The sequence below is a fragment of the Microbispora corallina genome (assembly GCF_016863035.1).
Classification (GTDB): domain Bacteria; phylum Actinomycetota; class Actinomycetes; order Streptosporangiales; family Streptosporangiaceae; genus Microbispora; species Microbispora corallina.
Genome location: NZ_BOOC01000005.1, coordinates 53340 through 109587, shown reverse-complemented (window position 1 = coordinate 109587; position 56248 = coordinate 53340). Strand labels below are relative to the sequence as shown.

Annotated in this window: 53 protein-coding genes (1 of these 53 running past the window's edge); 20 read left to right on the top strand and 33 right to left on the bottom strand. The window is 73.7% G+C overall.

Going from position 1 to position 56248, the window contains the following annotated elements:
* Positions 1 to 161: 161 nt before the first annotated feature.
* Positions 162 to 560: an ArsR/SmtB family transcription factor gene (locus Mco01_RS08360; protein WP_204056313.1), complete on the bottom strand. Its 399-nt coding sequence runs from the start codon at positions 558 to 560 to the stop codon at positions 162 to 164.
* Positions 561 to 700: 140 nt separating this feature from the next.
* Here Mco01_RS08360 and Mco01_RS08355 point away from each other — a divergent pair, with 140 nt between their 5' ends.
* The 3 genes from Mco01_RS08355 to Mco01_RS08345 all read left to right on the top strand — a co-directional run bounded on the left by Mco01_RS08355 (position 701) and on the right by Mco01_RS08345 (position 3530).
* Positions 701 to 1579: an SDR family NAD(P)-dependent oxidoreductase gene (locus Mco01_RS08355; protein WP_204056312.1), complete on the top strand. Its 879-nt coding sequence runs from the start codon at positions 701 to 703 to the stop codon at positions 1577 to 1579.
* A gap of 356 nt (positions 1580 to 1935) precedes the next feature.
* Positions 1936 to 2244, top strand: a complete 309-nt coding sequence (locus Mco01_RS08350) for a hypothetical protein (protein WP_204056311.1) — start codon at positions 1936 to 1938, stop codon at positions 2242 to 2244.
* A 392-nt stretch (positions 2245 to 2636) separates the two neighbouring features.
* A complete protein-coding gene (locus Mco01_RS08345) occupies positions 2637 to 3530 on the top strand; it encodes a LysR family transcriptional regulator (RefSeq protein WP_204056310.1) in 894 nt (297 codons plus the stop codon).
* 15 nt (positions 3531 to 3545) lie between these two features.
* Here Mco01_RS08345 and Mco01_RS08340 read toward each other — a convergent pair whose 3' ends face one another.
* Both Mco01_RS08340 and Mco01_RS08335 read right to left on the bottom strand, forming a co-directional pair.
* Complete coding sequence (locus Mco01_RS08340) at positions 3546 to 4985, bottom strand: pyridoxal phosphate-dependent decarboxylase family protein (RefSeq protein WP_204056309.1); 1440 nt, start codon at positions 4983 to 4985, stop codon at positions 3546 to 3548.
* Between the two features lie 206 nt (positions 4986 to 5191).
* On the bottom strand, positions 5192 to 6565 hold the full coding sequence (locus Mco01_RS08335) for a diaminobutyrate--2-oxoglutarate transaminase family protein (protein WP_204056308.1): 1374 nt from the start codon (positions 6563 to 6565) through the stop codon (positions 5192 to 5194).
* A gap of 401 nt (positions 6566 to 6966) precedes the next feature.
* On the opposite strand from Mco01_RS08335, the gene Mco01_RS08330 reads away from it, so the two are divergent.
* From Mco01_RS08330 to hypF, 7 genes are all read left to right on the top strand, one after another.
* Positions 6967 to 8118, top strand: coding sequence for an ROK family transcriptional regulator (locus tag Mco01_RS08330; protein WP_204056307.1), 1152 nt, complete (start codon positions 6967 to 6969; stop codon positions 8116 to 8118).
* A complete protein-coding gene (locus Mco01_RS08325; protein ID WP_204056306.1) occupies positions 8115 to 9092 on the top strand; it encodes a carbohydrate ABC transporter permease in 978 nt (325 codons plus the stop codon). The genes Mco01_RS08330 and Mco01_RS08325 overlap by 4 nt, the downstream gene beginning before the upstream one ends.
* Positions 9085 to 9873, top strand: a complete 789-nt coding sequence (locus tag Mco01_RS08320) for a carbohydrate ABC transporter permease (RefSeq protein ID WP_036325702.1) — start codon at positions 9085 to 9087, stop codon at positions 9871 to 9873. Before Mco01_RS08325 ends, Mco01_RS08320 begins: the two co-directional genes overlap by 8 nt.
* Before the next feature lie 43 nt (positions 9874 to 9916).
* The gene (locus Mco01_RS08315) at positions 9917 to 11173 is read left to right on the top strand and encodes an ABC transporter substrate-binding protein (RefSeq protein WP_204056305.1); all 1257 of its coding nucleotides are present in this window, start codon (positions 9917 to 9919) and stop codon (positions 11171 to 11173) included.
* A 112-nt stretch (positions 11174 to 11285) separates the two neighbouring features.
* The gene (locus Mco01_RS08310) at positions 11286 to 12392 is read left to right on the top strand and encodes a glycoside hydrolase family 15 protein (protein WP_239103475.1); all 1107 of its coding nucleotides are present in this window, start codon (positions 11286 to 11288) and stop codon (positions 12390 to 12392) included.
* Positions 12389 to 14587, top strand: a complete 2199-nt coding sequence (locus Mco01_RS08305; RefSeq protein WP_204056303.1) for a glycoside hydrolase family 31 protein — start codon at positions 12389 to 12391, stop codon at positions 14585 to 14587. The genes Mco01_RS08310 and Mco01_RS08305 overlap by 4 nt, the downstream gene beginning before the upstream one ends.
* A gap of 35 nt (positions 14588 to 14622) precedes the next feature.
* Positions 14623 to 16926, top strand: coding sequence for a carbamoyltransferase HypF (gene hypF / locus Mco01_RS08300; RefSeq protein WP_204056302.1), 2304 nt, complete (start codon positions 14623 to 14625; stop codon positions 16924 to 16926).
* Between the two features lie 11 nt (positions 16927 to 16937).
* On the opposite strand, the gene Mco01_RS08295 is transcribed toward hypF, so the two are convergent.
* On the bottom strand, positions 16938 to 17906 hold the full coding sequence (locus Mco01_RS08295) for a zinc-binding dehydrogenase (protein WP_204056301.1): 969 nt from the start codon (positions 17904 to 17906) through the stop codon (positions 16938 to 16940).
* 143 nt (positions 17907 to 18049) lie between these two features.
* Between Mco01_RS08295 and Mco01_RS08290 the strand changes: the two genes are divergently transcribed.
* On the top strand, positions 18050 to 18601 hold the full coding sequence (locus tag Mco01_RS08290) for a TetR/AcrR family transcriptional regulator (RefSeq protein ID WP_204056300.1): 552 nt from the start codon (positions 18050 to 18052) through the stop codon (positions 18599 to 18601).
* Here the strand turns inward: Mco01_RS08290 and Mco01_RS08285 are convergent.
* The 4 genes from Mco01_RS08285 to Mco01_RS08270 are packed head-to-tail and all read right to left on the bottom strand — an operon-like array spanning position 18598 to position 22098.
* A complete protein-coding gene (locus Mco01_RS08285) occupies positions 18598 to 19830 on the bottom strand; it encodes an ABC transporter permease (protein ID WP_239103435.1) in 1233 nt (410 codons plus the stop codon). The genes Mco01_RS08290 and Mco01_RS08285 overlap by 4 nt on opposite strands.
* Positions 19827 to 20513: an ABC transporter ATP-binding protein gene (locus Mco01_RS08280; protein ID WP_036325714.1), complete on the bottom strand. Its 687-nt coding sequence runs from the start codon at positions 20511 to 20513 to the stop codon at positions 19827 to 19829. The genes Mco01_RS08285 and Mco01_RS08280 overlap by 4 nt, the downstream gene beginning before the upstream one ends.
* Positions 20510 to 21556 (bottom strand): peptidoglycan-binding protein, encoded by a 1047-nt coding sequence (locus Mco01_RS08275; protein ID WP_204056299.1) that lies wholly within the window; start codon positions 21554 to 21556, stop codon positions 20510 to 20512. Before Mco01_RS08275 ends, Mco01_RS08280 begins: the two co-directional genes overlap by 4 nt.
* A 5-nt stretch (positions 21557 to 21561) precedes the next feature.
* Positions 21562 to 22098, bottom strand: coding sequence for a hypothetical protein (locus tag Mco01_RS08270; protein WP_204056298.1), 537 nt, complete (start codon positions 22096 to 22098; stop codon positions 21562 to 21564).
* Positions 22099 to 22208: 110 nt separating this feature from the next.
* On the opposite strand from Mco01_RS08270, the gene Mco01_RS08265 reads away from it, so the two are divergent.
* Both Mco01_RS08265 and Mco01_RS08260 read left to right on the top strand, forming a co-directional pair.
* On the top strand, positions 22209 to 23504 hold the full coding sequence (locus Mco01_RS08265) for a sensor histidine kinase (RefSeq protein ID WP_204056297.1): 1296 nt from the start codon (positions 22209 to 22211) through the stop codon (positions 23502 to 23504).
* Positions 23501 to 24151 carry a response regulator gene (locus Mco01_RS08260; protein ID WP_204056296.1) on the top strand — a complete coding sequence of 217 codons (651 nt, stop codon included), beginning with the start codon at positions 23501 to 23503 and terminating at the stop codon, positions 24149 to 24151. The genes Mco01_RS08265 and Mco01_RS08260 overlap by 4 nt, the downstream gene beginning before the upstream one ends.
* 31 nt (positions 24152 to 24182) lie before the next feature.
* Here Mco01_RS08260 and Mco01_RS08255 read toward each other — a convergent pair whose 3' ends face one another.
* The 17 genes from Mco01_RS08255 to Mco01_RS08175 all read right to left on the bottom strand — a co-directional run bounded on the left by Mco01_RS08255 (position 24183) and on the right by Mco01_RS08175 (position 36317).
* Entirely contained in the window at positions 24183 to 24602 is a 420-nt protein-coding gene (locus Mco01_RS08255; RefSeq protein ID WP_204056295.1) for a hypothetical protein, read from the bottom strand.
* A gap of 34 nt (positions 24603 to 24636) precedes the next feature.
* On the bottom strand, positions 24637 to 25782 hold the full coding sequence (gene hypE, locus Mco01_RS08250; protein WP_275410476.1) for a hydrogenase expression/formation protein HypE: 1146 nt from the start codon (positions 25780 to 25782) through the stop codon (positions 24637 to 24639).
* The gene (gene hypD / locus Mco01_RS08245; protein WP_204056294.1) at positions 25779 to 26903 is read right to left on the bottom strand and encodes a hydrogenase formation protein HypD; all 1125 of its coding nucleotides are present in this window, start codon (positions 26901 to 26903) and stop codon (positions 25779 to 25781) included. The genes hypE and hypD overlap by 4 nt, the downstream gene beginning before the upstream one ends.
* A gap of 5 nt (positions 26904 to 26908) precedes the next feature.
* Complete coding sequence (locus Mco01_RS08240; RefSeq protein ID WP_307825564.1) at positions 26909 to 27160, bottom strand: HypC/HybG/HupF family hydrogenase formation chaperone; 252 nt, start codon at positions 27158 to 27160, stop codon at positions 26909 to 26911.
* A complete protein-coding gene (locus Mco01_RS08235; RefSeq protein ID WP_239103434.1) occupies positions 27135 to 27536 on the bottom strand; it encodes a hydrogenase maturation nickel metallochaperone HypA/HybF in 402 nt (133 codons plus the stop codon). The genes Mco01_RS08240 and Mco01_RS08235 overlap by 26 nt, the downstream gene beginning before the upstream one ends.
* The gene (locus Mco01_RS08230) at positions 27533 to 27703 is read right to left on the bottom strand and encodes a DUF6893 family small protein (protein ID WP_204056292.1); all 171 of its coding nucleotides are present in this window, start codon (positions 27701 to 27703) and stop codon (positions 27533 to 27535) included. The genes Mco01_RS08235 and Mco01_RS08230 overlap by 4 nt, the downstream gene beginning before the upstream one ends.
* Entirely contained in the window at positions 27697 to 28212 is a 516-nt protein-coding gene (locus tag Mco01_RS08225) for a hydrogenase maturation protease (protein WP_204056291.1), read from the bottom strand. The genes Mco01_RS08230 and Mco01_RS08225 overlap by 7 nt, the downstream gene beginning before the upstream one ends.
* Positions 28209 to 29549: a hypothetical protein gene (locus tag Mco01_RS08220; protein ID WP_204056290.1), complete on the bottom strand. Its 1341-nt coding sequence runs from the start codon at positions 29547 to 29549 to the stop codon at positions 28209 to 28211. Before Mco01_RS08220 ends, Mco01_RS08225 begins: the two co-directional genes overlap by 4 nt.
* A complete protein-coding gene (locus Mco01_RS08215; protein ID WP_204056289.1) occupies positions 29546 to 30181 on the bottom strand; it encodes a DUF6084 family protein in 636 nt (211 codons plus the stop codon). The genes Mco01_RS08220 and Mco01_RS08215 overlap by 4 nt, the downstream gene beginning before the upstream one ends.
* Positions 30171 to 30824 (bottom strand): DUF5947 family protein, encoded by a 654-nt coding sequence (locus Mco01_RS08210; RefSeq protein ID WP_204056288.1) that lies wholly within the window; start codon positions 30822 to 30824, stop codon positions 30171 to 30173. The genes Mco01_RS08215 and Mco01_RS08210 overlap by 11 nt, the downstream gene beginning before the upstream one ends.
* Positions 30821 to 31390, bottom strand: a complete 570-nt coding sequence (locus tag Mco01_RS08205; RefSeq protein ID WP_204056287.1) for a NifU family protein — start codon at positions 31388 to 31390, stop codon at positions 30821 to 30823. The genes Mco01_RS08210 and Mco01_RS08205 overlap by 4 nt, the downstream gene beginning before the upstream one ends.
* 15 nt (positions 31391 to 31405) lie before the next feature.
* Positions 31406 to 33229, bottom strand: coding sequence for a nickel-dependent hydrogenase large subunit (locus Mco01_RS08200; protein ID WP_204056286.1), 1824 nt, complete (start codon positions 33227 to 33229; stop codon positions 31406 to 31408).
* Between the two features lies 1 nt (position 33230).
* Positions 33231 to 34295, bottom strand: a complete 1065-nt coding sequence (locus Mco01_RS08195) for an NADH-quinone oxidoreductase subunit B family protein (protein WP_204056285.1) — start codon at positions 34293 to 34295, stop codon at positions 33231 to 33233.
* Between the two features lie 5 nt (positions 34296 to 34300).
* Positions 34301 to 34990, bottom strand: a complete 690-nt coding sequence (locus Mco01_RS08190; protein WP_204056284.1) for a D-sedoheptulose-7-phosphate isomerase — start codon at positions 34988 to 34990, stop codon at positions 34301 to 34303.
* Positions 34987 to 35223 carry a HypC/HybG/HupF family hydrogenase formation chaperone gene (locus Mco01_RS08185; protein WP_204056283.1) on the bottom strand — a complete coding sequence of 79 codons (237 nt, stop codon included), beginning with the start codon at positions 35221 to 35223 and terminating at the stop codon, positions 34987 to 34989. Before Mco01_RS08185 ends, Mco01_RS08190 begins: the two co-directional genes overlap by 4 nt.
* The gene (locus tag Mco01_RS08180) at positions 35220 to 35834 is read right to left on the bottom strand and encodes a D-sedoheptulose-7-phosphate isomerase (protein WP_204056282.1); all 615 of its coding nucleotides are present in this window, start codon (positions 35832 to 35834) and stop codon (positions 35220 to 35222) included. Before Mco01_RS08180 ends, Mco01_RS08185 begins: the two co-directional genes overlap by 4 nt.
* A gap of 210 nt (positions 35835 to 36044) precedes the next feature.
* Positions 36045 to 36317, bottom strand: a complete 273-nt coding sequence (locus Mco01_RS08175; RefSeq protein WP_036325746.1) for a GlsB/YeaQ/YmgE family stress response membrane protein — start codon at positions 36315 to 36317, stop codon at positions 36045 to 36047.
* A 173-nt stretch (positions 36318 to 36490) separates the two neighbouring features.
* Between Mco01_RS08175 and Mco01_RS08170 the strand changes: the two genes are divergently transcribed.
* Both Mco01_RS08170 and Mco01_RS08165 read left to right on the top strand, forming a co-directional pair.
* Entirely contained in the window at positions 36491 to 36973 is a 483-nt protein-coding gene (locus Mco01_RS08170) for a cation:proton antiporter regulatory subunit (protein WP_204056281.1), read from the top strand.
* A gap of 6 nt (positions 36974 to 36979) precedes the next feature.
* A complete protein-coding gene (locus Mco01_RS08165; RefSeq protein ID WP_204056280.1) occupies positions 36980 to 38248 on the top strand; it encodes a cation:proton antiporter in 1269 nt (422 codons plus the stop codon).
* A gap of 66 nt (positions 38249 to 38314) precedes the next feature.
* On the opposite strand, the gene Mco01_RS08160 is transcribed toward Mco01_RS08165, so the two are convergent.
* A complete protein-coding gene (locus Mco01_RS08160; protein WP_204056279.1) occupies positions 38315 to 39025 on the bottom strand; it encodes a TetR/AcrR family transcriptional regulator in 711 nt (236 codons plus the stop codon).
* A 146-nt stretch (positions 39026 to 39171) separates the two neighbouring features.
* Entirely contained in the window at positions 39172 to 40551 is a 1380-nt protein-coding gene (locus tag Mco01_RS08155) for a sensor histidine kinase (RefSeq protein ID WP_204056278.1), read from the bottom strand.
* A 127-nt stretch (positions 40552 to 40678) separates the two neighbouring features.
* Here Mco01_RS08155 and Mco01_RS08150 point away from each other — a divergent pair, with 127 nt between their 5' ends.
* On the top strand, positions 40679 to 43543 hold the full coding sequence (locus Mco01_RS08150) for a helix-turn-helix transcriptional regulator (RefSeq protein ID WP_307825563.1): 2865 nt from the start codon (positions 40679 to 40681) through the stop codon (positions 43541 to 43543).
* Positions 43544 to 43684: 141 nt separating this feature from the next.
* On the opposite strand, the gene Mco01_RS08145 is transcribed toward Mco01_RS08150, so the two are convergent.
* Positions 43685 to 44584 (bottom strand): hypothetical protein, encoded by a 900-nt coding sequence (locus Mco01_RS08145; protein ID WP_204056276.1) that lies wholly within the window; start codon positions 44582 to 44584, stop codon positions 43685 to 43687.
* 333 nt (positions 44585 to 44917) lie between these two features.
* Between Mco01_RS08145 and Mco01_RS08140 the strand changes: the two genes are divergently transcribed.
* Positions 44918 to 46729, top strand: coding sequence for a discoidin domain-containing protein (locus Mco01_RS08140; protein ID WP_204056275.1), 1812 nt, complete (start codon positions 44918 to 44920; stop codon positions 46727 to 46729).
* 106 nt (positions 46730 to 46835) lie between these two features.
* On the top strand, positions 46836 to 47261 hold the full coding sequence (locus tag Mco01_RS08135) for a hypothetical protein (protein WP_204056274.1): 426 nt from the start codon (positions 46836 to 46838) through the stop codon (positions 47259 to 47261).
* Positions 47262 to 47358: 97 nt separating this feature from the next.
* Here Mco01_RS08135 and Mco01_RS08130 read toward each other — a convergent pair whose 3' ends face one another.
* The 4 genes from Mco01_RS08130 to Mco01_RS08115 form a co-directional block, all read right to left on the bottom strand.
* On the bottom strand, positions 47359 to 47925 hold the full coding sequence (locus Mco01_RS08130) for a LamG-like jellyroll fold domain-containing protein (protein WP_204056273.1): 567 nt from the start codon (positions 47923 to 47925) through the stop codon (positions 47359 to 47361).
* Positions 47925 to 51521, bottom strand: a complete 3597-nt coding sequence (locus tag Mco01_RS08125; protein WP_204056272.1) for a hypothetical protein — start codon at positions 51519 to 51521, stop codon at positions 47925 to 47927. The genes Mco01_RS08130 and Mco01_RS08125 overlap by 1 nt, the downstream gene beginning before the upstream one ends.
* Before the next feature lie 168 nt (positions 51522 to 51689).
* Entirely contained in the window at positions 51690 to 52760 is a 1071-nt protein-coding gene (locus tag Mco01_RS08120; protein ID WP_204056271.1) for a glycosyltransferase, read from the bottom strand.
* A gap of 84 nt (positions 52761 to 52844) precedes the next feature.
* Entirely contained in the window at positions 52845 to 54044 is a 1200-nt protein-coding gene (locus Mco01_RS08115; RefSeq protein ID WP_204056270.1) for an FAD-dependent monooxygenase, read from the bottom strand.
* An 83-nt stretch (positions 54045 to 54127) separates the two neighbouring features.
* Between Mco01_RS08115 and Mco01_RS08110 the strand changes: the two genes are divergently transcribed.
* Positions 54128 to 54709 (top strand): TetR/AcrR family transcriptional regulator, encoded by a 582-nt coding sequence (locus Mco01_RS08110; RefSeq protein ID WP_204056269.1) that lies wholly within the window; start codon positions 54128 to 54130, stop codon positions 54707 to 54709.
* Between the two features lie 12 nt (positions 54710 to 54721).
* Here the strand turns inward: Mco01_RS08110 and Mco01_RS08105 are convergent, their stop codons facing one another.
* A complete protein-coding gene (locus Mco01_RS08105) occupies positions 54722 to 55360 on the bottom strand; it encodes a hypothetical protein (protein ID WP_204056268.1) in 639 nt (212 codons plus the stop codon).
* A gap of 235 nt (positions 55361 to 55595) precedes the next feature.
* Here Mco01_RS08105 and Mco01_RS08100 point away from each other — a divergent pair, with 235 nt between their 5' ends.
* On the top strand, positions 55596 to 56248 hold the 5' portion of the coding sequence (locus Mco01_RS08100) for a sensor histidine kinase (RefSeq protein ID WP_204056267.1). The gene runs 505 nt beyond the window's last position; the window shows 653 of its 1158 coding nt (coding positions 1-653); it begins with the start codon at positions 55596 to 55598; the stop codon falls past the right edge of the window.

Here is a 56248-nt window from a genome sequence, read left to right as displayed (position 1 = left end):
GATCAACAGGACGCCACGCATCCTCCCCGCGCCGAACCTGACAGAGCCGGATCCATTCACCCCCCTTATGGATCACTTCGACCGGGGCATGCCGTCGTCATGGACTGGACCCGCGGAGGGCTCAAGACGTGTCCATCCGGCGAGCAGGGGCCGGACGACGGTCAATCCGATCGTTCGGTCGCCTGCGGCTGGCGCGCCCACTCGGCGATCACGTCGCGCCCGTGGGCGATGGCGAGGTCGAGTAGGCCCGGGAAGCGAGCGTCGAGGTCGTCTCGGCGTAGCCGGTTCAGGCGCCGGGTTCCCTGGTCTCGCTGATGTATCACTCCGGCCTCCCGGAGGATCTTGAAATGAGCGCTCTGGGTGGACTTGCTCACCGGCGTGGTGATGGTCCCGCACGCCAGCTCGCCATCGGGTCCGGCCTCTGCCAGGCGAGCGACCACACCGAGGCGCACCGGATCGCTCAGCGCCCCCATGACGCGAGCAAAGACCAGTTCCTCTCGATCGGGATGCACAAGATCGGTCGCTGTTCGGCTTGCCACACCGTCATGGTAGCCCAACATGTTCGCATAGTCCGAACATGTGCTATGTTCCGGATATCCGAACATGTACGGCTAGGGGGCTGCTGTTGCTCGACTAGCTGACGTTTTCCCGGGCTCCGACCAGAAGTGAGAACGGGCCCGCACAATGCCAAGGAGCGCACATGACCCAGACCGAAACACCGCTGCCCATCGACATGACCGACCGGTCTGGCGTGATCACCGGGGCGGGGAGTGGGATCGGCCGCGCGCTGGCCGAACGGTTCGGCCGGCGCGGCGCCCGGTTGCTGCTGGTGGGGCGCCGCGAGCAGGCGTTGCGGGAGACCGCCTCGGCGGTGGCGCGGGCCGGCGGCGCAGCCGAAGTGCTGGCCGCCGACATCACCGTCGAGGGGGCCGAGGAGAAGGTCGCCGACACTGCGCGCACGGTGCTGGGCAAGGTCGATTTGTTGATCAACAATGCCGGCAACGTGCGCGCGGGCCGGCTGGAAGAGTGCGATGTGGCGGATGTGCGGGCGATGGTGGGTCTCAACGTGACCGCGCCGATCCTGCTCACGCGCGCCTTGCTGCCCGATCTGCGCGCGGCCGCCCAATCCGAGCGCTCCGCCGACGTGGACGGCCTCGGCCTGCGGCGCGACAGCGTCGTGCTGGGCATCGCCAGCGGCATGGCGCTGCTCCCGCTGCCCTTTTACGCGACCTATGCGGCGACCAAGGCGGGCCTGGCCGCGTTTGGTCACGCGCTGCGCCGGGAGCTTCAGGGCACCGGCGTGCACGTCGCCACCTGGTATCCCGGGGCCACAGCCACGGCGATGATGGACAGCTCGGGTGCGGGGGAGGACCTGGGTTTCGGCCGCCGCCCGGTCGAAGAGGTGGTGACCGACCTGCTCGACGCGCTTGGCCGCGGCGAGCACGAGATCAACACCAGCCTGTCCACCCGGCGAGCCATGCAGCGGCTGCACGTCAGTGACCCGCTCGCCGTCGACGCCGCGCTCGGGCCCCAGCTGTCACAGCTCGAATCCGCTGTGCGCAACCACCGCAGCATCTGACCCGCGAACAGAAGCGCAGCGCCGCCACCGGCTGCGGCTCCTCCGTGCCGGACCGCCGCCTCGCGACGGTGCTGAGCACCGCGCGCCTGAGCCGCAGGATGCGGATCTGCGCGTCAAGCGCGTCCACGTGGACGGCGGCGACGTCCGCGACGGTGACCTTCCGCTCCAGCACCCTCCGTACGGGGCGAACCCCTTGGTCATGCGCAGCGGCGGGGTCGTGTCGGTGCCGCGGGCCATGGCGAAGTAGGCGTCCTGCTCGGTGGGCCCGGGCCCCCGCCCGATTGGTCGGGTCCATCCACCTCACTTACGGATCAGTTGCTCTTCCGCAACGACGGGAGCCTTGTTCCAATGGGCAGATGCGCGATGTGATCCGAGGAGCCGGTCGGCGTCTGGCGGGCGCCGCTCTGCGGCAACGGACGCCGCGGAGCCGGTGGAGGCACTGGGGAGACCCGGGCCTGGACTCGGGCTGGAGCCCGCTGGCGGCTCATCTGGCCCTGCAACTCCTCTGCCTGGCCGTGTGGACCTACGCCGTGATCAACGCCGCCCTCATGGTGAAGCTTCTCGCGGTCACGCTCGGCGGCTGGGCCGCCCTGCTGACCGTGCGCGACGTCCTGATCGTCATGGCCAAGGCCCGACGACGCCCCTTTCGCGGCCTCAGCGCGTGAACCCCCGCATGCGCACCACCCACGGGCCCGGCGCTCGTACTGGTTCTTTGCAGCAGGCTGATGAAGCGACCGATGAGGGAGAAGGCATGTATTCAGTTGGCATTTCTGGCATGGGCTTACTTGCTGCACTGCTTGGCGCTCTAGTCCAATTTCTGGTTATTTACTTCGCTGTACGCCTCGCGTTGAAGCACGATCGCGAACGTTCCCAACGCGGCGGCTGGCCGCAGAGGTAGCGCCACTCCACACGGTGCGGCCGGCGCCATGCCTTCGCCTCCCATGCTTACGCGACCCGGATCGAGGAGCGGTCGCGGCACTGGCAGGGGGCTCGAACGGATGTGCCGCACGCACCTGCTCGCCTGACGGGATTCATTGCTGTCGCTTATAACTGGGGGATGGAAGCGGGACCGGCGGTGCGCGACGTGGGGTGCTTCGCCGCCGTCGCGCGGCATCTGAGCTTCTCGCGCGCCGCCGCCGAGCTGGGCCTGTCGCAGCCCGCCGTGAGCCAGGCCGTCGGCCGTCTCGAACGGTCGCTGGGCCTGCGCCTGTTCGACCGGACGAGCCGGGACGTCCGGCTGTCCAGGGCGGGGACGGAGCTGCTGCCTCACGCGGAGGCGCTGCTGGCCGGCGCGGCGGCGTTCTCGGCGGAGGCGGCGCGGCTGGCGGCGGGGCCGCGGGCGACGGTGAGCCTCGTCTACGCGCCGCCGGCCGGGCCGCTCGTGGCCCGCGTGGCCCGGCGCCTGGCCCGCCGGTCGCCCGCCATCGACGTGGCGCTGCGCCCGGCCGGCCGGGGTGCCGCCGTCGCAGCCCTGGCCTCGGGGGAGGCCGCGGCGGCCGTGCTGGGCGCGCCGTTCCCGCAGGACCTCACGACGGCGGCACGGTTCCACGTGCCGGTCGGCCACCTCGCGGTGCCGGAGGGCGACCCGCTGGCGGCCACGCCGCTGGTACGGCCAGAGCACCTCGTGCGCCGGACGGTCCTCGTGCCCGGGAACCGGCCGCCCGCCGGAATGTGGGCCCGGCTGGCCGCCCGGCTGCCGTACCGGCACCACGTGGTGGCCGACGAGATCGACGACTTCGCCGCCGTGCTCGACCTGGTAGCCGCCGGGATCGGGCTGCTGCCCGTCCCGCAGTTGCTCGTCTCGTCCATCCGCAGGAACGACGTGAGGTTCGTCCCGTTCGACGGCGGCGACCTGCGCCTGACGTACGCGCTGGCCTGGCCGAGGGACCGGATGTCCGGCACGGTGATGGCCCTCGTCCAGGCCGTCCAGGAGTCCCTCTGGACCAGGTGAGCGGCCGCGGGCGCCCTACTGCGACGCGTCCTCCTCCGCCTCGCCGGCCGCCACCACCTCGTGGAGCAGCCGTTCGACCTGGGCGGGCGTCGTGTCCGGGTTGAGCAGGGTCAGCTTGAGCCGGACGCGTCCCGGCCCCTCGCCGGGGAGTTCGGTGCGGCCGACGACCGCCCGCCCCTCGCGCAGCAGGCGGCGGCGGAGCCCGGCGTTGACCTGGTCGGCCCGGGACGGGTCCCGCGGCAGGTAGCGGAACAGGAAGGCCGTGAGCACCGGGTCGGCGTGCAGTTCCAGCCGGGGGTGCGCGCGGACCGCCGCGGCCCCCGCGCGGGCGAGGTCGTGGCAGGCGTCGACGAGCCGTCCCAGGCCGTCGCGGCCCAGCGTGCGCAAGGTGACGGCGATCGAGAAGGCGTCCGCCCGCCGGGTCGTGCGCAAGGAGAGCCCGAGCAGCGCGCCGTAGCCCGCCTCCTCGTCGTCCGCCGGGTTCAGGTACGCGGCCCGCCTGGCCAGCGAGGCGTACGTCTCGGCCCGCCGGACCAGGAAGACGCCGGCGGCGACGGGCTGCCAGCCCAGCTTGTGCCAGTCGAGGGACACCGAGTCGGCCAGAGCCACGCCGTCGAGCAGGGGCGCGAGCCGGTCGGACAGCAGCGCGCCGCCGCCGTAGGCCGCGTCCACGTGCAGCCACGCCCCGTGCTCGGCGGCGAGGGCGGCGCACGCGCGCAGCGGGTCGATCGCGCCGGTGTCGGTCGTGCCCGCCGTCGCGACCACCGCGAGCGGCCGTTCACCCCGCCGTACGGCGGCCGCCATGGCCTCCTCCAGGGCGGTCGCGTCCATCCGCAGGTCGCGGCCCACGGGGACGGGCACGACCGCGTCCTCGCCGAGCCCGAGCAGGGCCGCCGACCGCTGGACGGAGAAGTGCGCGGCCGCCGACGCGAAGACGCGCGGCCGGGGTCCGTCGCCCGGCAGGCCGCTCAGCTCGACGCGCCGCCCGGTGGCCCGCGCGAGGACGTGGTCCCTGGCCAGCATCAGGCCCATGAGGTTGGACTCGGTGCCGCCGGAGGTGAGCACGCCGGCCGCGCCGGGCGGGTACCCGGCCATGGCGGCGAGCTCCGCGACCACCAGCGTCTCCAAGGTGGTCGCCGCGGGCGCCTGGTCCCAGGAGTCCATCGAGGGGTTCAGCGCCGACACGGCCAGGTCGGCGGCCACGGCGACGGGCAGCGGCGGGCAGTGCAGGTGGGCGGCGCAGGAGGGGTCCACGGGGTCGGCGCTGCCGTACGCGAGCATCCGGGTCAGGGCGGCCAGCGCGCCGTCTCCGCCGGCGGCCGCGAGAGTCCGCGTGACCTCGTCGGCCAGCCGGGCGGGCTCTGCGGCGGGCACCGGACCCGCCCGGCGCTCCGCGCCCTCGGCCAGCGCCCGCAGGACCGTCCGCACCAGGGGTTCGAGAGCCTCCCGCCCCAAGCGCCCCCCGCCCTCCGGGCCGCCGCCGGCGACCGCCCCGGAACCGGCCGGCGCGGTGCTCCCCGCCGGGCCGGCTTCCGCTGCCGGGCCAGAGCCGTCCGGGCCAGAGCCGTCCGGGACGTAACCGGGGGCCGGACGCGGGGTCTTCGCGGAGTCCGTCTCGGCGGCCGCCGCTCTGCGACGCGCCGGATCGTGGATCGCGCCGGTCACGAGGACCGTCCGGCGAGGTGGGGGCCGGCGGTGGCCTGGGCGGTGACCTGGGCAATGGCGTCGGACAGGCGGTCGAGCACGACCTCGGCCTCCTCGTCGGTGATGGTCAGCGGGGGCAGCAGCCGCAGCGTGGCGTCGTACCGGCCGCCGAGCTCCACGATGAGGCCGCGGTCCAGGCAGGCGGCCCGGACGGCGGCGGCCAGGCGCGGGGCGGCCGGGCGGGCGCCGCAGCCGTCGGGGGCGGCCTGCGGGTCGACCAGCTCCACGCCGATCATCAGCCCGCGGCCGCGAACGTCGCCGATGACCGGAAGCTCGGTGCGCAGACCGTCGAGGCGGGACGTCATCCGCGCGCCCACGGCCGCGGCGCGCCCGGCCAGCCCCTCGCGGGCGACGAACCGCAGCGTGGCGGCGCCTGCCGCCATGGCGAGCGTGTCGCCGCGGAAGGTTCCGGTGTGCGCGCCGGGCGCCCAGCCGTCGTAGTCGTCCCGGTACACGATCACGGCCAGCGGCAGGCTGCCGCCGATGGCCTTGGACATGACTATCACGTCCGGCTCGACGCCGCTGTGCTCGACCGCCCAGAACGCGCCCGTACGGCCGACGCCCGTCTGCACCTCGTCCACGATCAGCGGGATCTCCCGCTCGGCCGTGATCCTGCGCATCTCGCGCAGCCAGCCGTCCGGGGCGGGCACCGCGCCGCCCTCGCCCTGGACCACCTCGAGGATCATGGCCGCGGACGGCACCACGCCGCCGGCCGGGTCGTCGAGCAGCCGCTCGGTGTACGCCGCCGCGATCTGCGCGCCGCGTTCACCGCCGACCCCGAACGGGCAGCGGTACGCGTACGGGTACGGCAGCCGGGTGACCTCGGCCGCGCCGCCGGGCACCGGCGCCCGGACGGCCACGTTGCCGCTTACGGCCAAGGCGCCGGCCGTCATGCCGTGGTAGCCCCCGGTGAACGCGAGCAGGCCGCGCCGCCCGGTCGCCGTCTGCGTGAGCTTCAGCGCCGCCTCCACGGCGTCGGTCCCCGCCGGGCCGCAGAAGTGGACCCGGGCCCGGTCGCGGAAGCCGGCCGCCAGCGTGGCGAACAGGGCCTCGGTGAAGTCGTCCTTCTGCGGCGTCGCGAGGTCCAGCACGTGGAGCGGCGCCCCGCTGTCGAGGGTCCGCCTGACGGCCTCGGTGACCACCGGGTGGTTGTGGCCGAGCGCGAGGGTCCCGGCGCCGGACAGGCAGTCGAGGTAGCGGCGGCCGTCCGCGCCCTCAACCGTCATGCCCGACGCCCGCACCGGGACGATCGGGAACGACCGGGCGTAGGTGCGGGCGGCGGACTCACGGGCCCGCTGGCGTCGCAGGATGTCGGCGGGGTTCGGCGTCATCGATCGGGCTCCTGGTCGTCGGACGGAACGGCGGACGGAACGGGGACGGCACGGCGGACGGCACGGCGGACGGCGGCGCCGGGGACCGGGCACGGCGGTTCGCCGCCCCGGGCGTCACGAGGTGGCCGGCGGGCGCACGGACACGGGCACTCCTTCTCTCGGCGGCTCGGAGCTACTTAGGCGACCCTAACCTGACATGCTCCGCGACTCCCGCACCGGGTGGATCTCGCCCGGCGTCCACGGCCGTGATTCCCGGGACGTCACGCTGCCGCGCGGGAGGTGACCTCCTGCCCGCCGAACGCCGCGGACCCCGCGGGACCCCGCGGGATCTCACCTCTTGACGAGAGCCGTGGTGCGTCCTACTTTCTTCACAAGTAAATTTAGCGAGAAAGAAAGTCGGGATGCCGGTGAGCGAACGGGCCGCGCAGGGGCGGGACCTGTCCCGGACGGCGATACTCGCGACGCTCGGGCAGGCGGGTCCGCTCAGCCGCTCCGAGCTGGCCAGACGACTCGACCTGAGCCCCGCCACCGTCACCCAGGTGACCCGGCGGCTGATCGAGCAGGGCATGGTGGAGGAGCTCGAGCGGGTCCCGTCCCGCGGAGGCCGGCCCGCCCAGCTGCTCGGCCTCGTGGGCTCGGCGGGCCGGGCCATCGGAGTGAAGATCGCCGCCGACCACGCCGTCGCCGTCGTCGTCCGGCTCGACGGGGAGCTTCTGGAGGAGCGTGAGATCCCGCTGGACGCGGGCGCGCCCGACTGCCTCGACCGGGTCGCCGCACTGCTGCGGCCGCTGGCGTCGGACGGGCCGCGGCTGCTCGGGGTCGGCGTCGGGGTGGCGGGCGTCGTCGACAGTCCGGACAGCGGCGTCGTCCAGGCGCCCACCCTGGGCTGGACGGCCGCGCCGGTCGGGCCGCGCCTGCGCGCGTCGCTGGAGCTGCCCGTCCTCGTGGACAACGACGTCAACACGCTGGCCGTCGCCGAGCGCCTGTACGGGCGGGGACGGTCCCACCGCGACTTCCTCGTGGTCACCATAGGGCGGGGCGTCGGCCTGGCGATCGTGGTGGACGGCGGGCTGCTGCGCGGGGCCCACGGCGGGGCCGGGGAGTTCGGCCACCTGCCGGTGGCGGCCGATGGGCCGCGCTGCGCCTGCGGCAACACAGGCTGCCTGGAGGCGGTCATCGGCGAGCGGGGGCTGCTCGACGCGGCCCGGGCCCGGGGGCTCGGTGAGCCGGACGGCGAGATCCTCCGCGAGGCGGGCGGCGTGCTCGGCCGGGCCGTCGCCGGGCTCGTGAACATCCTCGACCCGGCCGCCGTCCTCGTCCTCGGCGAGGGCACCCGCGACTGGGAGCGGTGGCTGCCCGGCTTCGGCCCGGCGTTCCGCGCCCACCTGTTCCGCTCCCACCCGTACGTGCCGGTCGAGGTGGACCCCTGGGACGACTCCCGCTGGGCCCAGGGCGCGGCGGCGCTCGTGCTCGGCACGCCGTTCGACGTCGCCCCCGGCACGGGGGAGCAGGGCGAGCTGGTCCTCGCCCGCCTCGAAGGGCAGGAGCCGTGAGCGAGACGACCTCCCCCGCGCGCGCCCTCGACGAGCCGGCCGCCGCCGGCCGGGCGCGCCCCGCGGCCGCGGTCCGGGCCGCGGGACGGCGCACGGCCGGGGCGCGGCTGCGCAAGGCCGGGACCGTGGTGCTGTTCCTGGCGCCGAGCGCCGTGCCGCTGGTGCTGTTCACGCTGGTCCCGATGGTCGGCTCGCTCTGGGTGAGCCTGCACGAGTGGAACCTGATCGGCGCCATGCGCTGGGTGGGCCTCGGCAACTACGCGGCGCTGCTGCGCGACGGCGACGCCTGGCGGGCGCTCGGCAACACCGTGCTCTACATCGCCGGCTACCTCCCGCTCGTGTACGTGGGCGGGCTCGGCCTGGCGCTCGCGCTGAACCGGGTGACCCGCGGCAGGGACCTGTTCCGCGGCGTGTACTTCCTGCCGGTCGTGACGAGCTGGGTGGTCGTCGCCCTCATCTGGAAGTGGCTGCTCAACCCGTCCGAGGGGATCGTCAACAAGATCCTCGCCCTCCTGGGGATCGACGGGCCGGGATGGTGGACCTCCGACACGTGGGCCCTGCCCTCGGTGATCATCGCGTCGGCCTGGAAGGACCTGGGCTTCGTGATGGTGATCCTGCTCGCCGGGCTGCAGGCCGTGCCGGGCGACGTCCTGGAGGCCGCCCGGGTCGACGGCGCCGGCGCGTGGCGGCGGTTCCGGCACATCGTCCTGCCCCTGCTGTCGCCCTCGACGTTCTTCGTCCTGGTGATCTCGTGCATCAGCGGCTTCCAGGTCTTCGACCAGGTCTACGTGATGACCTCGGGGGGCCCGGCCGCGGCCGCCTCCGAGGTGGCGGTGGAGCGGGTGTACGACCTGACCTTCCGCTACGGCCGGGTCGGCGACGCCTCGGCCCTGTCGTGGGTCCTGTTCCTCGTCATCCTCCTGGTCACGGTGGTCCAGGTGCGGCTTCAGCGCAGGTGGGTCGACTATGGGTAACCGTCTCCTCTACGCCGCCCTGGTCGTCGCGGGGCTGGTCACGCTGGCACCGTTCGGCTGGACGCTGCTGTCCTCGCTGTCCGACGGGGGCGTGCCCGGGTGGCCGCTCGACCCCTCGCTCGGCGCGTACGGCGACCTGCTGCGGGCGATCCCGTTCTGGCGGGTGCTGCTGAACAGCGTGGTGGTCGCGGCGGTGTCCACCGGCCTGCAGGTCCTCACCAGCTCGATGGCGGCGTACGGCTTCGCCCGGCTCGACTTCCCTCTCAAGGACGCGGTCTTCGTGGTCTACCTGGCCACGCTGATGGTGCCCATGCAGGTGCTGGTCGTGCCGCTGTTCATCGAGATGCGGACCTTCGACCTCGTCGACACCTACGCCGGGCTGCTCGCCCCCACGGTCGCGTCGGCGTTCGGGGTGTTCTTCCTGCGCCAGGCCGTGCGGCAGGTGCCCAGGGAGCTGGACGAGGCCGCGGTCATGGACGGCGCGGGGCACGTCCGGGTGTTCGCCTCGGTGGTGCTGCCGCTCATCCGTCCCGCCCTGGCGACCTTCACGATCTTCGCGTTCATGGCGAGCTGGAACGCCTTCCTCTGGCCGCTGGTCATCCTGCGGTCCCCCGAGTTCATGACGCTCCCACTGGGACTGGCCACCCTGCAGGGCCAGTTCACCACCCGGTGGGACGTGGTCATGGCCGGATCGGTGGTCAGCGTGCTGCCGATCCTCGTGGTGTACGTGCTCGCCCAGCGGCACGTCATCGCCAGCGTCGCGCGAACCGGTCTCAAGTGACCGGCGCGGCGAGTCCCACCCCCCCGTTTCGTCAGGAGGACCCATGTCCCGAGGTCTGAAGGCCCTTTCGGCCTTCGCGCTGGTCGCGGTGCTCGCGGCCGGATGCGCCAAGGGATCGGCCACCCGGGAGTCCGCTCCCGAGGGCACGTCGAACATCAAGTACTTCACCTTCTCCGCGGCGCCCGACCACCTCGCGGACCTCGACAAGATCGTCAAGGCGTTCGAGGCGGCCAACCCGTCCATCACGGTCACCGTGGAGACGGCGCCCTTCACCGACTACTTCACCAAGCTCCAGACCGCGATCGCGGGCCAGACGGCTCCGGACGCGTTCGAGCTGAACTACGAGAACTTCGTGTCGTACGCCGACGCGGGCGCGCTGCGCGATCTCGGCGACCAGACGGCCGGGGACGACCTGTCCGCCTACGCCCCCCGGTCCCTGCAGACGTTCGGGCGGAACGGCAAGCAGTACGCCCTGCCCGAGTCGTACTCGGCCGTCCTGCTCTTCTACAACAAGGACCTGTTCGACAAGGCCAAGCTCGCCTACCCGACGGCCGACTGGACGTGGGACGACGAGCTGGCCGCGGCCAGGAAGCTGACCGGAGGGGAGGTCTACGGCGACTTCCAGCCCGTGCAGTTCTTCGAGTTCTACAAGGCGCTCGCGCAGGCCGGCGGCTCGTTCTTCGGCCCGGACGGCAAGCAGGCGGCGTTCAACGGCCCGCAGGGCGTGGCGGCGGCCGAGTTCCTGCTGGCCAAGCCCGGCAAGGTCATGCCGACCGTGGCCCAGATCGGCGGAACGCCCGACTACGACACGAACCTGTTCAAGAAGGGCAGGCTCGCCATGTGGCACAACGGGGTCTGGCAGTTCGCCGGTCTCAAGGACGTGCCCTTCGGCTGGGACGTGGTGGTGGAGCCGGCATCGACCAAGGCCAGCGCGGTCTTCCAGAACGCGGTCGCCGTCTCCGCGACGACGAAGAACGCCGCCGCCGCGTACAAGTGGCTGCGCTTCCTGACCTCCTCGGAAGTGGCCGCCACCACGCGGGTCGCCTCGTCCTGGGAGCTGCCGCCGCTCGCCGACGCGAAGGCTTACGCCGGGTACTTCGAGCAGACCCCGCCGGCCAACCGCAAGGCCGTCCTGGACGCCGTCGCATCGGCCACGGCCGAGCCCGTCATCGCGCGCCAGCAGGAGTTGCAGGACATCGTCACCAAGGCGCTGGAGCAGGCCGCCGCCGGCAAGGCGCCGGTCCAGAAGGCGCTCGACGACGCGGCCGCGAAGGTGAACGAGCTGACCAAGTCCGGGTGACCGGGCCGCCCGGAACGCCACGACCGCCGCGTGCGTGACCGGGGCCCGCGACCTGCATTCGCGGGCCCCGGCCACCACCCGTTTCGTCAGGAGACCTGACCCCTTGAGTGTAGTGATCGATTCCTCCCGGATGCGCGATCTGGCGGCCCGTGCCGTGGAACTGATCGCCCGCCACCAGCATCCGTCCGGGGCCTACCCGGCCGCCCCGTCGTACCCGGTGTACCGGTACTCGTGGTTCCGGGACGGCGCGTTCATCGCGGAGGGAGCGTCGCGGGGCGGCGACCCCGGGGGCGCCGCCCGCTTCCACGACTGGTGCGCCGGGGTCCTGCTCGCCCGCGCCGACCGCGTCTCCGCCCTCGTCTCCCGCCCCCGTACGGCTCCCGCCCCGCGCCACGACGAGTTCCTGCCCACCCGGTACACGCTGGACGGCCGCGAGGACCACACCGACGGCTGGTGGAACTTCCAGCTCGACGGCTACGGCACCTGGCTGTGGGCGCTGTCGGAGCACGTGAGGCGGCACGGCGCCGACCCCTCCCGGTACGCCGAGGCCGTCGCCCTCGTCGTCCGCTATCTCGCCAGATTTCATGACACGCCGTGCTACGACTGGTGGGAGGAGCACCCCGACCAGGTCCACGTGGCGACGCTCGGCGCGATCTTCGGCGGCCTCGGCGGCGCGCTCTCCCTGGGCGTGCTGTCTCCGGAGGACGAGGAGACGGCCCTGGCCGCCCGGCGGTCCGTCCGGGCGCTCGTCGACGCCCGGGGCCGGCTTCCCGGCGGCTCGCTGGCCAAGTGGCTCGGCTCCGGCAGCGTGGACGGCTCGCTCCTCGCGTGCCTGGTGCCGTTCGGGCTCGACGAGCCGGGGAGCGAGGCGGGCCTGGCCACGGTGGCGGCCGTGGAGCGGGACCTGGTACGCGGCCACGGCGTCCACCGCTACCGGGAGGACACCTTCTACGGCGGGGGCCGCTGGCCGGTGCTGGCGGCGCTCCTGGGCTGGGTCCACGCGAGGACCGGCCGGCAGGCGGACGCCCTGGCCCAGCTCGCCTGGATCGCCTCGACCGCCGACGCCGCCGGCGAGCTGCCGGAGCAGGTCGGCGACCCCCTGCTGCGGCCCGACCGCCGGGACGAGTGGGTACGCCGCTGGGGCGAGGTGGCCCGGCCGCTGCTCTGGTCGCACGGCATGTTCCTCATCCTCGCCGACGAGCTGGGGGTGGCCCGGTGATCCGGCACCGCCCGTACGGCTCGGGGCACGCGTACGCCACGACGAACGACCAGCGGGTGCCGGTGCTGCCCCTCGCCGGCGCGCCGGTCGAGCTGCGGGTGCGCGCCTCGGAGCGGGTGAGCGGGGTCGTGGCCGAGTGGGACGACGGGACGGACGTCGTCGTGCTCCCGCTCACGCCCTGGGACCCGGCCTCCGAGCCGGATCCGCCGTCCACCGGGGACGGCCACCTGGCCGCGGCGCAGGAGCGCGCCCTCGGCGGCGGGCCGTCCTGGCGGACGACGACGCCGCCTCTCGCGGCGGGCCGCCGCCACCGCTACCGGTTCCGCACGACCGGGGGCCCGGAGCGGGCCACGCGGTGGTTCGAGGTGTGCGCCGGGCAGTGGCGGCCGGACGGCGGCAGGCTCGTGGTCGACGGGCGGGACCTCGTCGTGCCGGGCTCGGTGGAGTGGCTGGTCTCCCCGGACGGCGTCCACCGGGTCCGTTTCGCGCTGCCGCTCGCGCCCGGCGAGCACGTCGTCGGGTTCGGCGAGCGGTTCGACCGGGTGGACCAGCGCGGTCACGCCCTCGACGCCGTGGTCTTCGAGCAGTACAAGGACCAGGGCGCCACCGGCAGGACGTACCTGCCCATGCCGTTCGCGACGGTCGTCGGCGGCGACGGCTGGGGGTTCCACGTCCGCACGAGCCGGCGGACCTGGTTCGACGTGGGGGCGACCACCCCCGACCGGCTCGTGGTGGAGGCCGAGACCGGCCCGGAGGGACGGATCGAGCTGGCCGTCTACGACGGCGCGCCCGCGAAGGTGCTCGACGCGTTCCTCGGCGAGGCGGGCCGTCCGGAGGAGCTGCCCGCGTGGGTGTTCCGCCTCTGGGCGAGCGGCAACGAGTGGAACACCCAGGAGCGGGTGCTCGCCGAGATGGACCGCCACCGCGACGAGGACGTGCCCGTCGGCGTCGTGGTGATCGAGGCGTGGAGCGACGAGTCGACGTTCGTCGCGTTCCGGGACGCGCGCTACGAGGTCCACGAGGACGGGTCGCCGCACCGGCTCGCCGACTTCGCCTTCCCGCCCGACGGCGCCTGGCCCGACCCGAAGGGCATGGTGGACGACCTGCACGCGCGGGGGGTCAGGGTGCTGCTGTGGCAGATCCCGTTGCAGAGGACGCGCCCCTACCCCCAGGGCCAGGCGCGGGCCGACGTCCGGGTCATGGTCGAGAAGGGGTACGGGGTGAGGGAGGCGGACGGCCGGCCGTACCGGAACCGCGGGTGGTGGTTCCCGCTCGCGCTCCTGCCGGACTTCACCGACCCCGAGGCCCGGGAGTGGTGGCTGGCCAAGCGCCGCTACCTCGTCGACGAGGTAGGGATCGACGGCTTCAAGACCGACGGCGGCGAGCACGCCTGGGGCAGCGACCTGCGCCACGCCGACGGCACCCGGGGCGACGAGGGGAACAACCTCGTCCCGGTCCGGTACGCCGCGGCCTTCGGCGACCTGCTGCGGGCGTGCGGCAGACCGCCGGTGACGTTCTCCCGGGCCGGGTTCACCGGCTCGCAGGCCCACGGCTGCTTCTGGGCGGGCGACGAGAACTCGACGTGGGAGGCGTTCCGCCACTCCGTCACCGCCGGCATCACGGCGTCGGCCTGCGGCGTCCTCTACTGGGGCTGGGACCTGGCCGGGTTCTCCGGCGACGTCCCGGAGGCCGAGCTCTACCTGCGGGCGGCGGCCATGGCCTGCTTCGCGCCGATCATGCAGTACCACTCGGAGTTCAACCACCACAGGCGGCCGCCGCGCGACCGCACGCCCTGGAACATCGCCGCCAGGACCGGCGACGACCGGGTGCTGCCGGTGTTCCGCTCCCTGGCCCACCTGCGGGAACGGCTCGTGCCCTACCTGGCGGAGCAGGCGCGCGACGGCCTCCCGCTGATGCGCGGGCTCTTCTTCGCCTGGCCGGACGACCCGCGGATCTGGGACCGGCCCCGCCAGTACCTCCTGGGCGACGCGCTGCTCGTCCACCCGGTCACCGAGCCGGGGGCGCGGACCTGGGAGACGTACCTGCCGGCCGGCGGCTGGGTGGACGTGTGGTCGGGGACGCGGCACGAGGGCGGCGGGGTGGTGTCCCGGGACGTGCCCGTCGACGTGATCCCGGTCTACTGCCGCGAGGACCGCTGGCCGTCCCTGCGGGAGGTGTTCCACCCGGGGTCGTAGGCCGCCCGCCCGCGGCGGAGAGCGAGAATGGGCAGGTGAGCAGCCGTGTCCGCGCCGCGATCCGGGTGGAGGGCATCGTGCAGGGGGTCGGGTTCCGGCCCTACGTGTACGGCCTGGCCACCGGCCTCGGGCTGGACGGGCTGGTCGGCAACGACGAGCGCGGCGTGTTCATCGAGGTCGAGGGCGGACCGGGGCCGGTCAGGGAGTTCCTGGCCGCGCTCCGGGACCGCCCGCCCCCGCTCGCGGTGATCGAGCGCATCAGCGCGGGCGCGCTCCCGGCCACGGGCGAGACCGGGTTCGTCATCGCGCGCAGCGCCACCGGCGGCGACCGCCGGGCGCTCGTCCCGCCCGACGTCGCCACCTGCGACGACTGCCTGCGCGAGATGGACGACCCGGCCGACCGGCGGTACCGGTACGCCTTCACCAACTGCACCAACTGCGGCCCCCGGTTCACGATCGTCCGGGACGTGCCGTACGACCGGCCGAACACCACCATGGCCGGCTTCGCCATGTGCGCGGACTGCGCCCGGGAGTACCACGACCCGGCCGACCGGCGCTTCCACGCCCAGCCCGTGTGCTGCCCGGCCTGCGGCCCGCGGCTCCGGCTGGTGGACGGCGACGGGCGCGAGGCGCCGGGGGACCCCGTCGCCCTGGCCGCCGAGCGGCTCCTCGCCGCGCAGGTGCTCGCGGTCAAGGGCCTCGGCGGCTACCACCTCGCCGCCGTGGCGGGCAGCGAGCAGGCGGTGGCGGCCCTGCGGTCGCGCAAGCACCGGGAGGACAAGCCGTTCGCCGTGATGGCGGCCGACCTCGCCCAGGCGGGCCGCCTCTGCGAGGTCGGGGAGGCCGCCGCGGAGCTGCTGACGGGCCGCGAACGGCCCATCGTGCTGCTCGTGCGGCGGGCGGACGCCGAGGTGGCGCCCTCGGCCGCCCCGGGGAACCGCCGGCTCGGCGTGATGCTGCCGTACACGCCGCTGCACCACCTGCTGCTCCGGGCGCTCGGCCGTCCGGTTGTCCTGACCAGCGGGAACGTCTCCGACGAGCCGATCGCCTACCGCGACGACGAGGCGGTCGAGCGATTGGGCGGCATCGCCGACGCCTTCCTCACCCACGACCGTCCGATCCACACGCGCACCGACGACTCGGTGATCCGCCTGTTCCGGGGCCGGGCGGTGCCCGTACGGCGGTCCCGGGGGTACGTGCCCCACCCGCTGCCGCTCGCCTGGGAGTGCCCCCGGCCGGTGCTCGCCTGCGGCGCCGAGCTGAAGAACACGTTCTGCCTGGCGAAGGGGTCGCACGCGTTCGTCTCCCACCACATCGGCGACCTGGAGAACTACGAGACCTCGCGGTCGTTCACCGAGGGTGTGGAGCACTTCGCCCGGCTGTTCGACGTGGTCCCCGAGGTGGTGGCGCACGACCTGCACCCGGAGTACCTGTCCACCAAGTACGCCTTGGAGCGGGCGGACGCCGACCTCGTGGGCGTCCAGCACCACCACGCGCACGTGGCGTCCTGCCTGGCCGACAACGGCGTGGCCGGACCGGTGATCGGCGTGGCCTTCGACGGGCTCGGCTACGGGACCGACGGCACGCTGTGGGGCGGCGAGTTCCTCGTGGCCGGACTGACCGGGTTCGAGCGGGCCGGCCATCTCGCGACGGTCCCGATGCCGGGAGGCGCCGCGGCCATCAGGGAGCCGTGGCGGATGGCCGCCGCGTACCTCGACCTCGCGTTCGATGGCGACATCCCCGCCGGGCTCGGCGTCGTCCGGCGCAACGCCGCCCGCTGGGACGCCGTGGTGGCGCTCGCGCGCAGGGGCGTCAGCGCCCCCCGGACGTCGAGCGTGGGCCGCCTGTTCGACGCCGTCGCCGCGATCCTGGGGGTGCGCGACGCGATCACCTACGAGGGCCAGGCCGCGGTCGAGCTCGAACAACGGGCCGACCCCGCCGAACGCGGCGGCTACCCCTGCCCCCTGACCCCTGGAGAGAGGGACCCCGCTCAGCCGTCCGGGCCGCCGTTCGCCGTGCCGGGGGCGGTGCTGGTGCGGGCCGTCGTCGACGACCTGCGCACGGGAGCGGACCCCTCCGTCGTCGCCGCCCGCTTCCACAACGCGGTCGCCGGGCTCGTCGCGGACGGCTGCGACCGCGTCCGGGCGGCCACCGGCCTGTGCGCGGTCGCCCTGTCGGGAGGCGTCTTCCAGAACCTGCTGCTGCTGGACCGCGCCGCCGGGCTGCTGGAGAGGCGGGGCTTCCACGTGCTCCTGCACCACCGCGTCCCGCCGAACGACGGCGGCGTCAGCCTCGGCCAGGCCGCCGTCGCCGCCGCCCTCGACCGGGAGCGCCGCTGAGCCGTGTCCGATCAGGTTGTGAGCACGATCGCCCCGACCGACCGGCGTTCCTGGAGCTCACGATGCGCGTCAGCGGCTCGCTCCAACGGCAGCCGCGCGTGGATCCGTGGTGTCACGACTCCCTGAGCCGCCGCCGCGAGCGCCTGTTCGGCATCGTCGCGTTGTTCGGCGTCGGTCGTGCGGAAGAGTATGCCCAGCGGGCCCGACACCGTCAGACCGCGTCTGCCGACGGTCTGGGCGTCCAGCACCGGCCACTCGCCGGACGCGAAGCCGTATAGGCCGAAGCGGCCACCCCCGTCGGCGGTCGCGGCCAGGGCGCGTGCGGCGGTCTCGCCGCCGACGGCGTCCAGCACCAGGTCCGCCCCGCGCCCGCCGGTCAGTTCGCGTACCTGGTCCGGCCAGTCGGCGGCGGTGTAGTCGATCGCGTGATCGGCGCCGAACTCGGCCACGGCGCTCAGCTTCTCGCGGCCGGCCGCGCCGAGGACCCGCGCGCCCGCCGCCTTTGCCGTCTGCACCAGCAGCGATCCGATCCGCCCCGCCGCGGCGGTGACCAGGACGGTGTCCTCGCCGCTGAGCCGCATGACGCGCAGCAGGCCACGGGCCATCGCGCCGGCCTGGAACACGGTCAGGGCGACATCGAGTGCCAGCCCGTCCGGCACCGGGAACGTGTACGCGGCCGGGGCCACCGCGCGTTCTGCGTAGCCACCGGCCTGCCCGACCGTGGTGGCGACCACCGTCCTGCCGAGCAGCGCATCGTCCGCGTCCGGGCCTACCGCGACGACCTGTCCGCCGACCTCGATACCGGGGATCCACGGCAGCGGCATCGGGTGGCGGCCCGATCGGACGATCACGTCGCCGTAGGCGACTCCCGACATGCGCACGTCCACCAACACCTGACCCGCTGCCGGCTCCGGGTCGGCGACCGTGTCGACGGCCAGCACATCCGGTTCGCCGAATCGAGTCACCCTGACGGCCCGCATGACCACGTCCCTTCGATTGACATCATGCTTGAAGCGAGACAGTGTGTCCCGTTCAGAACGACGTGTTCAGTCTCCGAACGGTGCGGGCCGCCGCACAAGGATCAGATCGCCGAGGATGTCCCGCCCCGGACAAGGAGCCGAAAATGTCTCAGCCGAACGTGCGCGTCCGCCGCACTCGCGCACTGCTGCGCGAGGCGCTGGTCGAACTGATCGAGGACCGTGGGTTCGAGCGGGTCACCGTCGGCGAGCTCACCTCCCGTGCGATGGTCAGCCGAGCCGCGTTCTACCGCAACTACCGCGACAAGTACGAGCTGGTCGAGCAGATCTTCGACGAGGCGATGGCCGAGATGACCGCCGACGACGAGGCCGACCCCCGATCGCCCGCCCGGCGTTGGGCCGATTTCCTGGGTCACATCGACGCCTACCATCGGCTCTACGGGGCGCTTCTCGGACGCAAAGGCAGCCCGTGGTTCGCCGACCGGATGCGTGCGGCGCTCGCCGCGATGTCGAGCGGACACCTGCCCGGTCGTGATCCCGATTCGCTGGTCCCCAGCGTCATCTCGGCGATGATGGTGCAATCCATCCTCTGGTGGCTCGAACACGACCGGCCATGTGCGTCCGATGAGATCGCCGAGCGGTCCTCGCGGCTGATCCGCGCGGTGATCGAGGTGGCCGCCGACACCGGTACCGGCTAGACCGCGCGCAGGGCGTCCGTGGGAGGCAGCCCGGCCGCGCGGACGGCCGGGTAGAGGCCGGCCAGCGCCCCGACGGCCAGGGCGGCGCCCAGGCCCAGCCCCGCGGCTCCGGGCGGGACGACGGCCGGCCAGCCCCGCTGGAGCGCGGTCAGGTACGTGATGAGCACCCCCAGTGCCGTACCGGTCAGTCCGCCGAGCGTCGCCAGGACGAGCGACTCGACGAGGAACTGCCCGGCGATGTGCGGGCGGGTGGCGCCCAGCGCGCGGCGCAGGCCGATCTCGGCGCGGCGTTCCAGGACCGAGATGACCATCACGTTGGCGATGCCGACGCCGCCGACGAGCAGGGCGACGGCGCCGAGGCCGAGGAACAGGGAGGTGCCAGAGTCGGCGACGAGCAGCCGCGAGGTCAGCGTGTCGGAGGGACGGCTGACCTGCACGGCGGGCGGCTCGGCCGGGTTGACGGCGCGGGCGAGCAGGTCCACGGTCTGCGCGACGCGCGCCGTGTCGGCCCGGATGTACAGGCGGGTGGGGTGGCCGTCGTAACCGAAGACGTCGCGGGCGGCGGGCAGGCCGATCAGCGCGGCCCGGTCGAGCTCCGGGGCCAGCTCGAAAGGGGCGAGGATGCCCGCGACCACGAACCAGTGGCCGGAGATCCGGACGCGGATGCCCGGGCCCGGCCGGACGACCCCGAGCTGGACGGCGGCCTGGTGGCCGAGGACGGCGACCGGGTAGCGGGCGGTGGCGGCGCTGAGGAAGACGCCCGCGGCCAGGTGACCGTCGAGGGTGGTGAGCAGGTCCTCGTCGGTGGCGCGGACGTCCAGCCCGCCGGTCTGTGTGTGCGGGATCCTGTCGGACCGGTAGACGTGAACCTGCGTGAGCACGGCCGTGACGGCGACGCGCTCGACCCCGTCGGTGCGTGCGACGCCGAGGCCGGCGGTGGCCGGCAGCGGGACCTCGTCGCCCATGCTCTGCCCGGCGGTCACGGTGAGCAGGTTCGTGCCCAGCCGGTCGATGCGGGTCAGCAGTTCGGACTGGCTCGAGCGGGTGATGCCGAGCACGGCGACGATGGCGGCGATGCCGATGGCGATCCCCAGTGTGGACAGCGCGGTGCGGACGCGGCGGCCGCGCAGGCCCACGGTCGCCAGCGGAAGCAGGTCGGCGGGCCGCAGCCGGGAGCCGGGGCCGCTCCGGGCGTCGGGGCCGCTCCGGGCGTCGGGCGGGGCGCTCACAGGGCGACCGCCGAGCTGACGCGGCCGTCGCGGATCTCGACCTGGCGTCCGCAGGCGGCCGCGACGGCGAGGTCGTGGGTGATGACGAGCATGGTCACCCCGTCGGTGTTGAGGTCGGTGAGCAGCCGGAGGATCTGCCCGCCGGTGACGGTGTCGAGGTTGCCGGTGGGTTCGTCGGCGAGCACCAGGGCGGGCCGTCCGACGAGGGCGCGGGCGATGGCGACGCGCTGCTGCTCGCCGCCCGACAGCGTCCGCGCCGGTTGGTGGGCGCGGTGGGCCAGCCCGACGCGTTCCAGGGCGGTCAGGGCGGCCGCGCGGCGCCGGCGCCGCGGCAGGCCGCGGTAGAGCAGGCCGGTCGCCACGTTCTCGGTGGCGGTGAGGTGGTCGAGGAGGTGGAAGCGCTGGAAGACCACGCCCAGCAGGTGCGCCCGCAGGCCCGAGAGGCGGCGGTCGCCGGAGCTCTCGATGGCGTGCCCCGCCAGGTGGATCGTGCCGCTCGTGGGCCGGTCCAGCCCCGCGGCGAGGTTGAGCAGCGTGGTCTTGCCCGACCCGGACGGACCGACGACCGCGACCATCTCCCCCGCGCGCACGCTCAGATCGACCTCGCGCAGCGACGTGACGGGCGGGGTGCCGGGATAGGTCTTCGACACCGCGTGGAAGGACAGCACGACGTCGTCGCTCATGACGCGGGCACCTCCACCTGCGCGCCGTCGGGCATGTCGCCGGTGATCTCGACCGTGCCGCCCTCCTCGTCGAACAGCCCGGGCTCGACGGGCACGAGCCGGCGGGAGCCGGGCGCGGTGAGCGCGACCTGGTAGCCGCCGCCGGGGCGGGGCAGCAGCGCGGTGACCGGGACGGTGAGCACGTTCTTGTGCCGGGCGGTGACGACGGAGACCTGGACGGGGGCGAGGTCCAGGCCGGCGACGGCGCGGCCCGGCCGGGTGAGCGTGATCGTGACGGGAACGGTCGCCAGGCCGGTGTCCTGGGCGGTGGCGACCCTGCCCACCGTGCGGACGCGGCCGCGCAGCGTGGTCTCGCCGTCCGGGAGGGTGACCCGGACCTGGTCGCCGGGGTGCAGCTGGCCCAGCCGGTCGGTGGTCAGCGGCACCTGTACGACCCGGGTGGCCGAGTTGGCGGTGAGCATGCGCGTGCCCGGCCCGGCCGGCGTGCCCGCCTCGGCCGCGACCGTGCGGATCCGGACGCGGCCGGGCAGGAAGACCACGCTTCCGAGGTCCAGCCGGCCCGTCTGGGGCCGGCCCAGCTTGCGCTGCCAGCGCCGTACGGCGGCGGCGGTGGCCCCGGAGAAGTGGTCGTCCACAGTGACGGCGTGGCCGGGGTCCATGCCGAGGGCCACGAGATTGGCCTCCAGCCGGCGGACGTCGCGCCCGTCGCTCATTCCCCAGAAGAAGTCGCGGTGGGCGGGCACGGATCCGTACAGCAGGGTGGCGGGGGCGCCGTCGACGGCGAACAGCCGGGCGCCGCGCCCCAGGACGGCGCCCGGCCGGGGCACGGCGGTGACGATCCCGGGGGCCAGCTCGCCGACCACGGAGTAGGTGCGGTCGAAGCCGAGCACGCCGGGAAGCTGGATCGTGGAGACGACGTCGGCGCGGCGGACGGGGGCCGAGGCCACGGCCACCTGCGGCGTGGGGGCCGGCTGCGGGGAGGCCGCGCATCCGGCGGCCAGCAGCGCGACGAGCGCCGCGCCCGTGATGGGGGTTGTCTTCATGATCTTCATGAGAACGGGAACTCCACGGCGTACTCGGTGCAGGCGTCGAAGGCGGCTCTCATGGCCGGGCCCTTGACCTGTGGCTGCAGGGGCGTCCCCCTGACCGGGAACGTGCCGTTCGAGCTGGGGTCGGGAAAGTCCGGCAGGCCGTGCTTGCGCACGCAGTCGGCGAACTTCCGTCCCCTGTCCATCTCCGCGGCGGTGGGCGGCTTGGGCCGCTGGTGCTGGTCGGGTATCTGCCGGTAGATGGCCTCGCATTCAGGGATGTTCCGGACGGCTTTCATCTCCTCCAGCTGAGGCTGGCCGCTCTGAGCCGGGACCTCGAACCTGATCCGTCCCCCGGCCAGCGTGGGGTCGGGGATCCGGTGCCCGTGGGCGCGGGCGCACGCGACGAACCGCAGGGCGATCTGCATGGCGTCGGCCGACGGGGTGGCGCCCGGCGAGGTGGCGGCGGCGGTGGTCGCCGCGGGCGGCGACGAGGAGCAGGCGGCGAGCGCGAGGGCCAGGGCGGCCAGGGCGGCACCGGTTCTTGTCAGTGGCATGCCATGAGGCTGGCCCCGAAGAGCCGTCCCGCGCGTCCGGCGGCCGACGGAGGTCGTCGTCTGTCTCACGACAGATGCCGGGCTTATCGTCCGGTCCCTACCCTGATGGCGTGATCGCCATCCGACGGCTGTTGTTCGACGGCGGCGTGGTCGCCGTCGTGGTCGTGGCGGGCCTCCTGATGGGCGCCGACGCGCTTCTCATGGGCCCGGATCCGATTGAGCGGCTCCTGAAGCAGTTCGGGACGGAGGAGAACTGGCGGCACCAGGTTCTGTGGTGGTGGCTGGCGCTGCCCCCCACGGCCGCGGCCGTTTTCGTCCGGCACCGGCGCCCGATCACGGCCTTCGCGCTGGCGGCGCTGGGATCGTTCGCACACGTGCGGAGCCCGGGGCTGCCGCACCTGCACGCCGACCTGGTGGCCGCGTTCATCCTGTACGGCGTGGCGGCCAGGGCGGCCGATCGGCGCGTGTCGCTGGCGGTGCTGTCCGCCGCCGAGGCCGGCGTCTACGTCCTCGCCCTGACCGCCATGAGTGGACTGTTCGCGGGCAGGTTCAGCAAGTACACCCTCGTGGAACCTCCGGGGCCTTTCCCGTTTCTGCAGCAGGACGACGTGCTGCTGACGGCCGCCTCCCAGGCGCTGGTGCCCGCACTGCTGCTGGCCGTCGCCTGGACGGCGGGCGACCGCGCCCGCACCCACCAGGCCCACCTGGCGACCCTCCGCGAGCGTGCGGCCGATCTGGCGCGGGAGCAGGAGCAGCGGACGGCGCTCGCGGTGGCCGCCGAGCGCGGCCGCATCGCCAGGGAACTGCACGACGTCGTCGCGCACGGCCTGTCCGTGATGGTGGTCCAGGCCCAGGGCGGCCGTGCCGCGCTGGACCGCCACCCCGAACGGACCGGGGCGGCCCTGGACAGCGTCGTCACCACCGGCAGGGCGTCCCTGGCCGAGATGCGCCGTCTGCTCAGCCTCGTCCGGCAGGACCTCGGCGCCGACGATCCCGCCCGCGCCCCGCAGCCCGGCCTGGCCGCGCTTCCGGAGCTCGTCGACCGGGTCAGGGCGGGCGGCACTCCGGTGGCCTTCACCGTGGTGGGGGAGCCGCTCACGTTGCCGGCGGCGGTGGAGCTGTCGGCGTACCGGATCGTCCAGGAGGCGCTGACCAACAGCATCAAGCACGCGGGACCGGGCAGCCGGTGCGCCGTGGACCTCGAGTTCGCCCACGGCGAGCTGCGCATCCGCGTCCGGGACAGCGGCGGCCCCGGCCTCGATGTCACGGCGCCGAAGGCCGCGCCGGGGAACGGGCTGCGCGGGATCGCCGAACGGGTGGCGGCGCTCGGCGGGACCCTGCACGCCGGGCCGTCCGGCGGCGGCTTCGAGCTCAGGACCACGCTTCCCGTGGAGGCCCTGGCGTGACCCGCGTCGTCGTCGCCGACGACCAGGCCCTGGTCCGCACCGGCTTCCGGATGATCCTCGACGAGACCGGGGACATCGAGGTCGTCGGGGAGGCCGGCGACGGCCTGGACGCCCTGGCGGTCATCGCCCGCACCGCCCCCGACGTGGTCCTGATGGACGTCCGGATGCCCGGCATCGACGGGATCGAGGCGACCCGCCGGCTTCGGGCCGCCGCCGGCCCCGGCCGGCCGCCGCACGTGATCATCCTGACCACGTTCGACCTCGACGAGTACGTCTACGCCGGGCTGCGCGCGGGCGCGGCGGGCTTCCTGCTGAAGGACACGCTCGCCGCGGACCTCGTCGGCGCGATCCGCGCCGTGGCGAACGGTCAGAACGTCGCCGCGCCCACCGTCACCCGCCGCCTGATCCGGCACTTCGTGGACGGCTCGCCCACGGTCAGGAACGAGGCGGCCGCGGCGGCGCTGACCGCGCGGGAGCGGGACGTGCTGCTGCTCGTCGCGCAGGGCATGTCGAACCTGGAGATCGCCCATCGCCTCGTCGTCACCGAGGGGACGGTGAAGACCCATGTGAGCCGGCTCCTGGCCAAGCTCGGCCTGCGCGACCGGATCCACGCGGTCATCTACGCCCACCAGAACGGCCTCGTCTGACCGTCGCGGCCGGGGCGCGGCCGCGAGGACGTCAGCCGGCCTGGTCGCCGGCGGGCAGGGTGGGGCTCTCCTCGTCCACGGGACCGGAGGGCTCGACGCCGGTGGAGTCCTCCATGGTGGATCCGCCGTACGGCCGCCTGGACTCGCCCTTCACGCCGGCGGGCTCGCGTCCCGGCTCCCGCTCGGTGGCCGCGATCTCCTCGGCGCTCCTCCCGGGGCTCGTGCCCACCCCCAGCGGCGACCGCGCGGAGGTGTCGGTGGAGGGGACGCCGGTCTCCTCCTCCCGGGACGGCGCCCGTCCGGGGCCGGGCTCCCCGGCGGCCTCCGGCGAGAACGCCCTGTCGCCCGCCCGGCGGGCCTCCTCGCTGCCCTTCTCGACGTCCGGGGAGAACCCGTGCTCGTCCTCCCCCTCGAAACGGCCGGGCCGGTCCGGCTCGCGGGACTCGTTCATGGTCCGACCTCCTTTCCGCGTCGGCCGACGCGGGTCAGCAGATGCGCGGCAGCGGGTCGCCGACCAGCACGTCGACGATCCGGGTGCCGCCGAAGGCGGTCCGCAGCAGCACGAGCCCGGGAGGGTCGTCCTTCACGTGCCCGATGACCGCGGCGCCCTCTCCCAGGGGATGCGCCCGCAGGGCGGCGAGGGCCGTCCCGGCCGCGGGCCCGGCCACGACCGTGACCATCCGGCCCTCGCAGGCGACGTACAGCGGGTCGATGCCGAGCAGCTCGCACGCCCCCCGCACGGCGGGCCGCACGGGCACGGCGTCCTCGTCGACGACGACCGCGACGCCGGAGGCGCGGGCGATCTCGTTCAGGATCGTGGCCACGCCGCCGCGGGTGGCGTCCCGCATGCAGCGCACCCCGGTGGGGGACGCGTCGAGCAGCGCCGCGGTCAGGCCGTTCAGCGGCGCGGTGTCGGACGTCAGGTCGGCCTCGATGTCCAGCTCCCCGCGGGCCAGCATGATCGTCACGCCGTGCTCGCCGATCGGGCCCGACACCACGACCGCGTCGCCGGGCCGGGCGCGGGCCACGCCCAGGTCCGCCGGCCGGTCGAGCAGGCCGACGCCGGCGGTGTTCACGTAGCAGCCGTCGGCCTTGCCGCGCTGCACCACCTTGGTGTCCCCGGTGACCACGCTGACCCCGGCCGCGTCGGCCGCCCTGGCCATGGACGCGGTGACGCGCCGCAGGTCCTCGACGGGGAACCCCTCCTCAAGCACGAACCCGGCCGACAGGTAGAGCGGCCGCGCCCCGCAGACCGCCAGGTCGTTCACGGTGCCGTTGACCGCGAGGTCCCCGATGTCGCCGCCGGGGAAGAACAGCGGGGAGACCACGTACGAGTCGGTGGTGAAGGCGAGCCGCGAGGAGCCGACGCCGAAGACGGCGCCGTCCTCAAGCGGCTCGAGCAGCGGGTTGCGGAACGCCTCCAGGAACACCGCCTCGACCAGCGTCTGGGTGGCCTTGCCGCCCGAGCCGTGGGCCATGGTGATGTGCTCCTCCTTCACCCTGGCCTTCCGCCGGCGGGCCCGGTCGATGCGTTCCAGCACCTGCTCCTCGCGGCTCGCGGCCGCGTTCTCCGCGGCGTGCTCGCGCACGGCGGCCTCGGCCCAGCCCGCGGTCCTGTCGATCTCGGTCACCGCGTCGCCTCCCTCACCCGCTCCCGGGAGAAGCGGCCGAAGTTGTAGTAGGCGGCGCAGGCGCCCTCGGAGGAGACCATGCAGGTGCCGATCGGCGTCTCCGGCGTGCAGGCCGTGCCGAACACCTTGCACTCCCACGGCTTGAGCACGCCCTTGAGGACCTCGCCGCACTGGCAGGCCTTCGGGTCGGCCACCCGGCCGCCGGGGATCTGGAAGATCCGCTCCGCGTCGTGGGCCGCGTACCTGTCCCGCACCCGCAGCGCCGAGTGGGAGATGAAGCCGAGGCCGCGCCACTCGAAGTACGGCCGCAGCTCCATGACCTCCGAGATCGCCCGCAGGGCCCGGACGTTGCCCTGCCACGGCACGACCCGGGAGTACTGGTTCTCCACCTCCGACCGGCCCTCGGCGAGCTGGAGCAGCAGCATGTAGATCGACTGGAGGATGTCCAGCGGCTCGAAGCCGGCCACCACGAGCGGCTTGCCGTAGTCGCGGGCGATGAACTCGTACGGCCGGCAGCCGATGATCGTGGACACGTGCCCCGGGCCGACGAACCCGTCGAGCCGCAGGTCGGGCGAGTCGAGGATGGCCTTGATCGCCGGGATGATCGTCACGTGGTTGCAGAAGACCGAGAAGTTGCCGATCCCCTCGGCCGCCGCGCGCAGCACGGTCATCGCGGTGGAGGGCGCGGTGGTCTCGAAGCCGATGGCCATGAAGACCACCTGCCGGTCCGGGTTCTGCCGGGCCACCTTGAGGGCGTCGAGCGGGGAGTAGACCATGCGGATCTCGGCGCCCCGGGCCTTGGAGTCGAAGAACGACCCGCGCCCGCCCGGCACCCGCATCATGTCCCCGAACGACGTCATCACGACGCCGGGCTGCTCGGCGATGTGGATGGCGTCGTCGACCCGGCCCATCGGGATCACGCAGACCGGGCAGCCGGGGCCGTGGACCAGCGTGATCGTCTCCGGCAGGTAGTCCTCCAGCCCGTGCTTGTAGATGGTGTGGGTGTGGCCGCCGCACACCTCCATGAACTTGTACTCGCGGCCCGGCTCGCACAGGCTCGCGATCCTGGCGGACAGCGCGCGCGCCTTGTCGGCGTCGCGGTACTCGTCGACGAATCGCATCGGGATCAGCCCCTGTCGATGGACGAGTCGCGCAGAGCGGCGAGCTCGTCGTCGTAGGCCTGGCCGATGCCCTCCAGGAAGTCGAGCGCCGCCTTCGCCTCGTCCTCGTCGATCTTGGACAGCGCGAAGCCGACGTGGATCAGGATCCAGTCGCCCGGCCGCAGCGTCTCGCCGTCGAGCAGGCCCACGTTGACGGCCCGCCGCACGCCGCTCACGTCCACCTTCGCGAGGTCAGTGTGGCCCGGCAGGATCTCCACGATCTCCCCGGGGATGCCCAGGCACATGTGACTCCTCCGCAGTCTGGATGTACTCGAGGACGAGGCGGTCCCCGCCCTCGGTGTCGACGTCCACGCCGCCGCACGCGGGGCAGACCGCGAGCGCGTCGTCGGACTCGGTGGTGAGCCCGCACTCCCGGCAGTTCAGCCGTACGGGCTCGATGACCAGGTCGAGCGTCGCGCCCTCGGCCACGGTTCCCTCCGTGACCAGGGCGAACGCGTGGTCCATGGCGGGCGGGGCGATGCGCAGCAGGGCCCCTGCCCTCAGGCGGGCCCGCCGTACGGGCCGGCCGTGCGCGCGGCGCTCGACCGCGTCGAGGACCGCCTCCGCGATCCCGAACTCGTGCACGTCGCTCACCCCGCCTCTCCGGCCCGCACGGCCCGCCTCCGGGCCCGCGGGCGCGCCGGCGCCGCGGTCAGCAGCATCCGGCGGATCCGCACGTACCGCTTGATGTCGGGGAGCGACTGCACCAGCAGCGCGACCGCGCCGGCCAGGAGCAGCAGGATGATCAGGCGTCTCACCATCGTCCCTCCTCCTCGCGGCGGGCCGGGACGGGGCGCGGCGCGGCCGGCTCCCCCGTCTCCTCCGCGATCACGTCGAGGACCAGGTCGGCCGCCCGGGCGACGGCGCGGGCGACCGCGGGGCTCAGATCCATGCCGGGGGAGGTGTCGGCCGGCTCGCAGCCCACCATCAGCACGCGGCCGGTGAACGACCGGGTCAGCGCGAGGGCCAGCGTGAGGACGGCCTGGGGGGTCATGTCGTGCGCGTCGACGAACGCCGGGGCCAGCTCGGCGGGCGACGGCTCCAGCACGTACAGCGTGCCGGGGGCCTTGCCGCGGGGCACGGTGTCCACGATGATCACCAGGTCGTAGCCCGCGGTCAGCTCGTAGGCGAGGTGGACGCCGCGGATGCCGTAGTCGCCGACCTCGACGCCCTGCGGCAGCCGCGCCCCGGCCAGCCGCCGGGCCACCTCGACGCCGAACCCGTCGTCGCCGAGGAAGACGTTGCCGACCCCCGCCACCAGGATCCTCATGGCCGGCTCCCCTCGTCGATCGGCTCCACCTCGTCGGGCGCGAAGTAGAGGAACCGGCCCTGCGCCCGCTGCAGGTCGGCCCCCTCGTCGTCCTCCAGCGTGACCGCGAGGTGCCGCACGCCGTCCACGTCGAGGAACACCCCCTCGACCAGCGCCGTACGGCCGGCGAGGAACATGTCGTGGGCGTCGGCCCTGCGGTGGCCGGGGTGGAGCCGCACCCGGCTGCCCCGGGCCACCTTGCGCCCGGCCACGAGCACGCTGTCGGTGTCCGGCGACACGGTGCCGTCGGCGCCCGGGTCCCACCAGGGGACGGACGGGGGCCCGACGTCGCCGAGGCCGCGGATCGCCCCGTGGAGGCGTTCGAGGACCTCGGGCGGCAGCTCTGCGGCCCGGTCGAGGATCTCGGCGGCCCGGGGGTCGGTGGCCCGCGCCTCGCGTGCCTCCTCCTCGGTCAGCGTGAGCGCCCGCAGCGTGAGCAGCTCGTCGATCTCGGTCGCGTCGAACAGGTCGCCCGGGCTCTCCGGCGCGATCGAGGGGTAGTCGTACAGGATGATCGGCGACGACAGGACGGCGTCGCGCCGCCCGGGCTCGCCGACCAGCACCGGCCAGGTGTGCTCGTTGCGGCACAGCCGGGCGGCCGCCGCGGCCCACTCGGGCGGGTCGAGCAGCGAGACGAAGGCGGCGTGGGTCACCGCGAGCAGCAGGTGGGCGGCGACCAGCGAGCGGCGCAGGGCGTGCTCGCGGGGGGCGTCCGGCCGGTCCCAGGACGAGGCGTTGTCCACCGCCACCCGCAGCCGGACCAGCCCGTACGGCCCGGGCAGCCGCTCGGCCCCGATCCGCACCACGGCGTCGATCGGTTCGTGGACGCTGACGACGCGGCCGACGCGCGCGCCGCCCCCGTCGATGATGGGCTCGTACGTCCGGTCGCCGGCCACGTGGACCTCCACGGTCTGCCCGGCCTCGTGCAGCTCCGCCAGGCGGGGGGCGAACCGGATCTCCCGCTCGGTCGCCTGGTCGTACGTCAGGTAGGTCCGGCCGCCGGCCTCCAGCCGGAGGACCGGCCGGTGGCCCCGGCTCCCGGCCCGCTCGACCCTGCGGCACGTCACGTGCAGGAACCGCAGGCGCACGTCGAGCGCGGCGTCGCCGGGCGCCTCCAGGAGGCACTCGGTGAGGGTGGCCGACGGCTCGCCGGTGGAGGAGTACGCGGGGGGCACCAGCACGCCGAACTGCCAGCGCACGCGGTTCTTCGCGGCCGACGCCCGGTAGGGGTAGAGCAGGTAGCCCTCGTACAGCACGGCGTCGGCGACGCGGCGGGCCGCCTCCAGGGCCGCGGTCATCCCCTCGCCTCCTTCAGCAGCAGGCCGAGGGCCTCGTCGTAGGTGGCGAGGGCCCGCTCGGACTTGAAGAGGCGCAGCTCGCGCAGGGTGTCGCGGCGCAGCCGCAGCCAGCCCGAGCCGGGGAAGTACCGGTCCATCATCTCGCGCCACACCGCGACCGGCAGGCGGTGGCGCGTCTCGCAGTCCCACGGCACGGGATGGACGGTGAGGCCGTTGCCCGCGCGGGCGAAGACGCTGCCGCTGAACAGGAGGATCAGCGGGATCTCGCCGTCCTCCAGCGAGGCGAAGTAGGCCCCGGCGGCGACCTCCAGGTCGTAGCCGCAGGGCACCGGGAGGTCGAACTCGGTGCTTCCCGTGAAGCCGGGCACCGTCGCCGGCACCATGGCGAACTGGATGGGCCGCAGCGTGTCGCCCCATCGGGACGGCTCGCCGAACAGGTCCGCCAGCAGGGCCGCCTCCTCCGGGCCGTACCGGCGGCGGTGCGGCTCGATCCGGATCTGGCAGCGCAGCGCGATCGCGTGGACGCCCTCGGGCGCGGGGTCGGCGATCCGCAGCCGGAACACCAGCGTGGGGCCGGCGGCGTAGGGGTCGGCCCAGGCGCCCAGGCAGTCGAAGCGCGGGTCATCGGCCATCGCGGCCTCCCTCGGAGATCGCCACCGGGGACCGGCGGCGCAGGTCCGCGAAGAAGCCGTCGATCGCGTCCCAGGCCTCCCGGCCGCCGTCGAAGCCCTTCCACAGCGAGCGCACGAGGCCCACGAGCCGGTAGCAGTCGTCGATCGGCACGAGGTGGCAGGCGAAGCCGTCCGGGCCGCGGTCCACGAGCAGCGCCTCGACGTCGGGCTCGGCCTCCGCGAACGCGGGGTTGGCCGCCAGCACTCGCTCCCAGGTCTCCAGCGGCAGCAGCGACTCGGTGGCGCCCGCGGGGCTGGGGTAGAACGCCACCGTCCGGCCGAGCAGGGAGTTGCGGAAGAAGAACGCGGTCCGCACGGGGATCTGCAACTCCTCCCAGTCGGCCGCCGAGATCCGGAACGACGGGTCGTACAGGCGGCGCTCCGGCACGGCGCGGTACCGTCCGCCGGCGGCGCCGCACTGGGTGAACAGCAGGCGGCAGGCGCGGCAGACGCACATCAGCGACCGCTTCTCCATGTTCACCAGGTGGCCGTGGCCGTCCGCGATCGGCTCGGCGCACATCTCGCACCGCTCCGGCACGGCGTCCGGCGACGGCCCCGGAGCGGCCTCGGCCGGGACGACGAAGCGGCGCAGCCCGGCGGTCACGGGACGGCCTCCGGAACCGGGCACGGCCCCGGCGGGCGCGGCCCGATCTGCAGGAGCGGCCCAGCCGGTCCCGTGGGCTCCGCCACGCCGTCCACCTCGACCCGGACGACCTCGGGGGCGGCCTCCCGGACGGCCCGCTCGACGGCCTGGGTGACCGTGACCCGCGACGACGGGCAGCCGTTGCAGGTGCCGGCGAGGCGCAGGCGCACCACCCCGTCGGGGCCGACGCCGAGCAGGTCCACCCCGCCCTCGTGGAGGCCCAGGTAGGGCCGCACCTCGTCGAGGGCCGCCCGCACCCGCTCGGCCGTGGTCAGGGGGTGCAGGTCGTGGAGCACCAGCAGGCCGGAGACCAGGCCGTCGGCGGTGAGCCCGCGCAGCACGTCGGCCGCGCCCGCCTCGGTCACGATCTCGACCACGCGCTCCAGACCGGCGCCGTACAGGCCGACGAGCACCCGCACCAGCTCCTCCGCCTTCGCGCGGGCGACCGGGTCCGCCAGGCCGCCCAGCTCCGCGACGAGCCTTTCGACCTGCTCGCCGGCCTCCCGGACGTCGCGCGCTCCCCGCATCGGCCGCGTCCCCCCTCAGCCCCCGGGCCCGGTCCCGCCGCCGAAGGCGTGCGGGCTGTGCACGACGCGCAGCTCGCGGCCCGGGCCGAGGTACATGTGCACGCCGCACGGCAGGCACGGGTCGAAGCTGCGCACCGTGCGCATGATGTCGATCCCCTTGAACGACTCCGGCGGGTTCTCCTCGAAGATCGGGGTGTTCTGCACCGCGTCCTCGTACGGCCCCGGCGTGCCGTGGACGTCGCGCACGCTCGCGTTCCACGGCGTCGGCGGGTACGGGTGGTAATTGGCGATCTTCCCGTTCCTGATCACCATGTGGTGGGACAGCACGCCGCGGACGGCCTCGGTGAAGCCGCAGCCGATCGCCTCATCGGGCACGGTGAACGGCGACCAGGTCCGCGTGTGCCCCTGGCGCACCTCGGCCAGCGCCTGCTCCGCGAAGTGCAGCGCGCAGGCCGCCGCGTACGCCTGGAAGTAGGTCCGGGCACGGTTGCGCTCGATCGCGTTGGACAGCGGCTCCCCGTTCCATTCCGGGATGCGCCACTCGAAGGTCTTCTCGGCCCGGGTGGCCGTCCTCGGCAGGTTGATCTCCACGCTGTCGCCGGTGGCGCGGACGTACCCGATGTCGACGAGGCCGTTGAGCGCGGTGGACCACAGGCGGGCGAGCGGGCCGCCGCCGGTGTCGAGCGCGAGCAGGTGCTCGCCGTCGTACCAGCGGGGCGACATCACCCAGCTGTACTTGTCCGTGAAGTCGCGCTTCTGCGGCCGCGGGATCGTGTGCTGGTTCCAGGGGTGCCGGATGTCGACCGGGTTGCCGAGCGGGTCCTCGGTGACGAACGGCTCCCGGTCGGCCCAGTCCTCGTAGTAGGAGCTGCCGAGCAGGATGCGGATGCCGAGGTTGATGTCCACCAGGTCGTTCGTGAGCAGCTTGCCGTCCACGATCACGCCCGGCGTGACGAACATCCGCCGTCCCCAGTCGCTCATGTTCCGGTACGTGAAGTCGCAGTACTCCGGGTCGTTCAGGCTGCCCCAGCAGCCGAGCAGGACCCTGCGGCGGCCCACCTGCTCGTAGCCGGGCAGCGCCTCGTAGAAGAAGTCGAAAAGGTCGTCGTGCATCGGGACGACCCGCTTCATGAACTCCACGTACCGCATGAGGCGGACCAGGTAGTCCGTGAACAGCTGGACGGTGGCCACCGTGCCCACCCCGCCCGGGTAGAGCGTGGAGGGGTGCACGTGCCGGCCCTCCATCAGGCAGAACATCTCGCGCGTGGTGCGGCTCATCGCGAGGGCCTCGCGGTAGAACTCGCCCTCCAGCGGGTTGAGCGAGCGCATGATGTCGGCGATCGTGCGGTAGCCGTGGTCGCCGGCGTGCCGCGCCTCGGTGCGCTCGGCGAGCGCGAGCACGCCGGGGTTGGTCTCCCTGACCATCTTCTCGCAGTAGTCGACCCCGACCAGGTTCTCCTGGAAGATGTTGTGGTCGAACATGTACTCGGCGGCCTCGCCGAGGTTGATGATCCACTCGCCGATGTGCGGCGGGCGCACCCCGTACGCCATGTTCTGCGCGTAGACCGAGCACGTGGCGTGGTTGTCGCCGCAGATCCCGCAGATCCGGCTGGTGATGAAGTGGGCGTCGCGCGGGTCCTTGCCCTTCATGAAGATGCTGTAGCCCCGGAACACCGACGAGGTGCTGTAGCACTCCGCGACCTCCCGGTTGGCGAAGTCGACCTTCGCGTAGATGCCCAGGCTGCCGACGATCCGCGTGATCGGGTCCCAGGCCATCTCGACGAGTTCGCGGTCCTGATCCTGCGGGAACGTCCGGTCCCTCTCGCGTTGCAGCGTCATCTCAGCTCCAGGGCGCCTTGTAACCGGTGAGCAGCTCGCGGCCCCTTCTGCGCCACCTGGGCTCCTTGTCCACCGTTTTGAACGTGAAGTTGCGCAGGGTGCGCACGATCGAGCCGTACGCCTCGCTGGCGGTCGCCGAGACCCGGGCGCCGGGCGGCTCGTCCATGAACGGCATGAACTTGTCCGGGAAGCCCGGCATCGTGCAGGCGATGCAGATGCCGCCCACGTTGGGGCAGCCGCCGACGCCGTTGATCCAGCCGCGCTTGGGCACGTTGCACTTCACCACCGGGCCCCAGCAGCCGATCTTGACGAGGCACTTGGGCGAGCCGTACTCGGTGGCGAACTGCCCCTGCTCGTAGTAGCCGGCCCGGTCGCACCCCTCGTGGACGGTCATGCCGAACAGCCACGTGGGCCGCAGCGCGTCGTCCAGGGGGATCATCGGGGCCTGCCCCGCGAGCTGGTACAGCAGGTAGAGGATCGTCTCCGACAGGTTGTCGGGGTGGATCGGGCAGCCGGGGACGTTGACGATCGGGAGCCCCGCCTTCGATCGCCAGTCCCAGCCCAGGTAGTCGGCCACGCCCATGGCCCCCGTGGGGTTGCCGGCCATCGCGTGGATCCCGCCGTACGCCGCGCAGGTGCCGGCCGCGAGGATCGCGGTCGCCTTGGGGGCGAGCCGGTCCAGCCACTCGCTCGTGGTCATCGGCTGACCGGTGTCGGGGTTGTTGCCGAACCCGCACCAGTAGCCCTCACGCTTGATCGACTCGTTGGGGATCGATCCCTCGATGACCAGGACGAACGGGTCCAGCTCGCCGCGGTCGGCCTTGTGGTACCACTCGATGAACGTGTCGGCGCCCTGCATCGGCCCGCACTCGAAGTCGATCAGCGGCCAGTGCACCGCGACCTTAGGCAGGCCGGGCAGCGCCCCGAGCACGATCTCCTCGATGCTCGGCTGGGTCGCCGCCGTGAGGGCGACCGAGTCGCCGTCGCAGCTCAGCCCCGCGTTGATCCACAGGATGTGGACGGGCGACTCCTGCGTCTCGTCCCGCGTTTCCACCGGCGCGGTCATGCCGCTCACCATCCCCGTGACGTTCCTGCGTAGGTGCTGCCCGCCAGCGCGTCCTGGGTCAGCTCCCACAGCGCGTGGTAGACCGTGGTCTGGGCCTCCTGGATGCGGTGCACGGAGGTCGACGGGACGACGAAGAGGTGGTCGATCGTGCCGAGCTCGGCCATCTGGCCGCCGTCGTACCCGGCCAGCCCGACCGTGACCATGCCGCGCCGGTCGGCCTCCCGGAAGGCCGCGATGAGGTTGCGCGAGTTTCCGCTGGTGGACAGCCCGAACGCGATGTCGCCCGGCCGTCCCGAGGCCGCGATCTGCCGGGCGAACACCACCTCGAACCCGATGTCGTTGGCCAGGGCCGTCACCACCGCCACGTCGGCAGTCAGGGCGAACGCCGGCAGCGGCCGGGCGCCGGCGCCCGGGTGGAGGAACAGCGCGGCCACGTCCTGCGCGTCGGTCGAGCTGCCTCCGTTCCCGAAGGCGAACAGCCGCGCTCCCCGGGAGAACGCGCCCGCCATGGCCCAAGCGCACGCGGCCAGCCGGTCGCCGTCCCGTTCGAGGACCGCCCGGCGCAGAGCCACGATCTCGTTGGCCTTCTCGACGGTCGACGCGCGGACCGACGTCAGAACCGCCTCCAGGTCCGTGGCGCCGGAGTAGAGGAAGGGGTAGAGCGACTCCATCGAGTCACCGGGCCGCTCGCTCATGGCCCCTCCTCGCGGCAGGCGTCAGTGATCACGGCGATCGCCTCCTTGGCGTGGACGAGCAGCACGTCCCCGAGACGGGCCTCCACGAGGGCGACGCTGACCTCCTCCTCGCCGCCGCCTCCGTCGACCATGGCGAGGCCGTCGCCGAGCAGCCGGACGACCCGCACCCGGACCGCCTCGTCCGAGCAGGTCACGCACACCTCGTCGTGGCAGGGCGACTCGGGGGCGCTCACGCGACCACCCGGGGGCCGAGCACCCCCGGCTGCTCGAAGAACACGTGCACCAGCTCCCAGAGGATGTGGTAGGTCGTGACGTGGACCTCCTTGATCACCCGAGGGTCGCCGGACCGGACGACCAGGGCGTGGTCCACCGAGGGGCTGCGCGCGATCGCCCCGCCGTCCCCGCCGGTCAGCGCCAGCGTGAGCAGGCCCATCGCCTTCGCGGTCTCCAGGGCGCGCAGCACGTTGCGGCACTCCCCGTGCGGGCTGACGCCGAGCGCCATGTCCTGCGGCACGGCGAGGTGCCTGATCTGGTGGGCGAAGACCTCGTCGAAGCCGCTCTCGGCGGCGACGCCGGTGATCGTGGCCACGTCGCCCGTGAGCGAGAACGAGGGCAGGGCCCGCTTGCCGACGATGACGGGGTGGACGAACTCGACCGCGATGTGCTGGGCGTCGGTCGCCGCCTCCCCGTCGCCGAAGACGATGAGACGGCCGCCGTCGTGGAACCGGGTGGCCATCGCGTGACAGGCCCGCGCGACCGCGTCCGCGTCCCGTGCCAGGCCACAGGCGGGCCGGGCGCGGCGGGCGAACACCTCGCCGACCGTGGCGAGCGCCGACTGGTCCATCGCGGACCACTTCCCCCGGCTCGCGTGCCCCGCGTTCCCCGGAGCGGAGCAACCCCCGATCCGACCGTACGCTTCCACCGACTTACCGAAATCAACAAATGTCGGTGATTACGTAAATATCGACTGAGGTGGGATGGCGACATGACGCGGCCCCGGTCCGGAGGCGTCCGGACCGGGGCCGCGATCGTCCACCAGGGGACGGCGTGCGGGCTAGCCCACGCTTCGCCTGCCGTACAGGCCGGCCGCGAGGATCACGCCGACCGCGGCGAGGACGACCTGGATGATCAGTTCGATCCAGTCGATCCCGCGGGTCTCGGCCACGCCCAGCGCGCCGGCGATCGCCGTGCCGATGAGGGCCGCGATGATGCCGATCACGATGGTCAGCCAGATCGGGATCGCCTGGCGGCCCGGTACGACCAGACGGCCGAGCGCGCCGATGATGAGCCCGATGATGATGGCGGAGATGATGCCGGAGACGGCCATGCTTCACGCTCCTCTTTGTCGGCTGCCAGCCTTCTGCCCGACAGATGGGGGACGACACCTAACGAACCGGTCTCGGACCCCTGTGAGCCGCCGGGGCGGGAACCCTCCCGCCCCTCCAGTCGTTCCCACAATTCACGACTTTTTCCCCAAATTGGTACGAATCGGGAGGTGCCGTGGAGGTCGAGCGCACGGCGTTGCCGGGGATCGGGCTGCAGCATGTGCTGACCACGGAGCGCCGGCGGCAGGTGGGGGTGATCTCCCACCACACGGGACGGCGGGACCTCGTCGTGTACGACAAGGAGGACCCCGACACCTGCGTGGTGACGGTGGCGCTCACCGCCGAGGAGGCCAACGCGCTCGCGGAGCTCCTGGGCACCGGGCGGGTCGTCGAACGCCTGGCCGAGCTGCAACGGCAGGTGGAGGGCCTGGTCACCGAACAGATACCGATAGCACCGGGATCGCCGTACACGGGCCGGCCGCTGGGGGACGCGCGCGTGCGCACCCGCAGCGGCGCCTCGATCGTCGCCGTCGTCCGCGACGGGCAGGTCGTGGCCAGTCCGCGCCCGGACTTCCGCTTCGAGGCGGGGGACGTGGTGGTCGTCGTGGGCACCGCCGAGGGCACCGCGGCGGTCGCCGACATCCTCTCCAGCGGGTGATCGCGGATGCACGCAGCCGTCCAGCTCATCGAGCTGGGAGCGATCATCCTTGCGCTGGGCCTGCTCGGCGCGGCCGCCGTCCGCTTCTCCGTCTCCGCGATCCCGCTCTACCTCCTGGCCGGCCTGGCGTTCGGCGCCGGCGGCATCCTTCCGCTCACCACCAGCGAGGAGTTCGTCTCCGTCGGCGCCGAGGTGGGCGTCATCCTGCTGCTGTTCACGCTCGGGCTGGAGTACACGGCCGACGAGCTCGTGGGCACGTTACGCACCTCGGCGCCGATCGGCCTGCTCGACCTCGTCCTGAACGCGGCCCCCGGCGTGGTCGCGGCCCTGCTGCTCGGGTGGGGACCGGTCGGCGCCGTCGCCCTCGGCGGCATCACCTACGTCACCTCCTCCGGGATCACCGCCAAGGTCGTCGGCGACCTCGGCTGGCTGGGCAACCGCGAGACGCCGGCCGTGCTGTCGGTGCTGGTCTTCGAGGACCTCGCGATGGCGGCCTACCTGCCGATCCTCACGACGCTGCTCGCCGGGGCCGGGCTGGTGGCCGGGGCGACGAGCCTCGCGGTGGCGGCGGCCACGATCACCGTCATCCTGCTCATCGCCCTGCGGCACGGGCGGCTGGTGGAGCGGTTCGTGGCGAGCCCCAGCGACGAGGTCCTGCTGCTGAAGGTGCTGGGCCTGACCATGCTGGTGGCGGGCGTCGCCCAGCAGCTCCAGGTGTCGGCGGCCGTGGGGGCGTTCCTCGTCGGCATCGCGCTGTCCGGGCCGATGGCGCACAGCGCCCGGCAGGTGCTCAGCCCCCTGCGTGACCTGTTCGCCGCCGTGTTCTTCGTGTTCTTCGGCCTGCAGACCGATCCCGGGCAGCTGCCCCCGGTGCTGCCGATCGCCGCCCTGCTCGCCCTCATCGGCGTGGCGACGAAGTTCGGGACCGGCTGGCTGACCGCCCGGCGCGCCGGGGTCGCGCTGAGCGGCCGCCTCCGGGCGGGGGCCGCGCTGATCCCGCGCGGCGAGTTCAACATCGTCATCGCCGGCCTCGCGGTCGGCGGCGGCGCCAACCCCCGTCTCGGCCCGCTGGCCGCCGCCTACGTGCTCATCCTCGCCGTGGCCGGCCCGCTGCTCGCCCGCGCCGCCGAGCCGGTCGCCCGCACCCTCCGCCGTCGTGCGAAGGCCCCCCGGCCGCGCCCCGCGGGGTCGCGGCCGCCGCGCGAGGAGACCCGTCCCGTCCCCGAACGCCTGGACGACCTGGACGAGCGCGAACGGGCCGACGAGCTGCCCTGACCGCACGCCCGGCCCGCGCGTTCCGGCCGCACGCCCGGCTCGGGTGGCGGGCCGGGCCGTGCGGCTTCAGGCCGGCAGGCCCATGGAGTCGGCGAGGGACTCCGTCTCCACGGCGAGCAGCGTGGCCGGGTCGTGGCCCATGCCCTCGAACCGGCCCTGCACCTCCAGGACGACCGCGCCGTGCAGGCGACTCCAGGCGATCACGGTCCCCGCGAGCGCCGCGGCGGGGTCGGCCGCGTCCGGGGCGTGGGCCCGCACCCAGCCGGCCACGCCGGCGTCCCGCTCGATCCACCGGGCGATCTGGGCGCGCATCTCCTCGGCCGCCGGCCAGATCCGGCCGTGGGCCAGCACGCCGAGGAACGGGCCGAGCACCGCGCGGGCCCGCGTGACCGTCTCCTCCGGCGGCCGGTGGGCGGGGGAGGGCGCGTCCGCCAGCAGCCGGTAGAGGTGGGGCGATCCGACCGCCCACCGCCGGTACGCCCCGGCCAGCGCGTGCAGCCGCTCCCGTGGGGACAGGCCGGCCGTGCCGGCGCAGGCGGCCCGCATCGCTGCAGCCGCGCCGTCGTACGCGTCCATGACCAGCTCGGTCAGCAGGTCGTCACGGCCCCGGAAGTACTTGTAGAGGGCCGGCCCGGTCAGGCCCAGCCTCCTGGCGACGGCGTTCAGGCTCAGGGCCGCCGCCCCGCCCGCGCCCACCTGCTCCAGAGCCGCCTCCTTGATCTCGGCGCGTAACCGGCTGCGGTACCGCTCGCGCGACGTCCCCTTGCCGCCGGACATGCCGGGGGGCCTCCTCGACGCTCGTGACCACGACCACAGCTTCGGTTGTAACCTCTCACCGCGGTAAGGTCACGATTCCCGATCACCAAGGAGCCTTTTCGTACGCGCCGAATCAGGCGCAGAAAGCCGCCGTGCCCGATGACGGGCTACTGGGACAGCGGAAGGCGGACGACGAAGCAGGCGCCCCGGTCGCTGTCCCGGATGGTGAGCGTGCCCCCGTGGCTCCGGGCGATCTCCCGGGCGATGGGCAGGCCGAGGCCGAGGCCCCCCGCGTCCCTGCTGCGGGCGCTGTCCAGCCGGGTGAACCGCCGGAACACCGCTTCGCGCTGGTCGGGCGCGATCCCCACGCCGTCGTCGAGGACCTCCAGCTCCGCCATCCCCCCTCCTGAGCGCGGGTCGGGGGCGTAGCCGTCGTCCACCCGGCGCACCGTGATCGTGACCGTGGAGAGGGCGTGCCGCTGGGCGTTCCGGACCAGGTTGCCGACCAACTGCCGCAACCGGGACCGGTCGCCCGCGACCATCAGGCCCTGTGTCAGGTTCCGGACGACCGTCAGATGCGACGGCGTGCCCTCCAGCTCCGTGGCGACCAGGACGGAAAGGTCCACGGGCCGCCGCTCGCAGGGCACGCCGGAGTCCAGCCGGGTGAGGGTCAGCAGGTCGCACGCGATCGACTGGAGGCGCTCCACGCTCGGGAGCACGTCCTTGCACAATGTGGAGGTGTCCACCTCCCCCGGCGCCAGGAGGGCGTCCTCCAGTTGTGCGCGGATGGCGGTGATCGGCGTGCGCAGCTCGTGCGAGGCGTCGGCGCAGAACCGCCGCTGCTGCCCCAGCGCGTCCTCCAGCCGGTCGAGCGTCTGGTTGACGCTGCGGGCCAGCCGGTAGATCTCGTCCTCGGGGGCGGGGATCGGGACCCGGCGGCCGAGGTCGGTGCTCTGGATGTCGTCGAGCTGGGCCCGGATGGCGTCCACGGGCCGGAGCGACCGGGCCACGACGCGCCGCGTCCCGTAGACCACCATGATCGAGAAGACGGCCGTGCCGGCGACCAGGAGGGCCGTCACACCGGGGGAGACGTAGAACGGGAGGGTGGGAACGGCGCTGTAGACGGTCCAGTCGCCGTTGCGGTACACCCGCTGGGCGACGACGATGTGGCACCGGTCCGACGTGAACACGGAATGGCAGACGACCTCGCTGCTCACCCTGCTCGGGCCCCTCGGCGTGAAGTGCGCCATGAGCGGCTTGTTCTGGAGATCCCTGCTCGCCGCGACGACCCGTCCCCGGGGATCGACCACCTGGACGGGGCGGACCAGGTTTCGCGGGATGGGCGGAAGCGGGTTGACGACCTGTCCGCGGTCGACGTAGTAGGCGGTCAGGTCTCCCACGGCCGTCGCCTCCTTCGTGAGGTCGCAGGCGGTCGCCCTGCCGATGACGATCAACAGGACCATGAAGAACGCGACGCAGAGAGCGCCGAACGCCGTGCCGACGAACAGCGCCAGCCGGCCTCTGATGGAGCGATTCTCGAGTCTCACCGTGAACCCCCGATCGCACGGTGTCCTGAGGGACCAGAACAAGCCTGACCCGACGGCGGGCGACGCGGTATCGCACATCCACGCGATTAGCTAGGCGGGGGTGCGGTTGCGGGGCCCGGAACGACTGATGTCTCATGGACCTATGGGGGGCGTCCGGCAGGCCCCGGCAACCGTAGGCGAGCCCGATTCCTTGCGGTCATCCTGGCCGGGTTGGCGCGGCCGTACGCGGGAGTGGGACGTAGTCCTCGGCATGCTTGGGGCGGCCCAGGCCGGCCGGGGCGGGGTCCTGCTGATCGAGGGCCGGCCCGGCACCGGGAAGAGCCGCCTGCTCGACGAGGCGGCCGCCTCCGCGGAGAGGTCGGGGCTCTGGGTCGCCAGGGGCGTCGCCGACGAGCTGACCCAGTTGATCCCGCTGGCCCCGCTGATGGCGGCGCTGGGAGCGCCCGCCCGCTCCTCCACAGTGGGCGAGAGCGGGCCGGGCCCGGGCGATCAGCGGCTGCTGCTGGTGGAATACCTGCAGGAACCGCTGGAACGGCGGGTGGCCCAGGGGCCGGTGGTCCTCATGGTGGACGACGTGCACTGGGCCGACCCGATGACCCTGCTGGCCCTGAGGTCGATGACCAGGGACCTCGCCTCCTACCCGCTCGTCTGGATGCTGAGCCGTACGAGCGGCGGCGGGGCCGGTCGCCGCATCGAGCGGCTGTTCGACCTGCTCGAACGCGACGGCGCGAACCGGATCGCGCTGCGGGCGCTGGACGAGGCGGCGGTGGCGGACGTCGCCACCGACGTGCTCGGGGCGGTGCCCGATCCGGACGTCCTGGCCCTGACCCACCTGGCGGACGGCAATCCCTTCCTGCTCGTCGACCTCCTGGAGAAGCTCAAGGCCGAGGGCGTGGTCCAGGTCGCCGGCGGCCACGCCCGGATGGTGTCCGCGCGGCTGCCCCGGGTCCACGAGGTCACCCGTGAACGCCTGGAGGAGCTGCCGAACCCGACCCGGCACCTGCTTCAGGTCGCCGCGGTCCTGGGCCGGTCGTTCTCGGTTCAGGATCTGGCCGAGATGCTCGGCGAGTCGAGCTCCGGCCTGCTGCCGAGGCTGGAGGAGGCGCTGTCGGCGGGCGTGGTCGAGCCCTCGGGTGACGAACTGGCCTTCCGGCACGATGTGCTGTGGCAGACGGTGCTCGGGGCCCTTCCCGCCGCCGTGCGGCGGGCCCTGCACCACGACGCGGGACAGATGCTGCTCAAACGGGGCGGGTCCGCCGTTCCCGCCGCCACCCACCTGATTCACGGCGCCACCCGGGGGGACGGGCCCGCGCTGCTGGCGCTGGACCGGGCGGCCCGGGAGGTGCTGTACACCTCCCCCCAGACGGCCGCCGACCTCGCCCTGCGGGCGCTCGACCTGAGCGACTGCGCCGGCCAGGACTGGTGCGCCCGCGCCGCGACGGCCGTCGACGCCCTGACCGCGATCGGCCGGCTCGCCGAGGCGGCCGATCTCGCCCGCGACGCCCTCGCCAGGGCGTCGCCCGAGCAGGTGCCGCGCCTGCGACGCGCGCTGGCCTACAACCTGTTGCTGAGCGGCCACCCCGCGGAGGCGGTGACCGAGTCCGAACGCCTGCTCGAACAGGACGATCTCGCCGACGAGCTTCGCGGGTGCGCGGAGTGGGGGCTGTTCTGGGGCCTCATCTCCCTGGGTGACCTGAGGAAGGGGGGTGTCCTGGCGGAGGCCGTCCTCCGCGAAGGGGCGCGGCACACCGACGCCGCCGTCGTCGGGGCGCTCCTGCTCCTCGCCCGGTGCGCCATCGTCGACGGGCGGATCGCCGACTCGTTCGCGCACCTGTACGAGGCCATCCGGATCGCGGACACCGGGACCGTCCAGCCCATACAGCGCCCGTACGCGCGCCTGCTGATGAGCCTCCACTTCCGCGCCCTGCGCCACTACGATGCGGCGGACATCGCCGCCCAGGCCGCCGAGGAGGACATCCGGGCCCTCGGGCTGACCGTGTTCGCCGCACAGCCGGCCCTGTTCCGCGCCTGTCTGAAGCTGGCGACCGGGCGGCTCGACGACGCCGCCACCGAGGCCCACGCCGCACTGATGATCGCCGACGAGGTGGGCGCCCACGGGTTCGTCCGCGTCGCGCTGTCCATGCTCGCCCTCATCGCCGTGCGCCGCGGCGACATCGACGCCGCGCTCCGGCACATCGAGCAGTATCCACCCACGCCCCCCGCCCCTGGGATGCTCTACGGATCGGGGCTCGAACAATGGGTGACGGCCGCGGTGGCCGAGGCCCAGGGCGACGCCGGACGGGCCATGGAGATCCTCCAGCCCCTCTACGCCGACCCGGCCGAGCGACGCTGCGCGATCCTCGTGGGGCCCCTGTCGACCGCCTGGATGACCCGCCTGGCGCTGGCCACGGCCAACCGCCCGTACGCGCAGGCCATCCTCAAGAGCGCCGAGCACCTGGCCAGGAGGAATCCGGACGCCCCCATCTTCGCGGCGGCCGCCGCCCACGCCCGCGGGCTCCTCCACCGGGACGCCGACGCCCTCGCCTTCGCCGCCGACAATCATCCTCAGCCGTGGGAGCGGGCCTCGGGAGCGGAGGATCTCGGAGTCCTGCTGGCCGCCTCGCCCGACGCCTCCGCTCGCGAACGGGCCGTCGAGAGCCTGGACCGGGCGCTCGACGGCTACCAGGGCATCGGCGCCCACCGGGACGCGGCACGGGTGCGGGCGAGACTGCGGGAGCTGGGCGTACGGCGCCGCCACTGGGCCGGCTCGACGCGGCCCGCCTTCGGCTGGGAAAGCCTGACCGACACCGAGCGCACGGTGGCCACACTGATCGCCAGGGGCATGACCAACCGCCAGGCCGCCGCGCGGATGTTCCTGTCCCACCACACGGTCTCCACCCACCTGCGCCGGATCTTCGGCAAGCTCCAGATCGCGTCCCGCGTCGAGCTCGCCCGCATCGTCACTGAGCAGTACGCCCTGCCCGACGGCTGAGAGCGGCGACGGATCACGAGGGCCGCCGGACGCTCTCGCGACGGTGCCCGAGGGCCAGGGCGCAGATCGAACGGCCGCGCCCCCGTCCGGCGGGATGACGCCGGGCGGCGGCGAGCAGGTCCGCCGCCCGGCGCGGATCGGTCAGTCGCCGAGGTTGATGTAGTCGGGGATGTCCGGGATCGGGCTGATGAGGTCCTTCAGCTGGGCCACCTGGTCCGCGGGGGGAGGCGTGATGCGCACCTTTCCGCCCCAGTGCGTCAGGCGGGTGGAGCTCCGGAGCACGAGTTCGTCGCCGGTGCCCTTGACCGCGTTCTTCTCGGTCCCGAGCGACGCCCTGATCGCAGTGGACACGTGGCGCACCAGGCCGTCGGAGCCGATCCAGACCCGCCAGTACAGCGGGCTCCTGCGCTCCTCGGCGCTCATCGTCGAGAGGAGCCTCCTGGTCTGCGGCGTGTCGCCGTAGTAGGCGGTGTAGTACCCGCCCAGGGTGATGGTGCCGCGGTAGGCGGTCGTCCTGACGCGGTCCTCGGTCCCGCCGGCGCCCTTGGCGGCCGTCGTCGCGAGCAGCGCCTTCAGCAGGCCGGGACGGAACACGTCGACGAGCTGGAAGCCGGCGGACAGGGAGGCCGCCGGGTCGCCCCCGGTGAGCGCCAGCCAGGTCTTGCCCGGCGGCAGGAGGTCGCTGAAGATGCCGCCCTGCTGGTAGCTCGTGCCCTTGACCGTGATCGTGCGGGTTGGCCCGTCGAGGCCCTGCAGGACGTCGTCGTCCCCGAACAGCCCGCCCCAGTCCATCGTCGAGGTCGTGTCGGTGGCCGCGATCCCCGAGGTGCCGAACTGGACGTCGCCCTCGTCGTGATACTTGACGGCGATCCCCTGGCGGCTGCCGATCGTCCCCGAGGTGGCGATGTGCACCCCGCGGCCCGCCACGAACTGCTTGCGGATCACCGGTTTCGCGGCCTGGGCGTGCGCCGGCGCCGTCAGCGCGGGCGTGGCGAGGGCGGCCGCCGCCGCGCAGACCAGGGCGGCGATTGTTCGCCTCATGGGCGTTCCTCCCGTGTGGTGCCGCGTCTGTTTGCGGCGACCTACGGAATCCTCCCGTTCCATGATCACACGGGAGTCACGAAACTCGGCGGAAGCCGTGCAGATCCCGACGGGGAACGCGCCTGCAGGACGTCCGGCTCGCGAGGAACATCTGGTCTGTGACCGGAACGTTTCCCACTCTTCATCTTGACGATTCCGCACAGGTGGGTAAGAGTGCTGGCCGAGAGAGCGCTCTCTTGCGTGTTGCCGATCCGCCGGCACCCGTCCGGGACCCGCGTCAGGGGACCCGGCGTGGCTGTCGCGCGGGTCCATTCCCCCACGTCAGGAGCCGTGATGCCACCGATCTCCCCGCCAACCCTCCGCGCGGGCCGCCGCCGGAGATCCGCCGCCGCGCTCGCCGCGCTGGCCGCCGTCGTCGCCGTCGTGCTGGCCGCCTACACCGCCGTCGTCACGCCCGCCCAGGCCGCGAGCACCCTGCTCTCGCAGGGCCGGCCGGCCACCGCGTCGTCGACCGAGAACGCCGGGACCCCGGCCTCGGCCGCCGTGGACGGCGACGCCGCGACGCGCTGGTCCAGCGCGTTCAGCGACCCGCAGTGGCTGCAGGTCGACCTCGGCGCCAGTGCGAGCATCACCCAGGTCACGCTGACCTGGGAGGCCGCCTACGCGAAGGCGTTCCAGATCCAGACGTCCGGCGACGGCTCGTCGTGGACGACCGTCTACTCGACCACCACCGGCGCGGGCGGCACGCAGACGCTCAACGTGACGGGCACCGGCCGGTACGTCCGCCTGTACGGCACGGCCCGCGCCACCGCGTACGGCTACTCCCTGTACGAGTTCCAGGTGTACGGGACGATCGGCGGGGGCGGCGGCTGCGGCACGGCCGACGCCGCGCAGGGCCGGCCGGCGACCGCGTCGTCGGCCGAGAACGCCGGGACGCCGGCCTCGGCCGCCGTGGACGGCGACACCGGGACGCGCTGGTCCAGCGCGTTCAGCGACCCGCAGTGGCTGCAGGTCGACCTCGGCGGCAGCACCACGGTCTGCCAGGTCGTGCTCAACTGGGAGGCGGCCTACGCGAAGGCGTTCCAGATCCAGACGTCCGGCGACGGCTCGTCGTGGACGACCGTCTACTCCACGACGACGGGCACGGGCGGCACGCAGACGCTCAACGTGACGGGCACCGGCCGGTACGTCCGCCTGTACGCCACGGCCCGCGCCACCGCGTACGGCTACTCCCTGTGGGAGTTCGTCGTCCACACGACGGGCGGGACGACCACCCCGACGCCGACCCCCACCCCCACGCCGAGCCCGACCGGCTCCAACCCGCCGGACGCGTTCTGGGGCGACACCGGCAGCATCCCGGCCGCCAGGAACGTGCTCACGGTCAAGATCCTGAACCGGACCAACGGCAAGTACCCCGACAGCCAGGTCTACTGGAGCTTCAACGGCCAGGTCCACTCCATCGCGGAGCAGCCGTACCTGGACATGCCGGCCAACTCCGCCGGGCGGATGTACTTCTACCTGGGTTCGCCCGACAGCCAGTACTACGACTTCATCGAGTTCACCGTCGGGCCGACCGTGTTCAACGGCAACACCACGCGCGTCGACGCGTTCGGCCTCAAGCTGGCCATGCGGCTGCACGCCAAGGACGGGTACGACGTGCAGGTGGGCGAGGACTACGCCACCTTCCAGGAGGACCGCGCGACCACCTTCCAGCGGTTCGCCAACGAGGTGCCGGCCGAGTTCAAGCCGCTGGCCCAGGTCCAGGCGCCGTACCGGATCCCGGCGCCCGGCAGCTACAGCGGCTTCCGGGCCGGCGGGGCGAACGCGAACTACTTCACCAGCTACGCCACCGCCAACGGCATCTCGGCGGCGACCTCCGACATCTTCGGCTGCGCCGGGTCGCTCGCCAACGACCCGGGGCACTGCGCCGCGCTGAACCGGCACGTCGCGCATCTGCCGCAGTCGCAGTGGTCGACGCCGAGCCTGTACTACCAGGCCGCCCCGGCCAACTACTACGCCAAGTTCTGGCACGACCACGCGATCAACCACCTGGCGTACGGCTTCCCGTACGACGACTACGCGGGCCAGTCGTCCTTCATCTCGCACGGCAACCCGCAGTGGCTGCTGGTCGCCGTCGGCTGGTGATCCCCGCCTGACCGCACGCCCGCGACGGCCCCGCGTCCCCTCGCTGCCAGGGACGCGGGGCCGTATCATCTGTGTCCTCCCCTTCTCCGACGGGATCGAGGTCGAGATGGACATCGCCGCTTTGACCGCGTTCCTCGCCCCCCTGCTGCCGTACCTGCTGAAGGCGGGGGAGAAGTTCGGGGACGCCGCGGCCGAGAAGATCGGCCAGGAGACCTTCGGGTTCGCCCAGAGGATCTGGTCCGCCCTGCGCGGGAAGGTCGACGAGAAGGACGCGGCCAAGGAGGCCGTCATCGACGTCGCGCGGGATCCCGACGACGAGGATCTGCGGGCCGTTCTGCGGGTTCAGCTGAAGAAGCTGCTCGCGGAGGACCCGGAGCTCGCGGCCGAGGTGGAGGGGCTGTGGCGGCAGGCGACGGCCGCGACAGGAGGAGTCGTCACGAACGTGACCGCCAGCGGAGCCGGGTCCGTGGCCATCGGGCGCGACGCCACGGGCAGCACGATCACCACCGGCGGCACGGGACCGACCGGCTGAGGGCCGGGCGGCGGCTCCGGGGCGAGAGCGACCGGACGCCGAGCACGCCCGCGGCCGGGTCCGGGGGCCGGGTCCGGCGTGGGCGCCCACCTGGGCGTCAGCGGCGAAGCCGCCACAACCAGACCTCCGCCATCCGCCCGTCGAACACCCGCACGTCGTCGTCCGGCCAGGCCCCGATGTTCAGCCCGTACGGCCACTCCACGCCGCCCACGCGGCCGAGATTGTCCTCCCGGGAAGCGGCGAGGGCGCCGTCCACGGAGAGCGTCATCAGGTCCAGGCCGTCGTACACGAAGCTCACGTCCACCCAACGGCCGGTCGGGACCAGGCCGGGCGCGGTGGCCAGGACGTGCCACTGCAGGCCCGCGTACACGCTGCCCAGCAGGGCGCCGTCCGGCTCGATGGAGAAGGAGAAGGCCAGATAGCCCTCGACGAGGGTCCGCCGTTCCGCCAGGGCGTCCGCGCGGAGGCGCACGCGGGCCCGGACGCCCCCGAGGTCGGCGAGGCTGGGCGAGGGGAACACGACCACCCGGGAGCCGCGGCCGTCGAAGGGCATCCCGTCCGGGTCGGGCCGCGTCGCGCTGTGCCCGTGGTTGCCGTGCCCTGACAGGTCGGCGGAGCTTCCCGACGTGTACCGGTGGTGGACGACCAGCTCGAATCCCGGCATCACGGCCACCACCGGTACGCGGCCGTGACCGCCGCCGCCATGTCGACCAGTCCCTGCGGCCCGGCCAGTTCGAGCAGCCCGGGCAGCAGACCGGGCGTCACCTCCAGCAGTTGGGCGCGGGCGCCGGTGGCGAGCAGGCGCAGAACCGTCCGCACATGGTCGAGGACGTCGAAGGTGCCCGCGGCCACCAGCGGCCCGGTCAGGCTCGCCAGCACCCGCCCCCTGGCGACCGGGTCGGGCAGTCCCCGCGCGAGGAGGACCGCGACGGCGAGCGCCTCGCCCGGCAGCGGGCGGACCCGGGTCAGGGCGTTCTCCCGTTCGATGTCGGGCAGCATCCGTACGAGGTCGAGGGCGTCGCCCGCCCGGCCGCGTCGTCCCAGGGCGAGGGCGACGGCGATGGTCGCCTGCCCGAGCGTCACCGGATCGGTGATCGCGGGGAGCGTCGTCCGGGCCTCCTCCAGGCCGTCCCGATCTCCGCCGGGCGGCGCAGCCGACGCGATCCGGAGGAGGGCGGAGATCCGCCCGCTCGGCTCCGCGATCCCGTCGGCCACGGCGTACGCCGAGTCCGTACGGCCGGCTGACGCGAGGACCTCGGCCCGCCAGTGGCGCGAAGGCAGCCGGGCGGCCAGCTCGGCGGCTTGGTCGGCGCGGCCGGCGGCGGCGAGCCCGGACGCCGCGCCGAACTCGGCCGTCATCCTCCAGTACGGATCGCGGATCGTCCCCACGACCTCGTCCGCGGCCTCCGCCCGGCCCTCCCGGCCCAGCCTCGCGGCGAGCGCGGCGGCGGCGGCGTCGTGCCGCTCGCGGTCGTGGACGGCGGCCACCGCCTCGCGAGCGGCGGGCAGGAGCCCGGCGGGCGCCACGGCGACCAGCCCGGCCAGGACCGCGCCGCCGTCGTCCGGGGAGGCCAGGGCGATGTCCAGCGCGTCGGCGAGCAGCCGGACCCGCTGCGCGGGCTCGTCGTGGACGGCCACGGCGCCCAGCACCGCGGCGCGCCAGCCTCCGGGGAGGTCCGCGAGCACCGGAGCGAGCGACCCGTCGGCCGCCATCGGAACGAGCCCGGCCGCGTTCGCCCGCAGCAGTTCACCGCGGGTCGCGGGATCGTCGAGGGCCGCCGCGACGTCGAGCGCGCGGCGCGTCAGGCCGGGCCGCACGGCCTCGCCGGTCTCCGCCGCGATCGCGAACAGCGCCCTCGCCAGTCCCTCGGCGTCCGGCATCTCGGAGGCGCAGGCCAGCGCCATGTCGACGGCGCCGGTCGCGGCCAGGCACGCCGCGATCGACCCCATGGTGGTGGTGAGGATCTGCCGGTCGCCCACGAGGAGGGAGATGTCCAGCGCCGCCCGCAGCACGGCCTCACGCGTCTCCGCCGGGGCGGTCCTCGCCGACTCCGTGAGCAGCTCGGCGCGCCATCGCGGCGACCGCACGAAGCCGCTGGACGCCACGTGCCGGTCGGCGCCGGACGCGGCCGGGTCATCGTCGAGGCCGATCAGGAGGGTGGCCACGCCGCGACGGGTCCGGCGGCGGTACTGCTCCAGGAACTCCGCCGGATCCCGCGGCTCGTGCGCGTCTCCCGACAGCACCGGCGCGACCGGGCCGGGGAGGCTCAGGGCGTCCAGTCCCCGGTGCGCGATGTCGCGTTCGTACGGCCTGCCCATGCCGCCGGCGATGCGGCGCAGGTCGTCGTGGTGCTCCGGCCCGGCCACCTGCGCGAGACGCAGCAGCTCGCCCGCCCGCCAGTACCCGTCGGGCACCAGCTGGACGCTCGCGAGCGCCTCGCGGACCGCCTCGGCGTGGGCCGGCCCGGTCAGGCGCGGCACGAGCGCGCTCAGCGACTCGGCCCTGGCCCGAGCGTCGGACATCTCCCCGGTGAGCTCAAGGGCCTGTGCGGCGGTGAGCATCCCGTGGTCGATGAGCAGGAGCAGCAGTTCGCTGGGAACGTTGCCGGCCACGCTGTCGACGGATGACGCGATCAGCGCGTACCGCAGCTCGAGGGCGACCGTCCGGGGGGCGGCCGGGGCGGCCGCCTTGTCCGGCACCTGTTCGGCACGGCTCCAGGCCCGCTGCACGTCGAGGGCGTAACCGGCGAACTCGCGGCGGGCCCGGTGCACCTCGTACCAGGCGTTGGACGCCGGGGACGGCCCCGCCTCGTCTCCGGCGTCAGCCCGTGGCCACTCGAGCGCCATCAGGCTGTGCAGGACGGCGTCCTCACTCGCGTGGACGAGGTGATGCACCAGATGCCGCAGACCGTAGCCGTCGTCCATGGCGGCGGCGTCGCCGCGCAGCCGCGGCAGCCCCTCCGGAAGCTCGCCCCAGGCGGTGAGGTAGCGCTCCGCGACGCGCCGGTGCGCCTCGCGCTGCGCCACACTCAGCCGGTCGACGAAGAACCGCTCGGCGCTGCTCAGCGCGGACGCGTCCACCTGGCCCGCCATGAACTCCCCGAGGCTGTCGTGGAAGGCGGCGTAGCGCTCGTCCGTCCCCTCGCCGCTGATGTGGAGGAAGGGCCGCCACGCGTCGCCCACGAGGTCGGCCGCACGCCCGGGATCCGGGCACCGGCTCATCTCGCAGAGCAGGTCCAGCGTCAGCGGCTCCTGCGCGGCGGTGAGGGCGACGAGCAGTGGGAGGTCGACGCCGGCCCAGGTGCTCTCGTGCGCCCGCTGCCAGTCCCGCCAGAAGCGGGCGTAGTACTGCCACAGGCCGATGGGCAGCGACGAGAGTTCGCTCGGGCTCCTGGCGCCCGTCCGCAGCTCCGCCAGGACGTAGCGCAGGACCAGCCACACGCCGCCGCACCAGAGCGCCAGCCTGTCGACCACGTCGGCGGGCGCCGCGCCGGAGGCGGCCAGGCGCTCCGCCAGGTCCGGAGCGCCGACCATGCGGTGCAGGTAGGCCCGGATGTCGCCGAGGTTCTCGGGGCTGTCGGGCCGGATCCGGAGCACCCGGCGCGGTGTGTTCACCACCAGGGGGAGGTGCGTCGTGCGCTGGGTGGCCAGGACGTAGACGCCGTCCGGGAGCTCGGACGGCAGGGCGAGCGGGTTCTGGAAGGGCAGGGCCGCCGTCTCGTTCAGCCCGTCCACGGCGATGACGATCGGCTCGCCCGGACGTGTCGCGTCCCGCATGTCGGCGGCCTCGTAAAGGACCTCGGTGAAGAAGTCCGGCCGGGAGGCGTTGGCCCCGAGCACCCCGCCGACCGCCATCGAGCGGAGGTCCCACGCGCGGATCAGCTGGGCGGACAGGTTGCGCAGGGCCACACCCAGGTCGTTCACGTCGGGCATGAGCCGGACGAAGTGGTGGACGTACTTCCGCTCCCTCGCGATCCACGCCATGAACGCGGTCTTGCCCATCCCGGCTTCGGCCTCGATGAGGAGGTAGCCGCGGTCGTTCGACGACAGGAAGCTGTCGATCTCCCGCACCAGCCAGTCCCGGCCGGTGTACTCGTCGAGCCGCAGCTCCCGGTACAGCGCCCGCGGACTGAGGTAAGCCTCCGCCAGACGCTCGTACTGCCCGACGAAGAACTGGTTGACGCCGCCCGTGACGAAGATGCTGTTGATGGCGTCCCCGCCGACGGCGATCGAGCCGGCTCCCTCCGCATGGACCGTCACGGCGCCTCCCGGGCGACCGGCCCACGCGCCCCGGCCTCCCGGCCTGTCCACGGCGACCACGACGAGCGCACCTCGTCACCCTCCATCATCGGCACACGCGCGTCAACGGGCCGCCCGGCGACGCCGGCCCGGCCCGTGTGCCGGCGGAGCCGTCCGCCGGGCCGCGGGTCAGGCGTCACGCGTCCCGTCCGCCAGCGCTCCCGCCCAGTCGGCCAGCACGCGCTCCCAGCTCCACGTCCTGCGGACCCACGACGCCGCGGCCGCCCGCCGCTCCGGCGCGACGCGGAGCGCGGTCTCGACGGCCGCGGCGACCGCCTCCGGGGCGGTTCCCTCGTACGTGACCGGCAGCCCCGCATGGGTGAGATCGCGGACCAGTGCGGCGGGCATGACCGTCGGGACGCCGAGGGCCATCGCCTCCTGCGTCGCACGGGGGAGACCCTCGGCGTGCGACGTCAGCACGCTCACGTCGCTGCCGAGCATGACCGCGGCCACGTCGTCGCGGGATCCGTGCCAGGTGACCATCCCGTCGACCCCGAGGCGCGCCGCCCTCCCGAGCAGGCCGTGAAGGTGCGCGTCGTCGACGGAGGGCCCCACCATGTGCCATCGGATGCCGGGCATGCGCCGGGCGAGGACGGCCAGCGCGTCGAGGATGAGCCCGTGGTTCTTGACGGGGTCCACGCGTGCCACGGTCAGGCACGCGGGCGAGCCGGGAAGCCGCCGTACGACGCGGTCGTCCGGCTCCACGCACTGGCCGCTGACGGTGATCCGCTCCGGGCCCACCTTCAGCTGGTCGGCCAGCCTGCCGGCCGCGAGACTGCCCCACGTGACCCAGTGGTCGACCCGGTCGGCGATCGTCCGGAGGTGAGCCGCGGGCAGGTAGTTGAGGGACACCTCGGGAACGGAGTGCAGCGCCGCCACGACCCGGCGGCCCCGGAGACGGCAGGCCGCCGCCAGGTCGATGCTCTCGTGGCTGACGACGGCGTCGCCGGGCCGGGTGCCGCGGTCCAGCGCCTCGGCGACGCGGTCGATCGCATCCACCTTGTGGTAAACGTCCGCGCCGAAGTCGCCCAGGAGAGCCTCGGGCTCCGGCGAGCGAGGCAGGAGCCGAGGGCTGTGAACGCCGCTGACCAGCAGCCGGACGTTCCACCCGGCCCGGTGCTGGGCCTGCGCGAGAGCGATCGCGCTCAATCCGCGGCCGTGCCCGATCTTGACACGGTTGAGGACGTGGACGACTGACATATCCCCACCCGTATCGAATTCGCCGAGCCCCTGGCCGACGGGCTCGCCGTACCTCTGTCATGGTCGTACGGGAAGGGCCAGGCATCAAGGCCGGTAGTCCTTGAGCGTGATGGCGGAGGCGGCCCTGCGGATGGGCTCGGTGACCCGCTTGATCATGCTGTTCCGGCCCGGCAGGTGCGGCATCAGCCGGAGCATGAGCATCTGGAACCTGATCCGGCCCGGCGACGTCAGCACCATGCCCTTGAGGTTGCCCTCGGCGAGCTTCTGGTTCTCCTCGGCGAAGTGGCGCATGTCGCGCTCGTACGCGGCGAACGCGGCCCGGTGGTCCCCGCGCGCGGCGGCGAGGGAGCCGGCCAGGACGTACGCGCCGACGAGGGCCAGGCTGGTGCCCTGGCCGGAGGCGGGCGAGGGGCCGTAGGCGGCGTCGCCCAGGAGGACGACCCGTCCGGACGACCAGTGGTCCATCCGCACCTGGCTGATGGAGTCGAGGTAGAAGTCGGGGGCGTCCTCCATCGCCTCCAGGAGCCGCGGCACCTCCCAGCCCGTGCCGGCGAAGGCCTCGGCCAGCAGCTTCTTCTGCCCCGCCACGTCGCGCCGGTCGTACGCCATCGGAGGCGAGGAGAACAGGAACAGCGCCTTGGCGTCGGCGGCGCCGCGCGTGCTGTACATCCCGGCGCTCCGGCCGGGGGCCGGGTGCATCATCTCGGTGCGGTCGAGGCCCAGGTGGTTGGGGACCGTGAAGATCGAGATGTAGTGGCCGAGGTCGTGGACGAACCGGGACTCCTCGCCGAAGGCCAGCTCGCGGACGGTGGAGTGCAGCCCGTCGGCGCCCACCACGAGGTCGAACGTCCGGGGCGGGGCCGTCTCGAAGGTGACGCGGACGCCCTCGGGCGTCTCCTCCATCCCGGTGATGGAGTCGCCGAACAGGTGCTCCACGTCGTCCCGGGTCGCCTCGTGCAGGATGCGGGCCAGGTCGCCGCGCATGATCTCGACGTCGTCGCCCTCGCGGCCGCCGAACAGGTCGGCGCTCATGGTCGCCCGCTCCCTGCCGCGGGCGTCGACGAACCGCGCGATCCGCATGTCGGTGCCGTGCCGGCGCACCTCGTCGGACAGTCCCATGCGGTCGACGACCTCAAGGGCCGCGCCGCGAATGTCGATCTTGTAGCCGCCGTCCCTGAGGGAGGGCGCGCGCTCCACCACGGTCGGGGTGAACCCGTGCCTGCGGAGCCAGAAGGCCAGCGTGGACCCGGCGACGCCTCCGCCGGAGATCAGGATGTTCGTCATGGCCCTGACTGTACAAACGTCTCACTCATCTGTCTAGCACAATTGTCCAAGACATCTGTACGAGGATCCGCTAGGCTCTGGGCATGGGAAATCGGGAAGACCTGCTCGCCGGGGCCAAGCGGTGCCTGATGGAGAAGGGGTACTCGGGCACCACCGCCCGGGACATCGCCGCGGCGTCGGGCACCAGCCTCGCCTCGATCGGCTACCACTTCAGGTCGACGAAGGCCCTGCTCGACGCCGCCCTCATCGAGGCGATGGAGGAGTGGGGGCAGGAGCTCGAGAGCACCCTGGCTGCCGAGGCCCCGCCGGACGCCACCCCGACCCAGCGGTTCGAGGCCACCTGGGCGCGGATCATCGAGTCGTACGGCAGGCTCCGGCCCCTGTGGGCCATCCAGTTCGAGCTCGTCGCGCAGATGGACCGCCTGCCCGAGCTGCGGGAGGCCTTCGCGGGCGCCAACCGGCAGGCCCGGCTGGGGCTGGCGGCGCTCTTCGAGGGCCTCGACCCGGCGGATGACGAGAAGAAGGCCATGGCCGTCGGCTCGTTCTACCAGGCGCTGCTCGCCGGACTGGCGACCCAGTGGCTGGTCGACCCGGACAGCGCCCCCTCCGCCCACGACCTCGTGGAGGCGCTGCGCGCGATCCGGGCGGGGCGGCCGGAGGGCTGACCGGGGGAGCCGTCACACGAGCACGGATTCCGCGTCGGCCGGGGCGGGCCGCAGGAAGCGGACGCCCACCGTGCCGAGGGCCGAAGTGAGCAGGACGCCGCCCAGCCCCTCGGTGACCGGAAGGAAGAACGAGACCAGCGTTGCCAGGATCAGTGCCGGGACGGCCCAGTGGACCGTACGGGACCGCAGCAGCGCGGCCGGCAGCAGGACGAACCCGAGCATGCCGGCCAGCACCATGATCTGGACGACGGCGAAGGCCGGCTCGGCGGCCACGCCGTTCGCCGCCGCCACGTCCTGATCGGTCACGCCGCCCGCCGCGAGCGCGCCGAGGGCCGTGCCGCTCGCGGCGTCGCCGAGGTTGCCCAGGATGTTGAGCCCGAGCAGGCCGAGGCCGAGGTGCCCGAGCACGGCGCCCCGGCCGGGGAACAGCCGGGGCAGTCCGGCGAGCCCGGGCAGCATGACGACGGAGGCGATCAGTTGCAGCAGGACGGCCAGGCGGAACCGGCCGGGGTCGGCGGCGACCTCGGCGAGCAGGGCGCGGGCGTCGCCGCCCGGCGTCTTCAGCGCCATCGCCGCGGCCATCGCGGCGGGCCCGGCGATCAGGCAGGCCCCGGCGAAGCGGCGGCGGAGATCTGCGGCGGATGCGGACATGTGAGCCTCCTCGGTCGGTGAGGCCGCCACCGTAGGCGCGCCCCTCGCCCGGGCGCGTCCAGCCGTACGACGATTCCGGCGACCGCGATCGTCCGGCCGTACGACGACTCGGACGGCCGTGCGCGTCCGGCTGTGGGACGAGCACGGCGGCCGCGCGCATCGGGCGGCTGGAGGACGCTGCCGTCGTCCGCTCGGGCGATCCGGCCCGCCGGGGTCCGGGGTTATCGTGAGCGCCATGCGCTGGCTCCCGCCCCGGCCCCCGTGGACCGACGTCGCGGTCGCCGCGCTGCTCGGCGTCACGGCCGTGCTGGAGGCGACGACCGGCGACATCCCCCTGACCGCCGTCGAGATGCTCGCGGCGGCCGCCGCCGTCGTCCCCGTCGCCTGGCGGCGGGTCTGGCCGCTCGGCGTGGTCGCGGCCGACCTCGTGGCCGTGGCCGCCTTCTCGCCCGTGGCGCACAATTTCGAGAGCGGGTACGCGTTCTTCGCCATGATCGTGGTCAGCTACTCCGTCGCGGCCAACGCCAAGCTGCGGGACGCCGTCCTCGGCGCGGCCATGGTGGCCGCGTTCGTGCTGGTCGGCTTCGCGATCGACCCCGGCCGCGGCGGCGCGGGCGACTACCTGTTCACCGGCGTGCTGTTCGGCGGCGCCTGGACGCTGGGGTACCTCATCCGCAGGCGCGGCCTGGAGGCGCGCGTCCTCAAGGACAAGGCGGCCGAGCTCGAACGCCGCCGGGCCGAGGACGCGCAGCGGGCCGTGCTGGCCGAGCGAACCAGGATCGCCCGCGAGCTCCACGACGTGGTCGCGCACAGCCTCAGCGTCATGGTCGTCCAGACCGGCGTCGTACGGCGGCGCCTGCGCCACGACCGCCCGGACGACAGCGAGCT

Excerpts from the sequence above, each read along its gene's own strand:
- Mco01_RS08360 (WP_204056313.1), bottom strand. The coding sequence starts at position 560 with ATGTTGGGCTACCATGACGGTGTGGCAAGCCGAACAGCGACCGATCTT.
- Mco01_RS08355 (WP_204056312.1), top strand. The coding sequence starts at position 701 with ATGACCCAGACCGAAACACCGCTGCCCATCGACATGACCGACCGGTCT.
- Mco01_RS08350 (WP_204056311.1), top strand. The coding sequence starts at position 1,936 with ATGCGCGATGTGATCCGAGGAGCCGGTCGGCGTCTGGCGGGCGCCGCT.
- Mco01_RS08345 (WP_204056310.1), top strand. The coding sequence starts at position 2,637 with ATGGAAGCGGGACCGGCGGTGCGCGACGTGGGGTGCTTCGCCGCCGTC.
- Mco01_RS08335 (WP_204056308.1), bottom strand. The coding sequence starts at position 6,565 with ATGACGCCGAACCCCGCCGACATCCTGCGACGCCAGCGGGCCCGTGAG.
- Mco01_RS08330 (WP_204056307.1), top strand. The coding sequence starts at position 6,967 with ATGCCGGTGAGCGAACGGGCCGCGCAGGGGCGGGACCTGTCCCGGACG.
- Mco01_RS08320 (WP_036325702.1), top strand. The coding sequence starts at position 9,085 with ATGGGTAACCGTCTCCTCTACGCCGCCCTGGTCGTCGCGGGGCTGGTC.
- Mco01_RS08315 (WP_204056305.1), top strand. The coding sequence starts at position 9,917 with ATGTCCCGAGGTCTGAAGGCCCTTTCGGCCTTCGCGCTGGTCGCGGTG.
- Mco01_RS08295 (WP_204056301.1), bottom strand. The coding sequence starts at position 17,906 with ATGCGGGCCGTCAGGGTGACTCGATTCGGCGAACCGGATGTGCTGGCC.
- Mco01_RS08290 (WP_204056300.1), top strand. The coding sequence starts at position 18,050 with ATGTCTCAGCCGAACGTGCGCGTCCGCCGCACTCGCGCACTGCTGCGC.
- Mco01_RS08280 (WP_036325714.1), bottom strand. The coding sequence starts at position 20,513 with ATGAGCGACGACGTCGTGCTGTCCTTCCACGCGGTGTCGAAGACCTAT.
- Mco01_RS08275 (WP_204056299.1), bottom strand. The coding sequence starts at position 21,556 with ATGAAGACAACCCCCATCACGGGCGCGGCGCTCGTCGCGCTGCTGGCC.
- Mco01_RS08270 (WP_204056298.1), bottom strand. The coding sequence starts at position 22,098 with ATGCCACTGACAAGAACCGGTGCCGCCCTGGCCGCCCTGGCCCTCGCG.
- Mco01_RS08255 (WP_204056295.1), bottom strand. The coding sequence starts at position 24,602 with ATGAACGAGTCCCGCGAGCCGGACCGGCCCGGCCGTTTCGAGGGGGAG.
- hypD (WP_204056294.1), bottom strand. The coding sequence starts at position 26,903 with ATGCGATTCGTCGACGAGTACCGCGACGCCGACAAGGCGCGCGCGCTG.
- Mco01_RS08230 (WP_204056292.1), bottom strand. The coding sequence starts at position 27,703 with ATGGTGAGACGCCTGATCATCCTGCTGCTCCTGGCCGGCGCGGTCGCG.
- Mco01_RS08225 (WP_204056291.1), bottom strand. The coding sequence starts at position 28,212 with ATGAGGATCCTGGTGGCGGGGGTCGGCAACGTCTTCCTCGGCGACGAC.
- Mco01_RS08220 (WP_204056290.1), bottom strand. The coding sequence starts at position 29,549 with ATGACCGCGGCCCTGGAGGCGGCCCGCCGCGTCGCCGACGCCGTGCTG.
- Mco01_RS08215 (WP_204056289.1), bottom strand. The coding sequence starts at position 30,181 with ATGGCCGATGACCCGCGCTTCGACTGCCTGGGCGCCTGGGCCGACCCC.
- Mco01_RS08205 (WP_204056287.1), bottom strand. The coding sequence starts at position 31,390 with ATGCGGGGAGCGCGCGACGTCCGGGAGGCCGGCGAGCAGGTCGAAAGG.
- Mco01_RS08200 (WP_204056286.1), bottom strand. The coding sequence starts at position 33,229 with ATGACGCTGCAACGCGAGAGGGACCGGACGTTCCCGCAGGATCAGGAC.
- Mco01_RS08195 (WP_204056285.1), bottom strand. The coding sequence starts at position 34,295 with ATGACCGCGCCGGTGGAAACGCGGGACGAGACGCAGGAGTCGCCCGTC.
- Mco01_RS08190 (WP_204056284.1), bottom strand. The coding sequence starts at position 34,990 with ATGAGCGAGCGGCCCGGTGACTCGATGGAGTCGCTCTACCCCTTCCTC.
- Mco01_RS08180 (WP_204056282.1), bottom strand. The coding sequence starts at position 35,834 with ATGGACCAGTCGGCGCTCGCCACGGTCGGCGAGGTGTTCGCCCGCCGC.
- Mco01_RS08175 (WP_036325746.1), bottom strand. The coding sequence starts at position 36,317 with ATGGCCGTCTCCGGCATCATCTCCGCCATCATCATCGGGCTCATCATC.
- Mco01_RS08165 (WP_204056280.1), top strand. The coding sequence starts at position 36,980 with ATGCACGCAGCCGTCCAGCTCATCGAGCTGGGAGCGATCATCCTTGCG.
- Mco01_RS08160 (WP_204056279.1), bottom strand. The coding sequence starts at position 39,025 with ATGTCCGGCGGCAAGGGGACGTCGCGCGAGCGGTACCGCAGCCGGTTA.
- Mco01_RS08150 (WP_307825563.1), top strand. The coding sequence starts at position 40,679 with ATGTCTCATGGACCTATGGGGGGCGTCCGGCAGGCCCCGGCAACCGTA.
- Mco01_RS08145 (WP_204056276.1), bottom strand. The coding sequence starts at position 44,584 with ATGAGGCGAACAATCGCCGCCCTGGTCTGCGCGGCGGCGGCCGCCCTC.
- Mco01_RS08140 (WP_204056275.1), top strand. The coding sequence starts at position 44,918 with ATGCCACCGATCTCCCCGCCAACCCTCCGCGCGGGCCGCCGCCGGAGA.
- Mco01_RS08135 (WP_204056274.1), top strand. The coding sequence starts at position 46,836 with ATGGACATCGCCGCTTTGACCGCGTTCCTCGCCCCCCTGCTGCCGTAC.
- Mco01_RS08130 (WP_204056273.1), bottom strand. The coding sequence starts at position 47,925 with ATGCCGGGATTCGAGCTGGTCGTCCACCACCGGTACACGTCGGGAAGC.
- Mco01_RS08120 (WP_204056271.1), bottom strand. The coding sequence starts at position 52,760 with ATGTCAGTCGTCCACGTCCTCAACCGTGTCAAGATCGGGCACGGCCGC.
- Mco01_RS08115 (WP_204056270.1), bottom strand. The coding sequence starts at position 54,044 with ATGACGAACATCCTGATCTCCGGCGGAGGCGTCGCCGGGTCCACGCTG.
- Mco01_RS08110 (WP_204056269.1), top strand. The coding sequence starts at position 54,128 with ATGGGAAATCGGGAAGACCTGCTCGCCGGGGCCAAGCGGTGCCTGATG.
- Mco01_RS08105 (WP_204056268.1), bottom strand. The coding sequence starts at position 55,360 with ATGTCCGCATCCGCCGCAGATCTCCGCCGCCGCTTCGCCGGGGCCTGC.